The sequence below is a fragment of the Streptomyces sp. PsTaAH-137 genome, assembly GCF_003259365.1.
Lineage (GTDB): Bacteria > Actinomycetota > Actinomycetes > Streptomycetales > Streptomycetaceae > Streptomyces.
In genome coordinates this window covers 1-56169 of the sequence record NZ_QLLY01000007.1, presented here as the reverse complement: position 1 = coordinate 56169, position 56169 = coordinate 1, and the positions used below count along the sequence as shown (strand labels likewise).

Genomic DNA, 56169 nt, shown 5'->3' with positions numbered 1-56169 from the left:
AACTGGGTCGCCGGCCTGTCCATGGGCACCACCCGCTCCGACGTGGACTGATCCCCGGCCGGGTGACCGGGCCCGGCCCTGCCGGGCCGAGGCGTACGGGTGGCCCACCCCTGCGGGTCCGGGTCTCGCATGGTGGGCCGCTCCTGGTTCCTCGACCGGTCGAGGTGTTTACATGGGCGTAACACTGATCTTGTCCCGCGCCCGGCAACGGCGCCGAGCGCTCAACGATGGACCGGGCCGGAGCGAGCCGCACGCGTTTCGGATCTGGTGGCAGCCGTGCCAGAAAGGCGTTCCGTGACGACGCGATCCGACATGCAGAACATACTCGGCAGCACCCTCGCCGAGATCGAGCGACGCAACCCTGCCCAGCCCGAGTTCCACCAGGCCCTTCACGAGGTCCTGGAGACTCTGGTGCCGGTGCTCGAAGCCCACCCCGAGTACGTCGAGGCGGGGCTGGTGGAGCGGCTGTGCGAGCCGGAGCGACAGGTCATGTTCCGGGTGCCGTGGCAGGACGACCGCGGCCGGGTGCAGGTCAACCGCGGTTTCCGCGTCGAGTTCAACAGCGCTCTCGGCCCGTACAAGGGCGGCCTGCGGTTCCATTCGTCGGTCAACCTCGGCGTCATCAAGTTCCTGGGCTTCGAGCAGATCTTCAAGAACGCGCTGACCGGTCTCGGCATCGGCGGTGGCAAGGGCGGCAGCGACTTCGACCCGCACGGGCGCAGCGACTCCGAGGTCATGCGCTTCTGCCAGTCCTTCATGACGGAGCTGTACCGGCACATCGGTGAGCACACCGACGTCCCGGCGGGCGACATCGGCGTCGGCGGCCGCGAGATCGGCTACCTCTTCGGCCAGTACCGGCGCATCACCAACCGCTGGGAGGCCGGTGTCCTGACCGGCAAGGGCCAGGGCTGGGGCGGCTCGCTGATCCGCCCGGAGGCGACCGGGTACGGCAACGTGCTGTTCGCCGAGGCGATGCTGCGCGAGCGCGGCGAGGACCTGGAGGGGCAGACGGCGGTGGTGTCGGGCTCCGGCAACGTCGCCATCTACACCATCGAGAAGCTGCGCTCCCTCGGTGCGAACCCGGTGACCTGCTCGGACTCCTCCGGATACGTCGTGGACGAGAAGGGCGTCGACCTCGACCTGCTCAAGCAGATCAAGGAGGTCGAACGGGGCCGCGTCGACACCTACGCCGAGCGCCGGGGCTCCTCCGCCCGCTTCGTGCCCGGCGGACGCGTCTGGGACGTCCCCGGCGATGTCGCGCTGCCGTCGGCCACGCAGAACGAACTGGACGCGAACGACGCGGCCGCGCTGATCCGCAACGGCGTGAAGGCGGTCTCCGAGGGCGCGAACATGCCGACCACCCCCGAAGCCGTCGACCTGCTCCAGAAGGCGGGCGTCGCCTTCGGCCCCGGCAAGGCGGCCAACGCGGGCGGTGTCGCGGTCAGCGCGCTGGAGATGGCGCAGAACCACGCCCGTACCTCGTGGACGGCACAGCGCGTCGAGGACGAGCTGGCGCACATCATGAAGGACATCCACGCCACCTGCCACGACACCGCCGAGCGCTACGGCGCCCCGGGCGACTACGTGACGGGCGCGAACATCGCGGGCTTCGAGCGCGTCGCCGACGCGATGCTGGCCCAGGGCGTCATCTGACATCGAGTTTCTCGGAACGATGACGGGGCGGACCTGAGGCCGACACGCAACAGGGTCCGCCCCCCTCGGACCGTCCGGACCCGGGACACTTCTCCATCGTGTCGAGCACTTCGGCGGCCGCCGGTCGCGCCGCGCGTCCGGCGTCCGCCACTCCTCGACCATGCCGGTTTGCGTTCCGCTTTGCCGTGGGCATGAAGAGGGTATCTCCCTCCGCCGTGTCACGGCTGGCTCTCCCAGACGGGCTCTGTGTGGTGATGGCTCCGATCAGCTCACTGTCTTGGGTCGCCAAAAGTGCTTCCGTTTAACGTACTTGACAGAGTTCTGGCGAGGCCGATCTGCTGCCGTAGCTCCTCAGGTACATGGTGATCCAGGCCGCTGACGCGGCGGAGAACCGACTGTTTACGTGTGCTCGATTCCGTACCCCTGTGCGTCATTGTCGGGTTGGTTGAACGCGCGTAGATCTTTCCGGGGTGTGCCTCCGGCCAGCCGCTGCTGACCGGATACATGTCCCGCCTCTTTCTGCCTGCCGCGCCGCGCTCCCACTCCGGCGCGCCGAGATCCACCGCACCGAAGTACCACTCGTCACCACTGCATCTCACCCCCCACCTAACAGGAGGATGCCTTGTTCCCCTGGAGCTTTTCCCTCGGGTCCACGCGGCGCACTCGTACTGCGGCAGGCGTGGCCGGCCTGGCCGCGGCACTGACCCTCAGCTTGATGTCGGGCACCGCGTCCTCAGCGCCGCTGCCGTCGCACGGCGGCGTCCCGCCGGGCAAGGGCTACATGGGCGTGGGTTACGTCCAGGACAGCAAGGACTTCAAGGCGGACGACCGGCGCTTGGAACTCGACGCGGCGCCGGACGCGAACATCCTGGCCAACTCCGTGGGTGTGGACGTCTCCAAATGGCAGGGCGGCATCAACTGGGCTGCGGTCCGCAGCGTGGGCATCGAGTTCGCCTGGATGAAGGCAACCGAGGGAACCACGTACAAGGACCCCACGTTCAGGACCAATTACCTGGGTGCCCGTAACGCCGGCGTGATCCGGGGTGCGTACCACTTCGCGCGGCCCGACACGTCCGGGGGCGCGGCGCAGGCGAACTTCTTCGTCGGCAACGGTGGCGCCTGGTCCCGCGACAACGTGACGCTGCCCGGTGTACTGGACATAGAGGGAAGCTGTTACGGCAAGACGCGCGCGGCGATGCAGTCCTGGATCCTCGACTTCGCCAACACGTACAAGGCCCGCACGGGCCGCGAGGCCGTGATCTACACCAGCGCGAGCTGGTGGAACTCCTGCACCGGCGGCTGGAGCGGCCTGTCCACCAGAAGCCCGCTGTGGGTGGCCCATTGGGTATCCGCAGGCAGTCCCCGCGTTCCGTCGGGCTTCCCGTTCTGGACCGTCTGGCAGCACACGTCCACCGGCTCGGTGCGAGGCATCTCCGGGAACGTCGACCGAGACCGCCTCAATGGTGACCGCTCCAGCCTGCTGGCTCTGGCCAACAACACCGCGTGACGCGCCCGTTCAGAGGTCCTCGGCTTCTGGGTAATGACGGCGAAGTTCGCTGAGTATACGTGCGTCGACTGCCCTGACGTCCCACCAAGAGCTGTCACATTCGCTCAGGACGAGCACCAGCTTGGCGTCGGCGAATCCACGTGCTTCGGCGTCGATCAACTGGAGGAAGGGGGTCGTCAAGGACAACATGTCAACGTGTCCATGCCTGCGGCAGCAGACCGTCTCTCCATCTCTGCACAGCGAGGGTCGACGATCTCGTCGAATTCAACGCGCCACCTCATGTCCAGGCCGAAGCTACCGAGGCGAACCAGTAGCTCAGCCAGCGTCACATAGTGCTTTCCACGCCAGGCACGAAAGGTGATCCCCTTCATCTCTGTCTCGTCTTCAGCGGTAACGCGGGACATGCGACTCCCTTCGTTCCGTGAACACAGGGTCAGGGCTCTGATCAGCTCAAAGGGCCCACAAGACAGGCCCTAATGCGCTCATGTTCCAGGTCAGCGGCAAGAAGTTCATCGCTGAGTGGGTCCGTTCAGTCCTCGGCCTCAATCACGACGAGGCGTACTAGGCACAACGCGAGCCGGACGACCAGCCGGCGCCCAAGCGGGTCCGCTACCCCTCCACACCTTGCGTCTCCTGATTCACCGGGACGGGTACTGCTCGGCAGCGTTGTCGACGCGGGTGGACGGGGTGACGGCGATTGTCTCCAGTGCTCCGTCGGCGTGGAGAAGCTCGGCGGTGCGTGCGGAGCAACCGACGTACGTGGACAAGAGGTCGAAGTCCGTCGTCACGACCCAGCTGCGGTCCTCGGGCCACCAGAATTCCGGACCGCTGTCGCCCACGACGTCCGCCACGGATCTCCGTACCTCCTCCAGGGCGGCCAGCGAGGACCGGTGTACGAGGGGACTGGTCGCCCCGTGGATCAGCGCGGGCAGATCGTAGGCGAAGTACACGGCTTGGTCGCCCGTCACTTCGGTCAGGAGCCCTGCGAGCGCCGCTCGGCTGTGCGGATCGAGGACGCCGTCGTACACCTCCCACAGCAGCTCGCCCACAGCGTCGAGGCGGCCGGTCAGCGCGCGGGACATCAGCTCGGGGTGGAAAGCGGTGCGCGACTCCGCGGCAAGGGAGCTCCAGGTGCGGGTCCGCCCCGAGCCGTCTCCTGCCTCGAACCGGTGGAAGATGCGCACGTAAGCCTCGAACCCGCCCGGCACGAGCTCGGACACGACGTGTCCCGGCCCTCCGCTGTCCGGGCGGCCGAGCCGGTCGTGCAGCCACTCCAACCCGGTGCCTTCGTACACCCACAGGAATTCCTCGGTCATGGTGACCATTCTCGCCGCACGGCCCACATGGTGCGGGGCCCCTGAGGTTCGGGCGGGGCGGGCGCCCCACACGAACAGCGACAGGGCCGTTGACGGTCTGCTTCTCGTGCCAGACGTGCCGCTACGCGTTTGTGCTGTCCCGCACCGGGTGCCGCGATCACTCACCCCGACCGGGGAGGTGCCGCGCGGTGCTTTGAGTACCCGTACTCATGAGAGCGCTCGCGTCCGAGCCCGACAGTGGTGGCCCGCACCGAAACATGAGGAGCAGGCGATGACCGCCACCCACCGCACCCCCGCCCCGACGCCGGCCCTGGGCCTGTTGCCCCGGCGTCGTCTGCCGGCTGCCCTCGCCGTCACGGTGGCCGCCGCGCTCGTCGTGTCGCGGTTCGGCGCGGCCGATCCGACGACCTGGCTGCTGGAGACGGTATGGGTGATGGTGGGACTGCCGCTGGCGATCCTGCTGCGTCACCGTTTCCCTCTGAGCGGATTGCTGTGCGGGCTGCTGGCGGCGCACGCCCTGGTCCTCATCGTGGGCGGCCACTACACCTACGCGGAGGTGCCCGCAGGGGACTGGGTACGCGACTGGCTCGGATGGAACCGCAACCCCTACGACCGCTTCGGCCACTTCATGCAGGGCTTCGTCCCCGCCGTCCTGGTACGCGAACTCCTCGTCCGGACATCGCCGTTGCGCGGCAGCCGCTGGCTCCCCCCGCTCACCATCTGCGCTTGCCTGGCCTTCAGTGCCGTCTTCGAGATGCTGGAATGGCTCGCGGCGGTCACCGGAGGCGACGCCGCCGACGCTTTCCTGGGAACTCAGGGAGACGTCTGGGACACCCAGTGGGACATGTTCTGTGCGTTGATCGGCGCCACCTGCGCCCTGCTGCTCCTGAGCCGCGTCCATGACCGAGCCCTGACCCGTCTGGGGCTGGAAAGGCCGGCCGCCTCTTCGTGAGACCGATCGCCGGCCGGATCACGTGATGCTCCGGTCATGACCTGGCGAAGAACGAGTCCGCCCAGCTTTGGATCAGCCGATGATGACTTCGTTGCGGAAATAAGCGGATCGGCTGGCCGCTTCTACGCAGGTACTCCCGTCGTGCGGCCGCGGCCGACGAGGGGTGTCCGCCGCCTGCATCTCATGCCGGGTGAACGAGCGAATAGTCCACATGATCACAGTAGGCGGAGAAGCCACCGTGCCAGCCCTCGATTCCGTCGAGGCGAGAGTGAGCGCCCGGGCCCACGCGCTTGCCCCACAGCAGGGACAGCGTTGCGGAGCGGTGCAGCCTGGTGACCACCGATGAGCAGGTGGGTGGTGCGGCCCGACGGGGGGCGCCCCTCGGGCCGCACCTGTCCACATGCGCTGACCGCCGATCCGGCGTCGACTCCGCTCAGTGAGACGTGCCTGCGCTGTGCCGAGCAGGGCCGTACCAGGACTGACCTGCTGCTCTGTCTGGCCTGCGGTCACGTGGGGTGCAGCGACAGCTCGCCCGGTGCGCATGCCACGGCCCACTTCGAGTCGAGCGGCCACCCGGTGGCGTCCTCGCGTGGCCCCGGCCAGAAATGGGCCTGGTGCTACGAGGACGAGGTGTATCTCGACCACCTGCAAGGAGACGAACCCGCCTCACTTACTGCACCACGGGCGAACGAATCCGTGTGGGACTACCCCCGTCCACCCGCCGTGCGGGCGGACGACCGCACCGTGCGTATCGAATGCGCAGGCCAGGTCGTCGCGGACACGGGCAGGGCGATCCGGGTGCTTGAGACCAGCCATCCACCGGTCTTCTACATCCCTCCGGCGGATGTCCGGACCGACTTGCTGATCCGCTCGAACGGTCGGCGTACTTGGTGTGAGTGGAAGGGCGCGGCCCAGTACTGGGACGTCGTGGTGGGAGACGACGTGCGTCGCCGCGCCGCTTGGAGCTATCCGCACCCCGAGCCCGACTACGCACAGCTCGCCGGGTTCATCGCTTTCTACCCGAGCCTGATGGACCGGTGCACCGTCGCCGGGGAGGTGGTCACGGCACAGGACGGCGACTTCTACGGCGGCTGGATCACCGGAGAAGTGCAGGGCCCCTTCAAGGGTGCGCCCGGCACGCAGAGGTGGTGAGGCGCCCCGAAGAGGTACGCCCACCAAGCAGGGCCGCGGCCGACCGTGTTCCACTCGGGCGCCGTCGAACGGATGGTCTGCCGCCGGGCATGCTCCTCTCAGACGGTGCCGGGCCGTCCGTAGTGCTCGTCGATCAGTGCGCGGAAGCTCGGATCGGTGACCCGCATGTCGCGGTCGAAGCGCGGCGCGCCCTTGATCCTCTCCGCGTCGTGCCCGACACGCAGCCGCTGAGCCTCCTCATCGATCCCGACGACGGCCGCCATGGGCAGCAGCACCTTCTTGCCCAGCAGTACGTCCCTGGTGTCGACGACGACATGCTCCGGGCCGACCTCGTTCGAGACGGCGTCCACCCGTCCCACCGTGCCGTCCGTCGCCTCAACCTTGTAGCCGACGAGCTCCGGGCCTCTCAGGTGGCCGGCCGTGATGTCGTGCTCTCCCATCGGGCCGGGCGCCGGCCGAGCGGGCAGGTCCTCTGTCATCCTCGTACTCCTCTCCGCCGCGAACAGCGTGGGACGGCCCGGCGCATCCAGGCGCCGGGCGGCCGCCGATTCCGGCGTGCCTGGCAGCACATTTGTCCGCGCGACGCCCGGCAAAACCTCCCCGGGGAGTGACAACGAAGCCCTCGAACATGCCAGTTGGACGGTGCACTCCTTGCGTCACACAACCTCCACACAGCTGCGCCGGTGAACGCTTCCGGGCCGGGCAGCCGAAGAGTGCGACCACGGGGAGGAAGCTCCTGATGCTCTACATAGCGTTCACGCTCTTGCCGGTGATGGGGCTGCTCCTCTTCGGCATGGACCGCCTGGAAGACCGCATGGCCCACCCGAAGGAGCACACCAACCGGCACAGAAGCGAGCGTCCGGAGGTCACTTCGTCGCGACGCGGTTCGCCACACCGACTACGTCTGATCCACGGCGGGAAGGGTGACACGCACGGCCGGCGCGGCCGACACCGTGGCCTGCCGGTCAGCCCGGATCAGGACCACGCCGAGTCGGCCTGAGGACGCAGCCGCTCGGTCCGACTCGCCGCGCAGACCCCGGCCTTCGGCACTCGTCCGACATCAGCGGTTGCCGAGGATCCCGCCGTACCTCAGGGCGCTCGACGGTGCCGGCAGGCCGAGCTTGCCGGGAGTGAAGTCGTAGGAGCCGACGGCGGATGCCCCGGGGAGGACCCAGATGCCGCCCGATCCGCTGTTTTCCCCCGGCGATCCGACGGCGATGTCCGTCGTGCCGTCGTGGTCGTAGTCCCCCGTCGCGACCGCGGAGCCGAACGCGTCGCCCGGTTCCGCAGCGCCGGGAACGCCCGGGGTGTTCTGGTGGAACGCCACCGAGTGACCCGCTCCGCCGGCGTCGAGGAGACCCTTCGGACCGCCCAGGAGCAGCGTCGCGGCGCCCGCCCCGATGCGATCACCGATGGCTTCGCCGGGCGCGCCGGCGATCAGATCGTCGCGGCCGTCACCGTTGACGTCGGCGGCGGTGAGGGCCGCACCGAAGTGGTCGTCGGACTCGGCGGCGCCCCTGACACCGGGGGTTTCCTGGTTCAGGTTCTGCTGACGGTATCCGAAGTTCCAGGGGATTCCAGCGCCGAAGTGGACTTTGATGCCCCCGCCCAGAGCGAGTTCCTCGGGACCGCAGGGGTCGTCGATGTTCTCGTCGGCGATCTCCCGGCATTCGCCGAGCGCCAGATCGTCGTGGCCGTCCCCGTCGAAATCACCGGCGGCCAGGGCCGAGACGCCGGCGTTGTCGGTGTTCCAGAAATTGGCCAGTGACTTCTCTTCGGGGGACCAGCTCCACAGGCGTACGTGTGACTGGGTGAAGGGAGTTGTCGACCAGTACCCGGTGGCCAGTTCGGGGACGCCGTCGTCGCTGCCGTCCAGGTCCCCGGTCGCCAGAACGGGAGCGCGTCCCCCCATCGCCCCGGTGAACACGGTCGTCGCCGAACCGCCGCCCGGCTTCAGTACGACGCTGTCCGTCGCGCCGATCGCCACGTCCGCTCTGCCGTCGCCGGTGAGGTCCGCGGCCGCAAGGGACGTCCCGTACGCCGTCGACGACGAGGGCCCGTTCACGACGGTGGCGCCGGTGCCGAGACCGCCCCTGGCGCCGTGGATGACGACGACCGTACCCGCGTCGGCACCGGAGCCGTTGACGTCCTCACCGGGGACGCCGACGACGAGGTCCGTCCTGCCGTCGCCGTTCATGTCGGCCGTGCTCACCGCGGCGCCGAACCGGTCACCCTTCTCCGGGGTGCCGGGCACACCGGGCAGAGCCTGGGTGACCCGGGTGTCGCCACTCTTGCCGAGCCCCTTCGGCCCGCCCCAGACCACGTCGACGTATCCGGCCCTGGCCTTGCCGTCGACGGTGGCGTCCGGCACCCCCACGGCGAGGTCCGCGAAGCCGTCGCCGTTCACGTCACTGGCCGACACCCTCGGCGAGGCCACCGCCGGAGCGGCCGCCGTCGCGGGCGCGCCAAGAGGCAGAACTGCGGTGGCCGCGGTGGCGACCGGCACAACCATGACGTAGGTCCGTATACGAGTCCGTATGCGCACGGGGGCTCCAACTCAAGCGGCGAACAGGGGCACTTGTGGGACGGGCGGTCGGGGCTCCAGGTTGTGCTGCGGTTGTACCGGGTTCAACTCGGTACACTCCTTCGTCTTGCTCGACAACGAAGACGAAGGACGAGGACGACAGTGAACGCGCCCGTTGCCCGGCCGTCCCTCAGCACATCGAACACCGTCGCCCGCGTCGTCACGGATGCCCTCCAGCCGCGCAATGTACTCGTGGCCGGCATGCTCGGGATCGGGGCCGTCGTGGGTGGACTCACCGGCCTGGCCTGGGGGCTTCTGGGCGCGATCTGCTCCGGCCTGGTACCCGCCGGGTACATCGAGTACGAGCGGAAACGGGGTGCATGGGGCGACCGCCACGTCGTGGACCGCACGAAACGGGCGCCCATCTTCTTCGTCATCCTGGCGTCCGTCGGGACCGGCGCACTTCTGATGAGCTGGGGACACGCCCCAACGGACGTCATCCTGGCGATGGTTGCGCTGTGGCTGATGACCGTCGTCCTGCTGAGCGTGAACACCGTCTGGAAGATCTCCGTCGATTCGGCGGTCGCCTCGGCCACGGTCGCGCTGCTCGCCGTCGTGCACACCCCGTGGTGGCTGGTGGGGTACGCGGGGGCCGTGGTCGTGTGCTGGTCCCGTGTGGCGCTGGGATACCACACGGTGGCGCAGACCGTGGCGGGCGCGGCCCTGGGGGCACTGACCACTACTTTGTGGATCGTTGCCTGAGAGGTGCCCGAGCCGTACGGCCACCGGTCGGTCGGATCGAACTGAGGGCTGATGGCTGTGGGCAAGGGCTCTGTAGGCGCCGAGGCTCTGCCAGTCGCCCCAGTCCTGATCGGCTCCAGACCCCTCGTGCGGGCTGTCGACAGGCGGCCGGAAACCCGTACACGTAGGGAAGTTGACCTTGTCGCCCGTCGTTCGATGCCTCCTGTATAGCCTGCTCTGACCTAAACAAACACCGCCGACTCGCGGGAGAACGCGCTCGTGCCGGACCCCACCACCTCCACGGCCTCTCCGCCGACAGGTGCCCTCCATCACGTCGAGATCTGGGTCCCCGACCTCGCCCGAGCCATTACGGAATGGGGGTGGCTCCTGGAGAACCTCGGCTACACCCTCCATCAGGACTGGGAGAACGGACGTAGCTGGCGGCAAGGCCACACCTATCTCGTTTTCGAGCAGTCTCCCGCCCTCACCGGACATCGACACGACCGCTGCGCACCAGGGCTCAACCATCTCGCCTTCCACGTGGCAACTGCCGATGAAGTCGACACCCTCACCGAAAAGGCCCTTGAGCGGGGCTGGACTCTGCTCTTCCCTGACCGTCACCCCCGCGCAGGCGGCCCTCACCAGTACGCCGCGTATCTGGAGAACAGTGACGGCTTCGAGGTCGAACTGGTCGCTCACTGAGTTGTCGGACCGTGCCTTCGTGCCGGAGCCCGGTGGCCAGCTCGCCGGGCTGACCACCGGGCCCAGCCCGGCGAGAGGAGCTGTCCAGGGGGCCCAGGCCGAACGCGGCCTACCCGGTGCATTTCGAGGGCTGGGGCACCAAACCGGCTCCGAGGTCGACCGTCTCCTATCCGGTCCGATTCGGCCATCGAGCGTGGTGACGGCGGACCTGGGAGGTGGACGAGGCCCTCTTGCCCGACTTCTGACGGCGCTTCACACTGCGGATCACAGGCTCGGGGGAGTGGGGGAGCGATGGGAGCGCGACGGCAGCGGCGACGACGCCCACGATTACGTAAGAGTGCGCGTCAGAAGATACAGATCTTAGGCCTGCTGATCACGGCGGCCGTCGTGGTGTGGGCGGCCGCGAACTGGTCGAGGGTGTGGCCGGTCCTGGTGACCGTTCTCGGTTTGGCCGTGGTGACCTCTGTGGGCTGGGCCGTACTGCGGGCGCACCGGCGGGCGGTCGGTGGGGACCGGGTGTGGCGGGCGCAGGAGGAAGCCAAGGCGCGGGAGATGTCGATGGCGCAGGTCGATGCGCTGTCCTGGCAGGAGTTCGAGCAGTACGTCGCTGATCTGTGTCGGCGCGACGGCTGCACGCAGGTGGTGGTCAGCGGCAAGAGTGGCGACCTGGGCGCCGACCTCGTCGGCTACCTCGCCGACGGCCGCAAGCTGGTGGTCCAGGTCAAGAAGTACGCGCCCGAGCGGAGTGTGTCCTCGCAGGACATGCAGAAGTTCGTCGGCACCGCCCGCCTCGAGCACGGCGCGGACGTCGCCCTGTTCGTCACCACCTGCCGCGCGTTCACGAAGGCCGCCCTTGGCCTGGCTGTACGGCAGGACATCGTGGCCATGCACCGCGACCTGCTCGGTGCCTGGGTCAAAGGCGCCCACCTGAAGGAACTGATGCTGCTCAATGGCCGCGGCGGCGGTAAGCGCCGTCCCTCTGCCTGAGACCGGTCGGCGGATTCGGCATCGCGTCACGAGCTCCTTGCCTGCGAAAGGAGCGGCATCGCCTTCACCTGGCACGACGGGGCAAACCTGAACGACATTCGCCAGGCGGCACCTTGTGTGCACCTGGCCGGTCGGTTCGAGGTGCTCGATCTCGATACCGCACCCATGGCGGAATCCGAGTGGCAGAGCATGCGTGTGCACCACCCGCCTACTCCGGACCTTGGATTGCTCGCCACAGCGCACGAGGCCGTAGCCCAGGCCATGCGCCATGCGCCATATGCCGTCGGGCCTCGGCTCGGTCAGGCTTGGCGGATGACCTCGCCCGACAGAGGAGTCCCGTGGACGACCACTGGCCGCACGCTCGGAGCTGGTGCCAATCCGGCTCTGGTGATGACAGCTACTGGGCTTCGGCTCAAGAGGTGTGCGGGAGCTTGAGTTGGCCAGTTGGCCAGTTGGGCGTTCGGGGTCATGATCAGGGCACGTGATAGCGGACGAGTGCCTTGCTGACGGGTTCGCCGCTGCGCCGGGCGTGTGTCAACCGATCGCGCACATCGCGAAGGGACCGGGGCCGGTACCCCGGTCCACCACAGCAGGTCTTGTGGAAGCCCACGCCGGCGTTCAGCAACACCGTGAGGATCCGCCAGGCTGCAGTGTCTCGCCGCCGTGGCGCGGCAAACGCCGAGCCCGCATGGATCATCGGCCCAGCACAACGCGGGCAGAGCCGCTCCCTTGCCCGGTCGTAGGACTGCTTGTACGAGACCCGGCATGAGAGGCAGACGTATGAGGTCTTCCCGTTGGCCATGTGCCCAGCCTAGAGATCCCATCCCGTGCTGACCAGCGACTTTCCCGCTCCGGGGCCCCCTATGCCAGATCATCCACCCGGCTATGCTGCCCCGGCTCACTGATTCGACGTAGACCCTGTTCCCTTGATCGGAGCTTCGTACCTGTCATCGACACCACATAGGCAGCGCTTGGAACCCACCTCTCCACGCTCGACCCCAGGGCCCTCTCCCGACATGAAGTCCCCGAGGACCTGTCCGAACGCGCCTACATGCTGCTGACCCTGGAAGTGGTCGGCGGATACACCTCACGCCTGTTTCGGCGGGGTGTCAGCGTGGTGAGGCCACCAGCGGATAGTGGTCGGAGAGGTCGGTGTAGGTGTAGGACTTGCCCCAGCTCGACACCGTCCAGGGGGCGCTGTGTTCGGCGATGACCTCGTTGTTCCAGCGGGCGGGACGCGGGTGCCCTTGCTTGAAGAGCACGTAGTCGAGGTCCTCGCGAGGGTCGTCGGGGTAGCGGTAGCGGGCGACGGAGTTGTCCTCGGTGTCGAAGGAATAGGGGTGTCCGGTGCGGCTGTCGGCGGGGGCGAGGCCGGCGTTCGCGAGCATTGAGGCGTACTCCGGGCCGTGCGAGTCGACGTTCATGTCCCCGGCGACGAGCACCTCCTCGTCGGCGGGAATGTCGCGCTCGGCCAGGAAGGCCGAGATGGCCCGGAACTGCTTGGCGCGGTCGGCCTGCGCCTCGCCGTCGGCGCAGCCGGAGTCGGTCGACTGTGTGTGCGTTCCGACGACGTGCACCTTCGTACCGTTGACGTCGAGAACCGCGTAGACGAACCCCTTGTTCGACCACCAGTCGGAGCCGCAGGCGTCCTTGTAGATGTACTGCTCCTTGTGCACGATCGGCCACTTGCTGAGGAGCGTGACGCCACCGTCTTCCGGTGTGGTCGAGGAGTAGGACCCGCTCGTGGCGTCCCATCCGCTCGTGCCACGTCCGACGACGGGGGTCTGGTACGGGTAGGTACCGGACGCCGCGCGCTTGAGGTTGTCGGAGGCGGAGTTGTCGAAGGCCTCCTGGAGGACGACGACGTCATTGCCTTGGAAGAACGACGCCTTGGGAATCTCCGTCGCGCGGTGCTCCTGACCCCAGTTGGGATACAGGTTCTGGCTCATCAGGAACGTGTTGTACGTCAGCACGCGCAGCGCTGGAGCTGACGGCGCCGCGTGGGCTGCCGGTGCTCCGGTAGCGACCGCGGCCAAGGCGATGAGTGCGGCTGGAAGGGCTTGGCGCAAGCGGTGGTGCGGGTTACGCGGCACGAGAACTCCTGATGGTGGGGGGCCTGTTGGCATCGGTGTACATCCAAACAGGGCGGGTTACATCGGGGCGGGCAGCGGATGAGCGTCTTGAGACGAGCAGCCGTCGAAGTGCCGACCTGGCACGGCGTCACGGCGCTATGCCGTCACGGCGTCACGAGAAAGGCGCGCACGCCGGAAGAGACGCCGTCGTCACCGAGCAGGGCGTTGTGGTCGAGGCACCCGGCCTCGGTGTTGACAGCCCCGGCGAGCAACACGCTGCTGTCGGGGTTGATCACCTCGTCGCAGTTGGACCAGAACGTCGCGTACCGGGTGGCGCCGGGGGTTTCGTCTCCTGCAGCCAGGTGCTTCTGGACGTAGCTGCCGGGGGACATGTCCCGGCACGCCTGGTCCCAGGCGGCGCAGGCCCACGCCGTGTACGTGCCGTGGTTGGGGCCACCGAGCGAGACCATGTGGGCGACGTGCTGCGTTCCGCTGCCGAAGGCGAGGTACCAGCGGGGCGGCAGGCTGCCGAAGGAGTGCGCGACGACGTCGACCTGGTCGGCGCCCGTCTGGGCACGGACGCTGTCCACGTACGCGGCGAACTGCCCGGCGAGCGTCTCGTTGACCGACGCGTGCGTGTCGTAGGACCAGCGGAAGACCTCTCCGTCGCTGTATCCCGAGGCCTTGAGGTCGTCCGCCAGCGAGCCCCAGACTCCCGGGTCGGCGTTGTACCCGTGCACAAGGACGACAGGCCGGTGCACACCGGCCGACGAGGCCGTGGGCGCCGCGCACAGCAGACCGCTCAACGCACCCAACAAGGCCAGCGACACGGTGAATCGACGGCGCATCAGAACCTCCGACGTGAGGTGTGGGGGACCCAGGGAGACGACACGGAGCTACCGGATAGTAGGGCTTCGCGGGACAGATGGACAGAGCGCCACCAGGAGCGAGATCAGCGGCGGGAGTGACCCTCCAGGCTCTGACTCCCTGGCTGGTCATGGCATCGCGTCGCCCGCGCCTTCGAGCCATGACAGGACTTCTTGCGCTGCGTGGCGATCAGGAGGGCTGGAGCTGATTCGTCGGGTCCGGCGGGTCTGTCGGGTTCGTCGGGTTCGTCGGATCACGGGCTCGGTGGGAGCCTGCGGTTTTTACTCCACGTCGTAGCGGGGTGTTCGGCGTCTGTTCGGGTTGCTGGGTGGTCGTCGGGGGATGGGCCGGTGGGGGTTCGGTGCTCTGGCGGGACAGGGCATGTGCTGGCGGAGGTTTCGATATGTCCGCCGGACCCGCGCGGGGGTGAGCCGGTGCGGTGTGGTCGGCTTCTCCCAGGGGTGTCGCAAGTCTTGGCCGACCGGACGGGCCGGTCGGGGCTGGGTGTAAGCGGTGGTGGTCAGCCAGATCCACCGGTCCGCCGTTTCCGGTTCCCGCAGCCGACGCCGGTCCCAGCCCAGGGGGTGGCGATACCGTGATCGGTATGACGGCTGAGGGTGAGGTGGCAGAGGGCCAGGCCCTGGTCGGCGGCATGGTGAACGCAGGCGCGGTCTTCCGTCGCGGCGCCCTGGTGGAACGTCCGGCGCCGCCTACCGCGCGCGCCCTCCACGCTCATCTCCTCGCGCTCAAGGATTACGGGTTCGAATCGGCTCCGAAGCCTGTCGGTCTCGCCGCGAACGGCCGCGAGCAGCTGACCTTCATACCCGGCGACGTCGCTCTGCCGCCGTTTCCGCGCTGGGCGATGACCGAGACCGCGCTGAGATCGGTGGGAAACCTGCTGAGGCACCTGCACGACGCCAGCTCGACCATCGCGGTGGACATAAGCGTCGAGTGGCCACGAGCCTTGGCCGACCCCGCCGGAGGAACGATCCTGTGCCACAACGATGTATGCCCGGACAACGTCGTCTTCCGTGACGGCCGCGCCGCAGGACTGATCGATTTCGACCTGGCCGCCCCCGGCCGAGCCGTGTGGGACGTCGCTATGACCGCCCGCTACTGGGTACCCATACTCGATCCCACGTCCGCGGCAGCTCTCTATCCCACAGGACTGGACACCCCGACGCGACTGCGGATCCTCGCCGACAGTTACGGCCTCTCCCGGCAGGAGCGCACTGAACTGCCCGGCGTCATCGAACAGGCCACCGCATCCTGCCGGGCCTTCGTCGCCGACCGCGTGGCCGGCGGTGACTCCGTCTATACCCGGGCGCTGTCCGAACGCGGTGGTTGGCAACGTTGGGACCGCATCCAGGGATGGCTGGCGGCTCACCAGGAGACATTCACAGCCGCCCTGTCGAACTGACGGGCTCAGAGACTAAAGAACAAGCTCAGACCGCCCACTCAACCCACTGACCCCCAGCCGAGGGGTGCCCCGTAATCGACTGACTCTGGTCACATGCCTAGGGGAGCGCCCCTCAGTCGCCCACCAGGTGGAGTTCGAAGTTCCCGGCTTCAGCACAGCGCGCTGCCAGGCTCCGAATCCTCTGCAGGATGTCTCGCGTGGCCCGTTCAACCGTCAGGTCGCAAGTGGCATCGATCTCGGAGATGAACTGTGGCATGTCTGCCGATGTGAGGATTCGGGTGCGGTACGGGTCCACGCGGTTGAGCATGGGCAATCCGCTGTTCGCGCACAGAGCGGAGAACAGGTCCGCCGCGTCCCGGGCGAAGTCCACCGTGGTCAGCCGACGCCTCTTAGGGCTCGTCCCGCCTTGCGCCACCTGCATCAGCATCACGTCAACACCCACTCCGCAAGCCCTTCCCTCAACCTGGACATTCACCAAGGGCTGCGGAGCCGGTTCCAAGGTTTCGTCCACAGCCGTGATCACGTTCAGGTTGTCACAACAGATCGTCTGGCCCACGGCTGAGGTTTACGGGACAGCCCTTGAGTAGGTTGAGCGGAGCCGTTTCGTTCGGGGCGCCTTCTCGCGAACATGCCGACCGGGTGCCATCTGTTACTGCAGACGTGCCATCGCGACGGTCGCGTGCCGTGTGATCCCGGCCTCAACCTCCGCTACGAGCCCCGCTCGCACCGTTGTGTACTCGTCGCCGTCGGCTACCCGTGCACGCCCGCCGTGCCCGGATCCCTGCCCTGCGGTACCCGACGTTGTCGTTGTCGTTGTCGTCGGAGTCCGCCCTCGCGCCGATCTCACGCCCCGGGCAGACGCACCCGGATCGTCACCCCACCGTCCGCGTTCGCCGACGCCGCGACGGTCCCGTGGTGCGCCCGAACCACGGCCTGCGCGAGAGCAAGGCCGAGACCGTGGCCGCTGCGGTCACTGCGCACCCGGGCGGACCGCCGGTAGAACGGCTCGAAGATCCGGTCCAGGTGCTCGGACTCCACCATGGCCCCGGAGTTCGAAACGTCGAGCGTGACGCCGTCGACGGCGTACGCGGACACGTGCACCCAGCCACCGGGGACGTTGTACGCCATCGCGTTGTCGAGGAGATTTTCCAGTAACTGGCGCAGCAGCGCCTGGTTGCCGTGCACCAGCAGGTCCTCTTCGAGGTCGGTCTCCAGCCGCAGGCCCCGCTCGACCGCCGTTCCCGCGAACTCCTCGCAGCCCCGCGCGACGAGCTCCGTCAGGTCCATCGTCTCGGTGTCGGGGCGGGCGTGCTCGGCGGCCGCGAGCTGGAGGAGGCCGTGGACGATGCCGATGCTGCGTTCATTGGTGGCCTGGAGCTTCGGGATCAGCCGCGAGAACTCTTCCTCGCCCGGATGCTCCGCGGCGATCTGCAGGGCTGTGCGCGTCGTGGCCAGCGGCGTGAGCAGCTCGTGCGAGGCGTTGGCGGCGAACCGCTGGTGTGCCTCGAAGGAGCGCTCGAGGCGGGCAAGCGTCTCGTCGAAGGTGTCGGCGAGCTGCTTCAGCTCGTCGTCCGGCCCCTCGGCGTCGATGCGGTAGGCCAGATCGCCCTCGCCCGCCCGGGACGCGGCCACGTTGATGGTGTGCAGGGGAGCGAGGAGCCGCCGCGACCAGAACCAGCCCGCCACGAGCCCGACGCCCGCGGCGACCGCCGAGCCGCCCACCGATACGGCCAGCACCGTCGACCAGACGTCCTCCTTGGTCCGGACGACAGAGGTGCGCGCGTACGAGTTGTCGTCCGGCGCCGGACCGACATCGGTGGGCGGGCCGTCCTCGGTCGAACGCCCGGGGACGTACTGCGGCACCGTCGCCAGGTCGTAGTCGGGCAGGTACCGCATGCCCAGGTACACGGCCGCCACCATCAGCACGCCCGTGCCGAGGAGCACGGTGGCGAATCCGGCGACCAGACGGGTGTGGATGCTCAGCTTGCGCGGGCCTCTCACGGCTGCTCGGACAGGTAGTAGCCGGCGCCCACCGCGGTGTGCAGCAGGGGCGGGTCACCCAGCTTCTTGCGCAGCGTGTGAATCACCAGACGTACCGCTTTGGTGAACGGATCCGCGGCTTCGTCCCACGCCTTCTCCAACAGCTCTTCCGAACTGAGAACACCGCCGTCCGCGCGCATCAGCAATTCGAGTACGGACATTTCCTTCGGCGTCAGCCGAATTTCCCGGCCCGCCCGTTCCACCCGACGCCGATGCGTGTCGAGACAAACGTCGGCACAGCGCAGAACCGGCGCGTGGGCCGGAGTCGTGCGCCGGTACAACGCCCGCAGCCGCGCCACCAGTTCGGGGAAGTCGAAAGGCTTCGGAAGGTAGTCGTCGGCGCCCAGACCGAGCCCCGCCACCTTGTCGCCGAGCCGCCCCGCGGCCGTCAGCATCAGGATCCGCACCCCGGGATGGGCCGCGACCATCCGTCGGCACACCTCGTCACCGTGCACCTCCGGAAGGTCGCGGTCCAGGACGGCGATGTCGTAGTCGTTCACGGCCAGCTTCTCCAGGGCCACGGCCCCGTCATGGGCCACATCGACGGAGATACCGGCCCTGCGCAGCCCCATCTCGATGACCTCGGCCATGAATTCCTCGTCCTCGACGATCAGTACGCGCATTGCCGTCCATGTGTTCCGCAGCTCGATCAATATCCTGGGCCCCATCTCTACCAGAGACGACATTTGAACGAGGTTTGGTGGCATCGGGAAGTCACCGCACAGCGAAAGCCTGCTCATACCCCCGGTCTCCTACGGTCGTCGGCGTTCCCCGAAATCACCGGCAGGAAAGACCTCGATGAACCTGTTCAAACGCGCCTGGTGGCGCCTGACCGCCACGCTCGGCAAGACTTTCATGCTGACCGGCCTCTTCTTCGTCGTGTGCACCTTGGTGCTCTCCGGCTTCCTCATCCAGACGGCAGCCGACCGTGCCGCCGCGGCCGCCAAGGAAAAGGTGGGGGCCGTGGCGACCCTGTCCTTCGACGTCAACGCCCTCATGGAGTCCGGCCGGGCACAGGACGGGGGCCAGACCGGGCTGCAGATCGACCCGGCCGACCAGCTGCGCAGCGGCCAGGTCGACAAGCTCGGGGCGTCGCCCTCGGTCTCCCGGTTCAGCTACGAGGTGGAGTCCGCCGCGCTGCCCTCCAAGGACCTCCAGGTCTACCGGGCCGTCCCGCCGCCGCCCGCCACGGACACCGAGAGCGGCGACTTCCTCAAGGTCTCCGGGGTGCGCGACACCACGGCGATGTCGGCCTTCCGCAACGGCGGCGCCCGGCTGATCGCCGGCCACGGCATCGGGCCGGACACCAAGGGCAACGTCCTGCTCGTCGAGCAGCGCCTCGCCGACAAGAACAAGCTCAAGGTCGGCGACAGGATCAAGGTTCGTTCGTTCCCGGGCGACATCTCCAAGGCCGAGGACATCGAGTTCACCGTCGGCGGCGTCTACACCAGCGACACCCGCTCCAGCGGCCACTACGTCCCCGCGCTGTCCGAGCCCGGCAACCAGATCTACACCACGCCCGAAGGCGCCGGCGCGCTGTCAGCCGTTCCGCCGACCTCCCAGGGCTCCAGCGTCCACGAGGCCACCTTCACCCTGCGGGGTCCCGACGACCTGGACCGGTTGAAGCAGGACGCGAAGAAGCTTGGCCTCGACGCCAAGATCTACCCGATCCAGCTCAACGACAAGCAGTACCAGCAGCTCACCGGGCCCATCACCAAGACCGCCGGCTTCGCCTCGCTCACGGTGTGGCTGGTCTCGGTCGCGGGCCTGGCGATCCTCACCCTGATCGTGGCGAGCTCGCTGCGCGAGCGCCGCAGGGAACTGGGCATCCTGCTCTCGCTCGGGGAGAGCAGGCCCCGGCTCCTCGGCCAGCACCTGCTGGAGATCGCGGCCTGCGCCCTCATCGCCGTCGGCCTCGCCGTCCCCGCCAGCCAGGCACTCGCCCAGAGCGCCGGAGGAAGCTTGCTGGCCGGGGAGGTCTCGAACGCGAAGAGCGACGCCCAGCAGGACGAGGGCAACAAGTACGCGGACTCCACGGGTTCCGACACACCCGAGGAGGAACCCGACGCCGCCCCGATCGACGAACTCGACGTGCGGCTGACCGCGCGCGACATAGGCAAGGTCGGCGCCGCCGGACTCGGCATCGCCGCCGCCGCGACCTTCATCCCCGGCTACCGCGTACTGCGCCTCAAGCCGCGCGAAATCCTCACCAGGGGCGACTGACCATGACGATCGACGCACCCGTCCCCACGCACACCTCCGCCCCGGTCCTCGAACTGGCCGACGTGGTCAAGCGTTACCCGGCGGGCGGCCGCAGCGCCCAGCGAGCCGTCCTCAAGGGCGTCGACTACGCCTTCGAGTCCGGCCGCATGTACGCGGTGATCGGCCCCTCCGGCAGCGGCAAGACCACCCTGCTCTCCCTCGCCAGCGGTCTGGACGCCCCGACCTCGGGCTCGATCCGCTTCCGCGGCACGGACCTGAACCGGCTCGGCCTCGACACCTACCGCCGCAAGCACGCGGCCACCGTCTTCCAGTCCTTCAACCTGCTCGGCTACATGACGGCTCTGCAGAACATCACCTCCGCGATGGAGATCACCGGAACTCGGCACCGCGGCCGGCGGCGCCGGGCCGAGGAGCTCCTCGACGCGACCGGCATCCCGCCGGAGGACCGCAACCGCAGGATCGACCGTCTGTCCGGCGGCCAGCAGCAGCGCGTGGCCATCTCCCGCGCCTTGGCCTGCGACGTCGACATCCTCTTCGCGGACGAACCCACCGGGAGCCTGGACCAGGACACGGCGCAGGACATCATCGACCTCTTCCGGAAGCTGGCCCACGACGACGGCAAGTGCGTCATCGTCGTCACCCACTCCCGCGAGGTGGCCCGCGCCTCGGACGACGTACTGCATCTGAAGCGGGGGAAGCTGAGCCCCCGATGACGGATGACAGGTGACGGATGGCAGGTGACGAAGGCCTCACCGCACCCACATTTCGAACATGTTCAAAAACGACGTACTCTGCTGCCATGAGCGACAGAGCCGCCCTGCTCAAGGGCATCCGCGTGTGGTTGGCCGCCTTCGTCGTGTGCCTGGTTCTCAGCGGGGCAACCGCTTTCCCGCTGGTGCATGAACTGCGCTGGGCCGAGCACCTGTTGAACGGGATGTCCGTCGGCGATCACCTGCCCGGCCTGATGGAGTGGATACGGCGCGTCCGCGTCGGGCTCGACGAGACCGACGCGGACCACCCGTTCCTGCTCTACGGCACCGACTGGCTGGCCTTCGCCCACCTCGTCATCGCCGTGGCGTTCTACGGGCCGTACCGCGACCCGGTGCGCAACATCTGGGTGATCGAGTTCGGGATGATCGCGTGCGCCGGCATCATCCCGCTCGCGCTCGTCTGCGGACCGATCCGGGACATCCCCTTCTGGTGGTCCGTGATCGACATGTCCTTCGGGATCGTGGGCGTGATCCCGCTGTACGTGGTGCGGCGGAGGATCAAACGGCTCGAAGCGCTCACCACGGTCGGTCACGGCGCCGCCGTACCGGCCTGAAGACCTGGTCAGCAGTGCGTTTCGTGGTGGCGCCCTGTCAATCGGACATCGCCCGACCCCGCCGGGACGGCCCCGCACGACAGCGTGGCAAGGGCGCCATCCCACCTGCATTCTGGCCGGGTGGTGGGAAGAGTACGTGCACGCGAGATCGACGGGCTGCTGGGCCTTTCAAACGGCCCGCGAGTACCAACGCCTTTCCCAGCCCTCACCACCACCGCTACCAGCTCACCGCCTGATGAGGAACTTTCTGGAGAGAGCTTGTCAGCTGTTGTGAGCGAGGGAGATGGGCCGTGAAGGCGTTGCATAGTACGGGGAGCGACGCCAGTTCTCACGGCCCACGGCAGACAGCGCCGGTTTCCACAGATGGACGCCGTGTCGACGTTCCCACCGGAACGTGGTCCGCCACGTGTGGACGAGCCCCAGGCACAGGACCAGTTGAATTCCCAGGCCGAAGAAAGGGAATTGGAGGACATACGCGCTTCCCAGCGTGACCAGGAGAACGAAGGCCGCCACACGAACTCGGCCTCGCCGCAGATGGCGGGTCTGCTCCTCGTTCGGCCTCAGCACGGACGGGTCTTCAACTGGCACAGCAGAGCCGAACGCACGCAGTTGACGCGGTCGAGACACCAGGAAATTGACCGCCCAGAGCAATGCCAAGCCGACGAAGCAGATGATCTGAATACGCCCAACGGTGCCGACGAGCCCCAGGCCGTCCGTGGTGAAGAAGATCAGTCCATCCGCGGCCATTCCTGCCAGGAGCCCTGACAAGCATTCTCCGAGTTCGGCGACGACAACTCGCACTAGAGGCGGCGCACAAGCCATGGCAGTGGTCCTCCCCCCTAGCCGACCAGCACACATCGAACACGGTCGCCCCACGCCTGTCCAGGGATCCTCACCGACCCACCTATTTCCCAGGACAGCGCGCAGCGCCATTGTTCCAGCTCAGCCATTCTCCGAGGAGGAACCGCACCCTTCTCACTTTGAATGCGTGGGCCCCAGCGGCGGTGTGCGTTTGGCGGTACGGCCGACGAGGGCGGTCTCGATCTGCGTGATGCCGAGCCCGACCAGGTCGCGGGAGAGGAAGGCGTAGAGGGCTGCGAGGTCGGGGAAGTAGGCCGCCGCATGCAGGTTGGACGGGCCCGTGGTTGCGAACGCGCTGTGTACGGCTGGGTGGTCGGCCAGTGCCCGTCCTGCGGCGGCCAGGTGGTCGGGTGCCACGTGCAACAGGAGTTTGGCCTCGATGGGCAACCCGAGGCGCCGGGGATCGATCAGGACCTGAGTCACCAGCCTTCCTTCAGCGGTGAGTTGGGCGAGGCGGCGGCGGACCGTTGTCTCCGGATGCCCGGTGCGGGCAGCCAGTGCGGTCGCGGGGAGACGGGCATCAGGAGCGAGGGCGTCGATCAGGGACTGCTCGACCGGGTCGGCGTCGACCCCGTACGGGCCCGGGGAGTGGGCGGGCATTGCCCTCGGTGCCGAATCGGCGGGGATCAGAGCTGTGCATTCGGCCGGGGTAAGGACGGCGTGTCTCCATTCCGAGGCGAGCCGGAAGACGTGCAGGACGGTGGCGCTCTCCAGCGACGTGACAGCTTGCGTCGCCGGGAGCCGGCGAAACACCAGTGGGTCGCGTGAGCCGGGTTCGGTTCTGGCCACCGCGAAGATCTCATCGCCGACGGTGGTGACGTCGATGAAGGGGATGTCGTCGCGCGCTGCGAGAGCGCTCACGATCGTGTCGAGTTTTCCCCGCAGCACCTTGATCCGGAGGAACAGCGCGCCTGCCGAGCCGCCGTCGCGCGGCCGGGCGACGGGGGAGACGACCACACGTACGGTGCCGTCGGCGGTGAGTGCGTTGAGGTGGCGGCGCATGGTGGCAGGGCTGAGGCTGAGCACCCGCGCGGCGCCCTCCGCGGTGAGGCGCCCGTCGCACTGCAGAGCCGCCACGAGCCGCTGATCGGTGAGGCCGAGTACCGAATCCGCCGAAGTGTTGGCCATGAAGCCCAGTTTCGCTCATCTCGCCCACTTGCACAGCCTCTTCCAGCGGCCCCCGTACCAGCATGAAAGCTCCACACTCCGTGCCGTCCCCGGACCACTGCAGGGGGACTCCAGTGAAGGAGGGAGACGTTCATGATCATCGATCCGCGCAACTGGTTCCCCTTCTGATGCGATCGCATCCCCTGATGCGCCGGGTCGCCGTCCGCGACCCGGCGCCCGATCCCCAACCTGCAAGGAGGCCTCGTGTCCCTCGACGACCTGCGCGAGAAAGTCCGGTTCACCAGCGGAGATACGACGTGCGCCGCCTGGTACTACCCAGGGACCAACGGCGGCTGCGTCATCATGGCGGGCGGAACCGCCGTGACGAAGGAGCCCGCCTCGGACCGCTTCGCCCTGCCCTTCAACACCGCGGGATTCGGCGTACTCGCATTCGACCACCGGCACTTCGGAGAGAGCGGCGGCACCCCGCGCCAGGTCGTCCGCTTCGCCGAGCAGCGCGCCGACTGGCAGGCCGCGATCAGCTTTGCACGCGGGCTTCCCGACGTAGATCCAGAAGGCGTCTCGCTGTGGGGCTTCTCTCTCGGCGGCGGTCACATCCTCCAAGTCGCGGCGGAGGACCCCGGTCGGCTGGCCGCGGTGATCGCACAGTCCCCGCTCGCCGACGGCCGCGCCCTCGCTCCCAACGCGCTGCGCGCCATGACACCCGTGGCCGTCCTGCGTCTCATGACCCTGGCCGTCGTGGACTCCGTGGGAAGCCTGTTCGGACGGCGTCCTGTGCTGATCCGTACGGCCGGTGCGCGGGGCGACGTCGCCTCCCTCACCACAGAAGACGCGCTGGACGGCGACCGTGCTCTGGACCCCGACCGCCATTACGAAGGCTGGAAGCAGACGGTCGCCGCCCGGATCGCGCTCCAGATGGGCGGCTACCGTCCCGGCCGACACGCGTCCCGGATTCGGTGTCCCCTCCTCGTGGTGGTCGCTGATCAGGACCGCAGCACGCTCCCCGGCCCCGCGCTGCGAGCCGCCGCCGCGGCACCCGGCGGAGAGGTGCTCCACCTCTCCGGCCGCCACTACGCGGCTTTCCAGGAGTCCCACGAGGAAGCTGTTGAGCGGGAGGTCGCCTTCCTGCGCAAACACCTGCCTTCGCGGAGCCGGACAAGCTGCTGACTGCGCCGTTCGGCGCTCCTTCGCCAGAGGACCGCGTAGATCTTGTGCTCCCACTCGTTCTTGAAGTGGAGCCCGCTGTCCAGGTCCTGGCGCGCCCCGGGGCGATGGGGCGTGGTCAGCGCCGCGCGCCGGCCTGTGTGGCGGGCGACGCGCCGCGAGCAGTACACCGGCGCCCGCCACGCAGACCGCAGTGGCTGCTCCCACCAGGATCTCGGTGTCGTTGCTGCTGCCGGTCTCGGCGAGCCTGGAGCCTGCGGTCGACGACGATGGCGACGGTGCCGGGGCCTTTGCGGGCACCGACTGCGCGGCGGCGGGGGGCGACGAAGTAGCGGGTGCGTCCGAGGCGGGTCCGGTCCTGTCGCTCGGTGCACCCGACGGCTGCCTGATGGCGGCCGTGTAGGGGACATCCGGTGAGATCGGCAGGTTGGTGAGCAGCTGCTCGTGCAGGTCGCCCGCGGTCACGTAGACGTTCCACTGGCTGCCCGTTCCGGGCTGCTGCCCCTGTGTCTCCTCGGAGGCATTCAGAGGCGGGTGCGCGCGGTCTTGGTCCTGGACGCTTTCGGAGCTTGCCCCGGAGCTCTTGGCCCGTGCCTCACCAGGACTAGCCGCAGCCCGTGGTTTCAGGTGTGGCGTGTGTGCCAGCTCCCAGAAGCCGGAACGGGCGGCGCGGATTCGGGTGCTTTGGCGTGCGTGGTGGACGGTGTCGGGGTGGGCGAGGCGTCCGCTGCCGTCGGACTTGGTGCGAACCAGCGCGGATGGCCTGATGGTCCTGCGTATCACCGACGGTCTGATCGACCGATCTGATCGACGGTGCGTTCAGGCAGCCTGGGGTTAGGGTCAAGTGCATGACTCAGGGGTCGGGAACGGAGCAACAGGCCATAGGGCAGCAGAAGTTCACGGGCATGCGCCCGACGGAACCGCCTCCGACCGGAGCCGACGCTCTTGAGGTGACCACCCACTACCTGGAGCACTTCCGAAGGGAGTACACCCGCACTCGCGAGTTGATGAAGATGAAGGCGCGGCGGACCACGGTGGGGATCGCCGCACTGAACGGACTCATCGCGGTGCTGGGTGTAGCGGTCGCGGCCTGGCGGGCTTACGCTCCCTGGCTCGGGCTGGCCAGTACTGCGGTAGCAGGCGTGATCGGCGTGGTCACTGCGTGGAGCGGCTTGATGCGGCATCACGATCTCTGGCAGCAGCGGAGCCTGATTCTCGCGGAACTCCAGCGGATCATCAGAAATGTCGAGCGTCGCGAAGCGGCGGGCGATGACCGGCAGACCATCGCGCAAGAGGCGATGGAATTGCTGGACGCGACGCTCAGCCAAGATGCCAGCAACTGGGGCAGCCTCACCCGGACCCCACTGGCCGGAGCCCAGCCGCCGACGCTGACGGCGGCTCCTGGCGACCGCACCCAGGAGTAGACAGTTCGCCGCCGGAGGTCGTCACGAAGGGCTGCCCGAGCACTTTTCATGCCGCAAGAAGAACGAGGCTTGATGTGTCGGCCACCGCAGACGGCTGCTCCGAAGCTTTGGTTCGGGTGCCCGAACTGCGCAGGCTGCGTCACCACTCCTGCCACGCTCGGGTGTGTGAGATGGGGACAGTCATGGTCAAAGTGGTTCTGTTGCGTGAGGCGGAAGCGCGACGGTCCGACCGTCGTGCACGTCCGTTGGGGGCTGGATGTACACCCCCTCGTGGGTGGCGGCGTAGGCGTGTCCCGAGGCCGCGGCAGCGTCTCGGTCCGCCTGGGCCATGCCGGCCCGTGCGGCCGCACGCAGCTCGCGCGGGCGGGGCATCGAGCGCAGAAGGGTGTAGGACAAGGGGATGGTGAGGGCTATGCACAAGGCGCCTGCCCCGGGATGGTTCCCGGCCCAGTGAGCGAAACGCACGAAGAGCAACAGCCCCACGCAGACGACGAATCCGATCAGTGCCAGGACGGTGGCCAACCCGGACAGACGTGGTTCGCGGCGCCGGGCCTGGCTCCTGCCCCTGGTTGCTCCAGTCACCCTCGCTCTACCTTGGTCACTGTCAGTCCTTCGCGATACCACTTCAGCTCCTTCGTTCGTCGTCCTTGCGTGACAGGACCAGTGCCCCCGGAAGGCGAGATCATGATCGCCAGGCAGCCGTAGTCGGCCGACTGGTGGGGTGGCGCGTGTGGCTGTTGTGCGCAGGGCGAGGTGTGCCGTGCCGGGGCGTCGGCGGGGGAGCGGTGCCCGGGGTGTGTGGTGGGGGTGTGGTGCATCGGGCTGTGGGGTCGTGGCGTTGTGGTGGTGCAGGGCGCGGATCGGTGGGGGAGCGGCAGGGGGCCGGCCGGGCAGTCGCCTTCGAGCAGTGTCGGTGGAGGTCGGCAGACTGCGCTCATGGACGCTTCTCATGACACTGATCGCTGTGACCGCACTGGGTTGGTGTGGGTCAGGTCGATGGGCGGCCCTTTGATCGTCGTTCCGGAGTCCTCGGTGTGCGCCTGGGGTGGATGCACGGAAGAGGGCTCCATCCTCGGAGACGCCGATGGCCGTGATGATTACGACCGCGCCTGCGAGGTGAAGGACTGGGCCGGTGTGATCGCGGTGGGTGCGAACGCCGCCACTGCTCTGGTCCTGGCTGACGAACCGGCGAAGACGTGCTTCCTGCCGGAGAGGCGTCTGTTCGTGAGGTGGCTGGCTGCAGATTCCGAGTCCGAGTTGTTCGCGACCGCCGAGGCGGTTCTGGCCGATCCGGACACCGGTTGGGAGGACGGTGGCTTGTGGGTCACCGACGGCCCGGCGGTATTGATGGATTCGGCCGAAGCGGGCCGTGATCTGGGAGACGACTATCCCGGCGGGGGCCGGCCGGAACAGGCGGCCGTGCGGCTCCCGGCAGGCCAGTGGAGGGTGCGTGCGGTCCACAAGAGCGGCGAGTCCCCCTGGGTCGGCCTGGTGCAACTCGTCCTGAAAAGCGGTCTCTGACGCTCGGCCTGTAGGCACTCGATCGTCAGATGGCCCTCGACGTCCCGCCGGCCGTGCACGCTGACGTGAGAGCGAGCAAGGGACGGATGCGCCGCCACAACACCACCCACGTCACGATCCGTTGTGCCGGCGAGCAGGCGATGGCCACCCGTCTGTATGGAAGAGAGAGCCTGACCATCAGCGACAGGCACCCCACAAGGTTCCGTGCTGCCTCGGGCAACCCTTGGACGCCTCGGCGAGTCTGCTGTTCCAGTACTGACCTCCTCCCGCCCACGCCCCCGCCCCCGCCTTCGACGCGCATCCGCATCGCCACGGCTGGCGACTCAGCGGTGCCCCCCGTTGCTCGGGCGAACAACGCCACCTGATAGCAAAGCGAGAGTAGTTCACCCGAACGCATGACGGGCGAGTCCGTCACCCTGCCCAGCGAAAGGCCCGCCCATGAAGCGAACACTCACGTTGATCACAGCGCTGGCCGTCAGCGCACTGTGGCCGACCACCGCGCATGCTGCGGTCAAGAAGGCCAAGGCCCCGCTCAGCTGCGAATCCCGGCCGTTCACCTCGACTCCGGGCGCACGCTTCAACGATCCAGAGGCCGCCGACGCCCGGATGAACGTCATGGGACCGATCATCGAATCGATCGACAGCGCCAGTTGCGGGCAGACTATACGCGTCGCCATGTACTCGATCGGCAGCACGCAGCCGGGCCCGGACTTCGCCAACGCCCTGATAGCCGCGCACCAGCGCGGCGTCATCGTCAAGGCCCTGATGGACTCTCACAGCGACAACGCGATATGGCAGTCGATGGTCAACGAGTTGGGCAACGACCCGAAAGCCTCCAGCTTCGCCGCGCTGTGCCCGGGCGGCTGCCTGACCCACTACGCCGGCTCCGCCCTGCACGCGAAGTACTACATGCTCAGCGGTGGGAGCGAGGCGAACAGGACCGTGACCGTCAGCAGCGCCAACCCGACCTCCGCCCAGGCCAACACCGCGTGGAACAGCAGCGCCACGGTCAAGGGCAACGTCGACCTGTACAACTCCTACCTCCGCTACTTCACCGCCATGGCCAAGGGGGCATCGGGTGGTCCGGGCCCGCTGGTGCCCGACTACTACAACTCCACCAGCGGCCAGGCCGCCAGGACGCTGTCTCCGCCCTCCTACCAGTGGCCCAAGGCGCGCACCCGAAGCGACACCTGGGTCGACTTTCTGAACAACGTCAAGGCGCCGGCCGCGATCAATATCGCCATGTTCGAGTGGACCTCTCACGGACAGCCGGGCGACCGGAACTATCTGGAGCTGCCTAAGAAGCTGGTGAGCCTGGCGCAAACCGGCGTCAAGATACACATCCTCTTCACCGCCGGCCAGGTGGACAGCAGCGTGCAGAATTACCTGAAGAACCGGACGAATATCGACCTGCACGACACCACCCGCGGCACCGACGCGAACGGCAACGCTCTGCACTACACGCACGACAAGTACATGATGGTCAGCGGTGGGTACGCGGGTGCGACCAACTCCAGAATCGTGTTCGTCGGCTCCTCGAACTGGACGAGCAACGGCATCTGGCACAACGATGAATCGGATCTGAAGCTGGTCGGCCAGTCCAGCTACGACACCTTCCTGACGGACTGGCAGAACCAGTACGACCGCTGCTGTGGGACGGTGGCGCGGCAGTTGCATGCCGAGGAGCGTGCCGAGAATACGGAACGCGAAATCCCGATCGACCCGAGGCAGGCCCAGGAGTAGACCCTGGACGCGTCTCAGCGTTCAGTCCGACAGCGCTCCGGCCCTGACATGCAGCCGCCGGAGCCGGACCGTTCCTCTGGCGTGGGTGGCGGCTTTCCCAGAACACGGAGCCCCGCCGCCTCACCGGGGAAGCCAGCCCTGACTGGCGCTGGACCTGACGAATTACCGGACCAAGCACTCAGTTGGAGCGTGTTTCGCGCCGTGATCACGCTGCCCACGCGCAGGCCAACGGTGGCCGTACGGCGGGGCTCGCGTGAGATCATCCCTTCATGGGCAGCGACCTGGAAGTGAGTGCTCTGGCAATCAACGTCGTGATCCCGCCGGCGCTGCGCTGGACGGACACTCGACGCGGTGAAGCCTTCACGCTCACTACACTCAATGTCCGGCTTCTCCCGGACGGTCACCTCGCGGTAAAGGCCTACGGCCGCCCCGTCGGCGGTGGTCGGGGCGCGTACGTCTCGTTCCCGGTCCCCGAGACACCCGAAGTGACGTCCCTCGTCGCAGACGCTGCCAGCCGTGCCGGGGTGTTGTGGGCCGCCCATCGTGGTCTCGGCTGAGCCCACTGTCTACAGACCGAGCCAGCCGTACAGGCGTGGGTGCCGGGTCTCCGCCCCGCACGGGTCGTGGTCGCCCGGTCCGACCGCAGCATCGGGGACTGCCGCAACGTCAGCGTTTGCGGTAGGACTGGGCGCCGGCCCTTCGAGCGGCGTGTACCGGCCTTCGTACTCGACGTCGCCTCCACCTTCTGTGTCGGCAGGGTCGTAGGTGGACCCGAACGGATCGGAGGACAGAGTCAGACCCTCGTCGGGGCAGTCGCCGCCGACGGGCTGTACGGACCACCAGGCGAACAGGCACAGGCCCCCAAGGGTGCCGATCGTGGCGAGTCGGCGGCGCGGGGTCGATATAAGAGGGGAGGACACCCTGGGATAGTACGGACCAGCATCGCGCCCGTCAGGGGCAACCCCTGCCCATGAACTGTGGTGATCCGACTTCGATGCAAGACCGATGACGCGGGACACCAGCTGTCCCCTGCCATGCCATTGAACCTTGATGGCTTGTCACCGTTCTTGGCTCGCCATCCGCGCCTCTACCAGCCCATATCCTTGGCTACCTCCTCCTGGGCTGCAGCAATCTGTTCAGCGGTCGACTCGATGACGTCCTCGTCCTCCAAGCGCACCAGCAGGTCTGCAAGGGCCTGCTTTTGGGCTGGGTGCGTGATCGGCACCGCGTTCAGGTCGGTGCTCATCAGCCAGTCAAACAGCACGATGGCGTCGGGGCACCAAAGACGGAGATCGACGGTCGGTGTGGACCCCCACGGGAAGCCATGTTCCATACGTGCATCGTGCTTACACCTGGGAGCGGCTGTCCACCGCTCTGGTCGCGCTGGCCGACGCCGACAACGACAGAGTCTGGTCCACTTCGGGCCTCCCCACGGTCGTGCGCACACCAGTACGCGGGTGAAGCCCTCGCACGGTTCACCCGATGGGTGAGGGATCGGCGAGGTCCGGGATGGCGGGCCGTCGCGTGGGGACCACTGGGACATGAATGCCAACCAAGACCGGCCGGACCCCGGCCACCGGCGCCCGACGGGCGTCACCGACGAGACCGTCGAGGCCCTGGGATCGTTGTCGAAGGCTCTGGAGACGGTGGAACAGGCACGCGGCCACCTTTACGCGTTCCATCGGCTGACCGGCACTGCCGATCTCGAACTCGGACGGGCCGTCGACCTGTTGCGTTCGGCCGGTCACGGCGTGTGGGCGGACCGTGTCGATGATGAACTCGTCGGCCGTAACGTCCTGGAGGGACGCTGGACCTTTCAGGTCATTGAGGAGTACGACGCCGCGTACTACCAGCCGTACCGTGCTCTGGAGCGCGACGCCCGCGAGAAGCTCGTCGGCGGCCGCGACCACCTTTACGAAGCGGAGATGAAAGAGCGCCGCCGCACGCACGGCCATCCACGCCACACGGCCCGCCCGGGCGAGGACGGCTGAGGACAGGCATCCCAGCCCCTCGGGGACCGTCACTAACGCATCCGCCGCGTCTTCGCCTCCGTCATGTCCCCCTTGGCGCCTGCTCCGATCGCCGATCGCCGATCGCCGATCGCGGGAGTCTTCATCAGCGGCGGCGACACCCGCTACAGTCCCAGCGCCTCACCTCTTGGCGATTTCGTTCCTCGAACTGCCGGACTCGGGCCCGTGCATGACCGGTGAGTCCGGCAGACGCCGCTGCCCCACCAGGGGAGGACGGTCCGCCCGAAAGGCACCACCGGGGAGGCGGCGGGCGTTGCGAAGCGGGAGAACGTCACATCGATCGCGATGCGAACCAGACGTTCCCTGGACGCCCCGGGCATCACCAGGCCGAGACGACACAACTGGCCGCAATCGCGGCAGCAGAGCCCGGCAGCCGCTGGCGGATTCACCGCGGCGGGGCTCTGGTGCATCGACCGCAGTCACCAACGGATCCAGAAGCTCGTCGAGCACACACTCGGGTGCGGGACCGTCACCCTCGCGCCATCAGTCCGGGTGCCCGGGCGCGGCCGTCGAGCCGCGCGGAGTGAGGACCGGTGCCGGCACCGGATGTCCCCTGACACGATCGCCTGCGATGAGGGCGTAGAGCGTTCGGGCGGCCTCGGCGCCGAAAGCGTGGATGTCGTGGCTCATCGCGGAAAGCGCCGGGTGCGTGAGACGACATAGCTGCGAATCGTCCCAGGCCAGCAGGGAGAGGTCGGTGGGGACGCGCAGGCCCATCTCGGTGGCGACCGCCAGGCCCGCGACCGCCATCACGTCATTGTCGTACACGATCGCCGTGGGACGGCGTACAGCGGTCAGGAGGGAACGGGTGGCCCTGGCGCCTGCCGCACCGGAGAAGTCGGTGTCGAGCTGCTGCCCCGCGCCGAGCCCTAGTTCGGCCATGGTCTTCTTGAACGCGGCACACCGGATGACGCTGTGCCCCAGCTCCGGTGCGCCTCCCACCCGGGCGATGGAGCGGTGTCCCAACGCCGCGAGATAGCGCACCGCTTCGCCGACCGCCGTGGCGTCGTCGGTCCACAGTGAGGTGAACGGCCGAGCCAGCGCTGGGTGCGCGATCGCGACGGCCGGGATACCGAGGCGCGCGAGGACGGGCCCGCGCGGATCGTGTTCGCGGAAGTCGACCAGGACCGAGCCTGCGATCCGCCGGGTCCGCCACCAGTGGCTCGCCAGGTCGATCTCCTCGTCCAGGGTCTTCACCAAGCGCAGGAGTACCGCGCCGCGGCGGTCGGAGACGACACTCTCCAGACCGGACACGAACGCCATGTAGAAGGGTTCGAGGCCGAGTTGCTGCGCGGGCCGCCGGACGACGAGGCTGATCGTCCTCGAGTCCACAGGATTGCGCGCCGGGGCAGAGCGGTCCGGGTGTCGGCCCATGCTCCGCGCGATGTCCAGGATGTGGGCCCGTGTCGCGTCGGAGAGGCCGGGATTCCCACCGAAGGCGAGGGAGACCGCAGCCCGGGACACACCGGCTCGCGCCGCGACGTCTTTGATGGTCACCCGCTGGTCGCTCATGGCCCTCTGATTATGGACCGGTTGAGTACGAACATCCCTGTAGCAGCAATGCGAGATGTCTCAACTCCCTCAATATTACTGGCCTTTTACTTAACTTGCTCAACGTCTAGACAACGATGTCGGCGGTGTGCAGAGTGGCCCGCCAGCACGGACGTCATCCACGCTCCGAGGAAAGGGGACCCGACTCAATGAGCACTGCCATGTCCAGACACATGTCCAGACACATGTCCAGGCAACCGCTGACGCGTGCGCGCGGACTCGCGTTGGTCGTCGCATTCCTCGTCTCCGCCCTGGTGACCATGACACTCGCCCCCGACGCGCACGCGTTCCCCGGCCGTTCGCGCCAGCAGGTGATCGACTACCTGAAGTCCATCAGTGGCTCGAACATCGTCTCCGGCCAGCACAACAAGGAGCCGGCCAGTAACCCCGGCCAGTACACCCAGCAGGTCAAGGACGTCACTGGGCAGTACCCGGGTCTGTGGGGCGGTGACCTGATGTTCAACGCCGCGGACGTGGCCAACCGCCAGCGCGTGATCGACCAGGCGAAGACCGAATGGAGCAACGGCTCGCTCGTGGCGCTGACCTGGCACGTCTGCCCGCCGACCATGGGCAGTTCCTGTTCCTTCGAGGGCGGCGTCAAGTCCAGCATCAGCGATACGCAGTTCAGCCAGATCGTCACCGACGGCACGGCGCTGAACACCGCGTGGAAGCGCCGCCTCGACGAAGCGGTTCCCTATCTCCAGCAGCTGAAGAGCGCGGGCGTCCCCGTCCTCTTCCGCCCGCTGCACGAGATGAACGAGACCTGGAACTGGTGGGGGCACCGGCCCGGCGCCAACGGCAGCGCGAAGCTCTACAAGATCACCCATGACTACCTCGTCGGCAAGGGCCTGGACAACCTGATCTGGGTGTGGAACGTCCAGGACAATCCGGCGGGCGGCTGGTCGAACTACTACCCGGGCGCCAGTTACGTGGACGTCGTGTCCCTCGACGTCTGGTACAAGAGCTATCCCAGCTCGTCCGACTACACGCAGATGCAGTCGATCGCGGCGGGCAAGCCGATCGCCCTGGCCGAGACGGGCAAGATCCCCAACGCCTCGCTCCTCGACAGCCAGACCCGCTGGGCCTACTTCATGATGTGGTCGGAGCAGCTGCGGGGGAACAACTCCAACGCCGAGCTCCAGGCCGGCTACTTCCACCCGCGCGTCCTCAACCAGGGTGAGGTGAAGCTCTGACACCCGAGGGCACGTGTGTGGGCCCGCCCTACGAGGGCGGGCCCACACACGTGCGACCGGTCAGCCCTGCCGCAGACGCGGTGCCGCCGTCGACGCTCGGGGGGTGAGGGACGGCATGGGCACCGGATGAGAGGTGACGGTCCTGCCCTCGATGAGGTCGAAGAGCACCCGGGCGACATCCGCGCCGAAGCCGTGCACGTCGTGACTCATCGCCGACAGCGTCGGGTGCGTGAGACGGCACAGCTGCGAATCGTCCCAGGCCAGCAGCGACAGTTCGTCCGGCACGGACACACCCATCTCCGCCGCCACACCGAGACCAGCCACGGCCATGATGTCGTTGTCGTAGACGATGGCCGTGGGCCGCTCCGCGCGCAGCAGCAGCGAGCGGGTGGCCCGCGCGCCTTCCTCCCCGGCGAAGCCACACGCCATCTGCAGCGTGCCGTCGAGTCCCAGGGACTCCAGCGTCCGCCGGAATGCTTCCTCCCGGATGGCGCTGTGGCCCAGGGACTCGGGTCCGCCGACCCGGCCAATCCTGCGATGGCCGAGGGCGGCCAGATAGCGGACGGCTTCGCCCATGGCGGTGGCATCGTCGGTCCACACCGACGGGATGCCGCCGGTCAGATCGGGATGCCCGACGGCGACCGCCGGCATGCCGAGTTCCCTGAGCGGTCCGATACGGGGATCGTCCTGGTCGAAGTCGACGAGGACCGAGCCACCGACCTGCCGTTCGCGCCACCACGTCTGTTGCAGCTCCACCTCCTCCTCTCTGCTGGAGACCAGACGGAGCAGCAGGGAGCACGAGCGCTCGGCGAGGACGCTCTCGATGCCGGAGATGAACTCCATGTAGAACGGTTCGAGCCCGAGCAGGCGAGCAGGTCGGCAGATCGCCAGGCCGACCGTGTCCGTGTGCTGCCGGGACAGGCGGCGGGCCGACGAGTTCGGGGCCCAGCCCATCTCCCGGGCCACCGCGAAGATCCGTTCCCGGGTCGCCTCGGACAGACCTGGTTTGTGGTTGAACGCGATCGAGACCGCACCCTTGGACACTCCCGCGGCGGCCGCGACGTCCTTGATGGTGACGCGCTGCGTGGGTGCGCTCACGCGGGTTCCACGCAGAAGAGTGCGGACTTGACGGTGTTGGCGCCCGCCCCCTGTGTGCCGTGCACACGGATGCGGGTGGACTCGCCGGGCAGCAGCGTGATCAGGCCGCGGTCGGCCCGTGCGTCCGGTGCGATGCGGTCGGGCTGCAGGAGCAGGTCGCGTACGAGAGTGAGGGCGGTAACCACGACGTCGACTGTATCCCGCTCTTGGCCGACGGTCTCGACGGCGATGTCGAAGCGGGGCTCGGGGTAGGCGAAGTCCTTGTCGCGCGCTTCGAAGTGCAGGGCGCGCAGGCCGTCGGCGTCGGCGACGAGGTACTCCTTGCCGGAGCCGGCGGCCGGGGTGACCTCGGGCGGCACGGGCAGCCGTACAGTCTCGCGGGCTCCGGCAGTCACCGGGAGGTGGACGCGCGCGCCGAGCGTCCCGTCGGCGTGCATCAGGCGCAGCGTCACCTCGCAGCTCCACGCAGTCGCGCCCTGGTTCGACAGGACGAGCTCAGGTCCCTCGGCTCGGGGCTGCACGGTGAGCAGGCGGTCGGCGTAGAGACGGCGAAGCTCGTGGTAGAGGGGCTTGAGGCGGCCGTCGCCGTCGATCGCGGCCCAGGAACTGACCGGCCAGCAGTCGTTGATCTGCCAGACGATCGTTCCGGCACAGCGCGGCCAGTTGGCTCGCCAGTGCTCGATGCCGGTGGCGACGGCGCGGGCCTGGACCACCTGGGTGAGATAGTGCCAGCGGTCGAAGTCGCCCTCGGGCAGGGTGAAGTGGCGTGCGAGGCCTCGGTTCAGCTTGCCGTTGCCGTCCTCGGCCTTCTGGTGGTGGAGCATCCCGGGCGAATCGGGTGCCGGATCCTCGCCGGGCAGGGAGCGGCGCAGCGTCGCCATGGCCGGGGGTGCCTGCCAGCCGAACTCGGAGACGAAGCGGGGCACGTCGGCGCGGTACTCGGTGAAGTCCCGTCGGTTCCACACCTCCCACGCGTGGTGGGTGCCGTGGTCGGGGTCGTTGGGGTGGTGGTCCCAGGAGCCGGACCACGGGCTGCCCGCGAGGTAGGGGCGAGTGGGGTCGAGTTCGGCGACGACGCGGGGGAGTAGGCCGAGGTAGTAGCCCTCGCCCCAGGAGTTCCCTTCGAGCGTGTCCTCCCACTCCCAGTCGCGGAAGCCCCACAGGTTCTCGTTGTTGCCGTTCCAGACCACGAGGCTGGCGTGCGGCATGAGGCGTACCACGTTGTCGCGGGCCTCCGCTTCGACCTCGCCGCGCAGCGGCTGCTCCTCGGGGTAGGCGGCGCAGGCGAACAGGAAGTCCTGCCAGACCATGAGGCCGAGCTCGTCGCAGACGTCGTAGAAGGCCTCGTCCTCGTAGATGCCACCGCCCCAGACGCGGACCAGGTCAACGTTGGCGGCAGCCGTCTGTTCGAGGCGGGTGCGGTAGCGCTCTGGGGTGGTGCGGGAGGGCAGTACGTCGTCGGGGATCCAGTTGACGCCGCGCACGAAGATGCGTACGCCGTTGACGACGAAGGTGAAGCCCGTACCCGTCTCGTCGGGGGAGCGGTCGATCTCGACCGTGCGGAAGCCGATGCGCCGCTGCCACGCGTCGAGTTGCTCGCCGTCGGCGGTGAGCGTCAACTCCACGTCGTAGAGGGGCTGTTCACCGTGTCCGCGCGGCCACCACAGCTGTACGTCCGGGACATCGAGGACGAGGGTGATGGTGTCGCCGTCGGTTTCGGTGACGGCGGTGGTCCCCGCGACCGTGGCGTGCGCGGCGAGGCGTCGTCCGGCGCCGGTGGCGGTGCGGTCGAGATCGACGCGGAGTTCCACCCGGCCTCGGGTGCCGTCGACGGTGACCAGGGGGCGGACCCGGGCGATGTGGGCCGTCGACCAGCGCTCGAGCCGTACCGACCGCCACATGCCGGCGGTGACGACGGTCGGGCCCCAGTCCCAGCCGAAGCTGCACGCCATCTTGCGGATGTACTGGAAGGGCTCGGGATAGGCGTTGGGCCGTTCGCCCGTCAGCGCCTTGACGGTGGCCGCCTCCTCGTAGGCCGAGCCGAAGGTGACGCTCAGTTCGCCGGAGCGGCCCGTGACGTCGAAGCGGTACGCGCGGTGCATGTTGCGGGTGCGGCCCAACTCCTGCCCGTCCAAGGCGATCCGGGTCACGGTGTCCAGACCGTCGAAGACGAGGTCCGTGCGCTCGAAGGCGGCGTCGGAGGTGTCGTCGGCCGCCAGGTCGCGGGTGTAGGTCCAGGCGCGGCGGCCCACCCAGGCGATGTCCTGCTCGTTCCGCCCGATGAACGGGTCCGGAATCAAGTCCGCGGCGAGCAGGTCGGCGTGGACGCAGCCGGGGACCTCGGCGGCGATGCGCGTCCCCTCGTTCTCGAGACTCCACCCCTCGCTGAGCTGGGCATTGGCCTTCATTAGGCGACTCCAATCGGACGGACGCGGGCCCGGTTCGTATGAGACGTCCGCCAACCTAACCCCTGAGTTGTAAACCGGTCTAGTACTCGTTCGATGACGCCCCTATACGGATCAGGCCAGGTGGGGGCGCCTGGATGCGATATCTCGAAAGGGAGCACGGTAACGATTAGGTATCGCGGGGGAAATCGAGGCTTTACCGGTTCATTGATGGCTGACATAGTGCCGTCAGCCCGCTGGGCCTGAGCCGTGACCCTTGGAAGGAGTTGGGCACATGAGGACGAAGCCGCTGAGCGCGATGGCGCTGGCCGCCGCACTGCTGACCGTCGCGGGGTGCGGTGGCGGAGGGAGTTCCTCGGGGGAGGCGGCCGACTCTCCCTCCGACCCCGCCAAGGTGTCCGGCACGATCACGGTGCTGACCAATCGCACCGACCTCGTGCAGGACGGCACGATGAAGAAGTACGCGGCCGAGTTCAGGAAGACCTACCCCAAGGTCGACGTCAAGTTCCAGGGCATCACCGACTACGAAGGGGAGGTGAAGATCCGGATGAACACCGAGAACTACGGCGATGTCCTGCTGATCCCCGGCGCGATCGCCAAGGGCGACTACCCGAAGTTCTTCGCCCCGCTCGGCGACACCAAGGAGATGGCGAAGACCTACCGCTTCACCGGCAAGACCGACGTCGACGGCAAGACGTACGGGATAGCCAACTTCGGTACCGCCAACGGCTTCGTCTACAACAAGGCCGTCTGGAAGAAGGCCGGCGTCGAGGAGTGGCCCACCAGCCCGAAGGAGTTCCTCGACGACCTGAAGCGGGTCCGGGACAGGACCGGCGCCACCTACTACACGAACTTCAAGGACGGCTGGCCGCTGAGCGGGGCCTGGACGAACAACGTCGGCTCGGTGACCTGTGACGGCCAGGCGTGGGACGCGCTGGCCTCGGCCGACAAGCCGTGGCAGGCGGGCAGCGAGCTGAACGTCGTCGATACCCTTCTGTACGACATCGTCCACGACAAGCTGGCGGAGAAGGACCCCACGACCACCAACTGGGAGGACTCCAAGACCCAGCTTGCCAAGGGCAAGATCAGCAGCATGATGCTCGGCTCCTGGGCCGTGAACCAGATGCGCGGTGCCGCGACGGCGGCGGGCGAGGACCCGGACGACATCGGCTTCATGCCGTTTCCCGCGCAGAAGGACGGAAAGTTCTGCGCCACACTCGTCTCCGACTACCAACTCGCCGTGAACACCCACTCGGACCACAAGCCGGCCGCCCGCGCCTGGATCGACTGGTTCACCGAGAAGTCCGGTTTCGCCGCCAAGGAGGGCGGCGTTTCGGCCCTCACCTCCATGAGCTTCCCCGACGTCCTGAAGCCCTTCCAGGATAACGATGTCAAGCTCATCGAACGCTCCGAATCCAAGACGGAGCAGGTCAACGCGATCGACGACGCCGCCGAGATCGGTCTCTCCAAGCCGGACTACCGACAGAAGCTCATCGACATCGCCCGCGGCGCCGAACAGGGCTCCCTCCAGGACTACTTGGCCGGCCTGGACAAACGCTGGGCCGACGCAGCATCGCTCGCCGGGAACTGACCCACCGCGCACGCGCACGGGGCCCGCGCCCCCTCCAGGCCGGGCCCTCACCCATCTGTTGCTCGTCGCGGATCACGAAAGGGCCGTCCCCGCATGACCGACACCTCGTCGAAAGCGCCACCAGCACAGGGGCGGCGCGCCGCTCCCGCCCGGGGCCGCTCTCGCCACCCCGCCCCGACCAGCCGGTCCTGGCACGACCATCCGCTCCGCAGGATCACTCCGTGGCTGTTCCTGCTCGTGCCCCTCGCGCTGCTGATCACGTTCACCTACGTGCCCGTGGGCAACATGATCTACTACAGCTTCACGGACTGGGACGGCGTCAGCCCCGACCGGAACTACACGGGGTTCGAGAACTACACCCAACTGTTCACGCGCCCCGAACTGTTCCGCGTCTTCTTCGTCAGCTTCTACTACCTGGCCGCGTCCGCCGTGCAGATCGTGATCGCCCTGTACTTCGCGACGATCCTCAGCTTCGACCTGCGCTTCCGCAACTTCTTCAAGGGGGTCCTCTTCTTCCCCTACCTCATCAACGGCGTCGCCATCGGCTTCGTCTTCCTGTACTTCTTCCAGGACGGCGGCACCCTCGACTCGGTCCTGTCCTGGTTCGGCGCCGGCGGCGACCACGCCTGGCTCGGCGACCCCGAGTCCGCCAACACCGCGCTCGCCGGTGTCTCCGTATGGCGGTTCACCGGCCTCAACTTCGTGCTCTTCCTCGGCGCGATCCAGTCGATCCCCGGTGAGCTGTACGAGGCCGCGCAGCTCGACGGGGCGAGCCGCTGGCAGCAGTTCCGGCACATCATCGCCCCCGGAATCCGGCCCGTGGTCAGCCTCAGCGTCATCCTGGCGATCTCCGGCTCGCTGGCCGTCTTCGAGATCCCGTACATCATGACCGGCGGTGCGACCGGCACCTCGACCTTCGTCATCCAGACCGTCAAGCTCGCCTTCCAGTTCAACAAGACGGGCCTGGCCTCGGCCTGCGCCGTCGTGCTGCTCCTGATCATTCTGGTCGTCACCTGGATCCAGCGGCGACTCGTGCCCGACGACAAGGTGGACCTCGTATGACCACGCTCACCACGGGCCGACGGTCCACTCCGCGCGGGCGGTTGCGCACCGGCTCGGCGCTGAGCTACCTCACGCTCGTCATCGCCTCCCTCGTCGTCCTCGTACCACTCGTCGTCGTCCTGCTCACCTCGCTCAAGACCTCCCGTGAGGTGGCCGAGGGCGGCGCGCTGAGCCTTCCGCACGACTGGTTCAACCTCGCCAACTACGCCACCGCGTTCACCGACGGGCACATGCTGAGGGCGCTCGGGAACACGGCGTTCATCCTCCTGTTCTCCATCACCGGAACCGTGCTCATCGGCTCCATGACGGCATACGCCATCGACCGCTTCGATTTCCGGTTCAAGAAGACGGTGATGGCGCTGTTCCTGGTGGCGACCCTGGTACCGGGCGTGACCACGCAGGTGGCCACCTTCCAGGTCGTCAACAGCTTCGGTCTGGTGGACTCGCGGTGGGCGCCGATCCTGCTCTACATGGGTACGGACATCGTCTCGATCTACATCTTCTTGCAGTTCATCCGAGGCATCCCGGTCTCCCTCGACGAAGCGGCACGCCTGGACGGTGCGAACACCTTCACCATCTACCGGAAGATCATCCTGCCGCTGCTCAAGCCCGCGATCGCCACGGTCGTCATCGTCAAGGGCATCACCACGTACAACGACTTCTACATCCCGTTCCTCTACATGCCCTCAGAGGACAAGGGGACGATCTCGACCGCCCTCTTCCGCTTCAAGGGACCGTTCGGAGCGCACTGGGAGGCGATCTCGGCCGGAGCGATCCTGGTCATCCTTCCGACGCTGCTCGTCTTCCTCTTCCTTCAGCGCTACATCTACAACGGGTTCGCGCAGGGGGCCACCAAGTAGCGGAAGCCAGCGCTGCGGCAGACGTGACGCCGCGCCCGCACCAGGATCTGGTGCGGGACTTCGGGGCTCTCATCGGGACCGGGGGCGATGTTGCGAGGGCCGGGGAGAGGTGGCCGCGGCAGCCAAAAAGCTTGTGCATGGCCGGAGACGTGCGCGAAGTACCGTGACCTCCTGACGAGGGGGGCGCAGTGCTTGACCACGATGATGTTCTGACGTTGATGAGCGTACGGGTCCCGGAGACGCGGCCTCTGGCGGGGGAGATGTATGGACTCGGGCCGGGTGAGGCGGTCCCCACGTCAGGAACCGGCCTGGATATGTACGAGTTTCTACTGGAGATCCTCACGCGTGGCGTGATGCAGCCCGCCCTCGAGCAACCGGAGATGAACCAAGGTCTGCTGCGCCGGTGCTTCGACTTCGTGGAGGAGCTCTACGACGGCGCTGATGCCTACCGCGCAGGCAATGTCTACTTCACGGTGTTGGAGTGTCTTCTCGATGAGCTGCGGTATCTGGAGAACGCCATCCCGTACCTGCATGGCGCGTCCCGGGCCCGGGTGTCGGCGATGCTCAGAACCTACGCGGTCGAAGGGCATAAGCGCGGGCTTCCCCCGCCGCGAACGGCCCGCCGGCATGCCTCATGAAGGGGACGGGGCCGTCGCACCAGGGGTGAACGCGTTCAATTTGCGTGGGAGCATCCCGTCACACGCCCCTGGGAGAGGTGACGGGCAACGAGGCGGGCTGCGGCGCTAACGATGACCGACGCCTCCTGCGCGCTGCGGCGGTTCTGGCGTGGGCGCTGGTCGTCGCGGTCAGTCCGTGGGTTCCGGCAGCCGCCGGCGTTGCGGACCTGACGGGGGTCACGGTGCTTTGTGAGCACGCTCATCGGCGGCGCTGTTCCCTCCCTGCTGCTGGGCCTGTTTCTCGGACGCGCTCGGGCCTGCGGGATGCTGAGCGGGTGCAGCGCCCGGAGAGGAAGTCCGGGGCCGCTTCGGTCCGTGCTTTCGGGCCAGTTCGCCTTCTGAAGCCAGGGGCTACGCGGCCTGCCTGCGCAGGGTCTTCGCGGTGACCGCTACCCCGGCGAGGACGGCGGCCACGAGGGTGCCGAGGATGGCGATGGTCAGGGTGCCGGTGCTCAGGTGCAGGCCGGTGCCGGAGGAGTTGGCCTGCGAGAGGCCGGAGGCCATGCCGGCCAGCGGGGGCAACGTGACCAGGACTCCGAACGCGGCGCCGATGACGATGATCAGGAAGGTTTCGCCCATTGCTGTGAGCAGCAGTTGGCGGTCGGTGCCGCCGGCGGATTTCATCACTCCGAAGTCGCGGCGGCGGCCGTGGGCGGCCATCGCCATGGAGTTGACGACGGCGACGACGCTGTAGCCCACCGCGATCACGATCAGCATCATGGCCAGGCTGTCGGTGAGCTTGGCGTCGGTCTCGTAGTCGGCGAGGGCGTACTCCGCGGCGTCGTGCAGGGCGGTGCCGGGGACGGCGCCGGACGCCTGGGCGTCGCCGGGGACGAAGATGTCGTCGGTGAGGGCGGCCGGGTCGTGGGCGCGGACCAGGTCACGGGCGACGACGAAGTCTCCGCGAGCCGGGTCGTCGGGCAGGACCTGGGAGATCCGCAGGGTGACGGTGGCGCCGTCGGCGAACCGGACGGGGACGCTCTCGCCCTGCTTGACGCCGAGGTCGCTCGCGACGTGCTTGCCGAGGACGGCCGCGCCGGGTTTGCTCCAGCGCTGGTCGCGGCTGCCGAGGACGTCCAGGACGATCTGGTCCGTGGTGGCGAAGGCCCGGGTGGGCAAGGCTGCCTTGCCGACCGGGTTGGCGGTGACGACCTCGTCGGTGTTGCCAGGGGTGCCGTCGGGGGTGACGATCGTCTGGCCCGCGACCTTCAGGGCCTCGCCGGCCGGGTAGGCGACCCGCATCGTCTCCACCATGCCGCTGAGCAGGACGGCGAAGCCGACGGCGGCGATGACGGGGGCGACCAGGGAAGCGGCGCGCCGCGGGTTGGCGACGAGTTCGGCGCGGATCAGGACTGGTCCGGCCGACCCGCCGCGCTGGAACGGGGCGGTGAGGAAGCGGCCGACGGGCCCGATGAAGGCGGGGGTCAGCAGGGCGGCGGCGACGATGAGCGTCATGGTGGCGAAGATCGCCATGTTGATGCGGTGGTCGGCGCTGGAGGTGGCGGTGCCGCCTGCGAGCAGGGCACCGGCGCCGAGGACGGCGAGTCCCGCGGCCCAACGGCCGCGGCTCATGGCGTTGTTGGGGGAGCGGCTGTTGAGAAGGGCCTCGATCGGGGCGACCGCCGCGGCCTTGCGCCCCGCGGTCCAGGCGCCAATGACGCTGACGCCGATACCGACGGCGCAGCCGGTCAGCAGCGGCCAGGCGGCGACCGTGACCCGCATGCCCGGCGGGGTGACGTCCAAGCCGTTGAGGATGTCGCGCAGCAGCGGGGCGGCGGCGACACCGGCGGCGCAGCCGGCGATCGAACCGAGCAGGCCGACGACGGCGGCCTCACCGAGGATCATGCGCTTGATCTGCTGGGGTGAGGCGCCGATGCTCCGCAGCAGGCCGATCTCGCGGCGGCGCATCCCGGTGGCGAGGACCAGCATGGAGGCGACGACGAAGACGGTGGTGAACAGGCCGAGCAGGGCCATGGCGCTGATGAGCTGGACGCCCAGGAACCGCTTGTGCTCGATGTACTGGGGCTGAAGTTCCGCGCGGCCGTCGCCGGTGACGACGTCGCCCTTGTCGCCGACGACCTTCTTGACGGCGTCGACGAGGACCCCGGTGTCGGCCCCCTTGGCGGCGACCAGGCCGATGGCGCGGACGCCGGGCTGCTGCTGGGCGGCGAACGACTCGCTGAAGTAGAAACCGGGGCCGTCGACGGTGCCGACGACGGTGAAGGGCTTGCGGCCCTCGGCGATGTTGACGGTGAGTTCGCTGCCGACGGCGGCGCCCAGCGTGTTGTCGACGACGACCTCGCGCCCGGAGTGCGGGGGGCGGCCCGAGACCAGTCCGTAGGGAGCCATCAGAACGCTGTCGTAGCCGTGCCCGGACTCCGCGGCGCCCTCGTCGGTGACGGGCTCGCCGTTCTTGAACGCCTGGGCGTAGAAGGAGCGGTCGACGACGACGGCGCCGACGCCGGGGACCTGGTCGAGCCCGGCGACCAAGGGCGCCGCCTCGCCCTTGCTCCACGGCATCCGGTCCTCGGTGCTGCCGTCGACGTCGAGGGCCTGCTGGGGCAGGACCATCGCGGCGGTGCCCTCGTAGCGGGCCTGGGTCGTGGCGCGGGCGGAATCGTAGATGACCAGCGTGGTCGTGATCAGGGCGACGCCCACCAGAACAGCGATGAAGGCACCGAGGAAGGACGACCAGCGTTCGCGTACGTTCGCCAGGATCAGCATCACGCCTCCAGCTGGGCCATGTGTGTGGCGATCGCGGTGGCGTTGTCGCCACCGGACGCGCGGTCGAGCGGGACGCGGTCGGCGACGCGGCCGTCCTTGAGGAATACGACGACGTCGGCCTGGGCCGCCGCCACCGGGTCATGCGTCACCATCAGCGTCGTCTGGCCCTCCCGGTCGACCAGCATCCGCATCATCGTCAGCACCTCGCGGGAGGTGACGGTGTCCAGGGCACCGGTCGGCTCGTCCGCGAAGAGCACATCGGGGCGGGTGACCAGAGCGCGGGCGAGGGCTACGCGCTGCTGCTGGCCGCCGGACAGCTCGCTGGGGCGGTGGCCCGCGCGGTCGGCGAGGCCGACGGCACCGAGTGCGTTCGCGACCTGCTCGCGGCTGACTTTGCGGCCGGCGAAACGGGAGGGCAGTTCGACATTCTGTGCAGCCGTCAGCGACTCCACCAGGTTGAAGGCCTGGAAGACGAACCCGATGTGGTCACGGCGCAGCTTGGTGCGCTCCTTCTCGTTCTGCCGGCCGATGTCCACACCCGCAAGGACGATCCGGCCGTCCGTCGGCTGCTCCAGACCCGCCGCGCACTGCAGCAGCGTCGACTTGCCCGAGCCGGACGGACCCATGATCGAGGTGAAGGTGCCGCGCGGGAAGCTGATGGAGACGCCGTCCAGGGCGGTCACCTGCCGTCCGCCGGCGCCGTGGACCTTGCGCACACCGTGGAGTTCGACCGCGTCCTGCACCGGGGTCTGCCTCGTTGTCGTCATGCCACGAGTTCACTTCACCAGCGGTGGCCGGGGCACTGACCTTCTCTCTACTTCCGAGGTAGAGACAGCTCCACTTTCTTCGCTGCGTCCGGCGGTTACGTTGATCTCATGCAACCCACAACGGCCTGGCAGGCCATGGCTCAGCGCCCCCTGAGCTTCCTGACCTCCAGCTGGCCCTGGCGCTCCCTCGCCTACCTGAGCGGCGGTGTCGTGGTCGGCGCCGCCGCCGTCCTGGTCTTCGCCCTGGGCCTCGCGGCGGGGCTCGCCCTGCTCGTCGTCCTGATCGGGATCGCGCCGCTGGTCGGCATGGTCCTCGCCGCCACACTCGTGGCGCGCGTCGAGCGGCTCCGCCTGCGCCTGGTGGACAAGGACCCGCTGCCCGACCCGCACCGGGCGCCCGAAGCCCCGGGACTGCGCACCTGGGCGGCGACCCGGCTCAAGGAGCAAGTGACGTGGCGCGAGCTGATGTTCACGCTGCTGTCGGCGGCGGCGCTGTGGTGGATGGACCTGATGGTCCTCGGCTTCTCCTTCGGCATCCCGGCCACCACCATCGCCTCCACCGGCAAGGACACCTGGCCGTGGACGGTGTTCGGGGCGATCGTGCTGCTCGCCTCCCCGTACACGGTCACCTCGTGGGCGGGCGCGCGCGCCGCCATGGCCCGTACGTTCCTCGCGCCGCGCGACAAGGAGCTGGGCGAGGAGCTGCGCGAGGTGCGCGCCTCGCAGTCGCGGCTGCTCGACTCCTTCGACGCGGAGCGCGTCCGCATCGAGCGCGATCTGCACGACGGGGCGCAGCAGCGCCTCGTCTCGCTCGGCATGACCCTCGCGATGCTGCGGCTGGAGATCCCGGAGGACTCCTCGCAGTCCGAGCTGCTCACCCAGGCCGAGTTCCAACTCTCCACCGCACACCAGGATTTGAGAGCGCTCGTCCGGGGCCTGAACCCGCCGGTCCTCGCCGACCACGGGCTAGTCGCCGCGATCGAGGACTACGCGGGCCGGTTCCCCATCCCGGTCACCGTGGATCTGCGGCTGCCCGAGCGGCTGCCCAGGAAGCTGGAGACGACGATGTACTACCTCATCAACGAGGCCATGACGAACATCGCCAAGCACAGTGGCGCCAACAGCGCCCAGGTGCGCGGGCGTTACCATGCCGACCTGTTGTTCCTCGACATCACGGACGACGGCCGCGGCGGGGTCGATCCGACGGGCAGCGGTGTGACGGGCCTCGCGGACCGCGTCACGGCGCTCGACGGGCGGATGCGCGTCTCCAGCCCGGTCGGGGGCCCCACCCTGCTGCATGTGGAGGTTCCGTGTCGCTTCGCCTGATCGTGGCCGAGGACGCCGTGCTGCTGCGCGAAGGACTCGTAGGACTGTTGCAGCGGGTCGGCCACGAGGTGGTGGCGGCCGTCGGCGACGCCGACGCGCTCGTGGAGGCGGTCCGCGCCGACCGGCCCGACCTGATCGTCACCGACGTACGGATGCCGCCCTCGCTCAGCGACGACGGACTGCGCTCGGCGGTGCTGCTCCGCGAGGAGTTCCCCGATCTGCCGGTGCTCGTCCTGAGCCAGTACGTGGAGCGCTCCTACGCGCTGCGCCTGCTCGACTCCGGCGGCGGCGCCGGCGTCGGCTACCTGCTCAAGGAGCGGATCAGTAGGGTCGCCGACTTCACCGCCGCGATCGAGCGGGTCGCGGCCGGCGGCGCCGTGGTCGACCCGGAGGTCATCACCCAGCTCGTACGGCTCCAGAAGGACCCCCTGGAGCGCCTCAGCCCGCGCGAGCGCGAGGTCCTCGCACTGCTCGCGGAGGGCCGCTCCAACGCCAACCTCGCCGCGCATCTCTTCGTCAGCGAGGCCGCTGTGAACAAGCACATCGGCAACATCTTCAACAAGCTGGACCTGCCGGTCGACACGGAGGGCCACCGCAGGGTGCTCGCTGTCCTTGCTTTCCTTCGGGCGTGACGCGACGGGTGTGACACGAAAAGTGTGAAGGCATTACGGCCTCTGCGGTCACTCTGAGGAGGACGGGGGAGTGGCAGCGCAGGCGGCTTCCTGGGCGGCCATGAGTTCATCGCCATGCTCGAAGGCCCATGCTCCGACAGCGTCGATGGGCGCGAGCAAAGTCCGCCCCAAGGCGGTCAGTTGATATTCGACGCGCGTCGGTGCCCCGGGGTATGCCTGCCGGTCCACCAGGCCATTGGCCTGCAAGCGTCGCAGTGTCTGGGTGAGGACCTTAGAGCTGATTCCCCCGATCTGTGAGCGTAGTTCGACCGGTCGTCTGGGACCGTCGCGCAGGGCCCAGAGCACGACGGCGTTCCAGGTGTTGGACAGGAGGTCGAAAGCCAGGCGGGCACGGCAGTCGGCCAGGAAAGCGTCGGTCGTCACGTACCACATGGTGCCCGACGGGCGCTCTAGCGTCGTTGCGATCACTCCAAGCAGGTCCTGGGAGGGAATGCGTGATGAGAATCGGCGTACTGGGCACGGGCAACATGGCGAACGCGCTCGCCACCCACTGGGTGCGGGCCGGGCACGACGTGCTGGTCGGAGGGCGGGACGTGCGCAAGGCGGAGCGGCTCGCGACGCGCCTGGGGAGCAGCGCGAAGCCTGCCAGTCTGCGTGGGGCGGCCGAGTTCGGTCAGGTGGTGCTGGCCGCGCTGCCCTTCGGTGTGGGGTCGAGCGTGGTGCGGGAACTGCGGGCAGTCCTGGACGGCAAGGTGCTGATCGACTGTTCCAATCCTGTCGGTACGGGCTTCTTGCTCCTGACGCAGAGCGGCCTCTCGGCCGCACAGCAACTGGCTGCGGCGGCCCCGGGAACTCATGTGGTCAAGGCGTTCAATCTCTGCCACGAGGACGTGTGGCGCATGACGCCGCCCGTCTTCGATGAGCGGCCACTGGCAGTTCCGGTCTGTGGAGACGACGCAGCGGCGCTCGCGCTCGTACACCAGTTGGTGCGGGATGTCGGCTGCGAGCCTCTGGCCGGCGGCGGTCTCGAACGAGCTGGACTCCTGGAAGCGACCGCCGCGCTGTTCATCGGGCTCTGGGTTGGTGAGGGGGCCGATGCCCAAGCAATCGCACCACCCCTGGCTTACGCCGCCGGACCGAGACGCGAGGATCCAGAAGAGACCGCGAGAGCTTTTCGTTAAGAGTTCCAGGCCACGGGGCGGGCGGCCCGGAGGCCGCGCTCACGGTGGTGTTCTGGCGGGCCGAGTCCGCCCAGGCCCGCTGGTGCGCGATTGCCGGCGCTGACCTGGTCCGTGCGAGCGTACGCTTCGACAACGGTGTCCTGGTCGTGAGTGAGGAGCGGGTTGTATGGACGTCCACGACATCCTGCAGAACCCGGACGAGCACGTCCGCTTCGTGGCCTATCTCGACCAGCTGCACCAGGTCGCCGACGCGGACGCGGCCTATCTGGTCAGTCGCGTGCTCACCGATCCGGACGAGGCGATGGCCCAGTCCGCCGTGGTGCGGTACGTGGACCGTCGAGCCACCTGCCTCTACGCCGGCTACGCCTACGAGGAGTGGGCACACGCGATGGCCGGGGCAACGATCGGCAACCCCTTCCTGGCTCAGCGCCTGCGAGAGTGGGCGCTCCTCCGCGCTGTCACACTCAAGCTGCCCTGGCAGCCGGACGCCCTGCTCGCGTCGTCCAACTGGCTCCAGCTCAAGACCGCCGCCGGGACGGACACCGAGGCCGTCGAGATCCTCGCCGATGCCGGCCGCACCAAGCGGATCCGCAACACGGCCAGGGCCAGCCGCGACCATCGCCACGTCGGCAGCGGAGAGCCGCGCTCGTCGGTCTCATAGCGAGGAGTGGGAACCCGGCAGTGAGAGGTGCTCTTTCGCTGCTGACCGATCACCTGGTCCGGCGTCTGAGGGCCCGGTGAGACTGGTGTCGTTGACCATGTCCGGCGCGGGCCGGCGGGCGGGGGATCGATGATGGCCAGGGTGAGAGCGCGCACGGCGTGCGGTGACGAGGCGCAGGCGGCCGTGCCGGGACCGGGCCGGAACCTGCTCCGGGGCGCGTTGCTGATCGTTGCGGCGCTCCTCTCCTCATGCGCCTGCTATGCGGTTTTCGCTTGGTGGCTGCCGGACGAGCGCGGTCTTTACCGGGACTACCGCGCGGCCGTGGAGTGTTCGGAGCGCACGGCCACCGGGACGGGGGAGGAGTGCCTGCGGGAGGTCACGTTCACCGTCGAGGGCACCGACACCCGCGTCAGACACCTGCGTGCCACCTTGCGTGGCCCCGCGCCGTACGGGACGACGACCGTGCCGTTCGGCGACCCGGGGCCTGTACTGGAGGCACTCGGCGAGGGCGACCAGGTCACCGCGACCCTCTGGCGCGGCACGGTCGTCGAGGTCGCTTATGCCGGCTCCCGGCAAGACTCCTCCGACGCCCCGCGCGACGAGCCCCAGCCGATCGCCGCCGCGGGAACCCTCGCCGCACTCCTGGCCGTGCAGGCACTGGTCTTCAGCGTGGTCCTGCTCCTCAGACCACGCGATCCGGGGCTCTTCGTGTGGCGCCCCTTCGGCAAGACGCTGCTGCTCGTCTCGGTGGTCGGCTGTGTCGGGGTGGGCCTGCTGTCCGTGTGGACGGGGCTGCCGTGGCAGGTCGGGCCCGCGGTGTGCGGGCCGGTCACCGTGGCGACGGCGTACCTCCTGCACCGGGACCTGCGCCTCAGAAACGGCGGTTGACCGGAGCGCCCGGCCGCGTTGAGTCCGAGTGCCTCGTAGAGCGTGTGCGCGAGAGCGATGACGGCCGGGCTGTGCTGGGCCGGTTCGGACGGTATCGGCTGCGGGTGGTGTGGGCGCGGTCGGCAATGCGGACGGCGATGGACAGTCCACCCACCCACGGAGAGCCCGTCCGGTACTTCCAGGCGATGGCGTGATCGCCTTGGCGAGGAGCTCTGACCGACAAAAGGGCCTCGGTAGCGGCCCGAGTGCTTGTTGCGAACTTCGTCGTTCACACGTATTGGCGTTGCATCAACAAGTACAACAACATCTGGAGCCTTTTCCATCCTCACGCTGACGCGTGGTGGAGGACGAGTACGGCTTGGACGATCGCGGTGATGCGGTTGGTGCTGCAGCGGAGCTTCCGCAGCAGGCGCCAGCCCTTGAGGGTGGCCATGGCCTGTTCGCCGAGGCAACGGATCTTGGCGTGCGTGCTGTTGTGCCGTCGCTGCCATCGCTTGAGGCGACGGCCCCGGAAGGGGACCCGGACGGAGCGGCCGGCACCCTGATACGCCTTGTCGGCGTAAGCCTTGAGGTTGACGTCGGCGAGCGCGTCGACGATCCCGTGGATGCGTGCGGCGGTCAGGTCGTGCGTGGAGCCGGGAAGGGCGGGCGACGCCCACAGCAGCCGCCCGAAGGGATCGGCGAGAACCTGGACATTCATGCCGTGCCGCTTGTGTTTGCCCGAGTAGTACGGGGTGTCGGCGGCGATCCGGTCGATTGGTAGCAGGGTGCCATCCAGGATCACGAACGCCTTGGCCCGTGCGATGCACATCGCCTCGTCCAGGGTGGGCGCGAGCATGGACAGGACATCGACGGCCTCGCGTATGTAGCGGTATGCGGTGGCGATGCCGACACCGAATCCGGCGGCGAGTTGGGCGTAGGTGTCACCGCACCGCAGATACGCCAGGGCGAGGAGGGCCTGCCGTCCGGCGGTCAGCCTCCGCCACCGGGTGCCGATCTCGCCTCGGCGGGTGGCGAGGTGTCCCGCCAGGCACCGCAGGGTGCGACTGGACAGGTCGATCGACGACGGATAGACAAGCACGCGGAGCTCCTAGAGCGACGGTTGATCTTGGTCGACAACCCGTCTACCAGCAGCTTCGTCGTTATGCAGAGCAGTCCAACTCGCGGTCAGACTCATCAGGTTGGAAGAGGCTCCTGGTACGCGACGACGAACAACCTCGACAACGCATCGACCACAGGGCCGGGTTCATCTACAGCGGATACGTGAAGGATTGACTATTGACTCCCTCCAGCCCGGAGACGGATTCGTCTGGGATGCACAGTAGGGAGAAGAGTGTGGGGGCGACACGCGTAGAGGGGCGTAGGACGGGGGCGGTGCGCGTGCTTCGAAATGCCGGCGTGGCGGCCGTACTGGCGGCGTTGGCGGTGGGCTGTACTCCGCCGGAACGTTCGCTGGTGGCGGTCGGGAGGGGAACTGACGGCGATCTGCGGGCCGTGCTGCGGCCCTGCGCGGATGGTGCCCATATGGCAAAGGTCAGCATCCGGCACGTCGCCGAGGAGTCCGGGCATTCCGATCCTGGTGTCCTGGAGGGATGGTCGGTGCGGCCACCCGACTCGGTCACGGGCGAACAGGAGATCGGTGTCTACCAGCCGCCCAGGAACTGGCGAGGCGCTGCCCGCCCAGCCACAACCTTGTCGGCCGCCGGGTTCTACGCAGTGGAATTCGTGGTCGGCAGGGAATCGCCGGAACACGGGGACATCGTGGTCGAGTACCGAGGCGTCGCCCGTTTCAAAGCCGCCGAGGTCGAGCGTCTGGTCCCTGGACGGTGGTGGGTCGATGGCAAGGTCATGAACCGTGAACAGTTCCGCGAGCACGCGGACGACGCCTGTTAGGGGGCTGGCTTGTGACGGCAGAGGTGTGGGCGCCGTTGTTCTCTCTCCTCGGTGTCGTGCTCGGCGGAGGTCTGACGGCTCTGTCCCAGCGCGCCACTCAGCGGTCTGCTGAACGGCTGGAGGAACGTCGGCAGGTTCAGGCCGGGCGTGAGAGCCGACGGGCTGAGCAATTGCAGGCGATCAAGGACTTTCTGGCCTGTGTGCAGGACGCCGAAGGTGTTGCGTATCGACGCCCAGAGAGGTGGGGCGAAGGCGAGAACGGGAGTGAGGACGAAGGATGGCACGCCGTCGCCTCGGCGGCCATGGGCAGACTGTGGGTCGCCGAGCGGCACCTGGTGCTCCTGTGTCACGCCAGTCTCCACGGCCCCGTGCAGGCGTATGCGCGGGCACTGAACCAAGCGGTGTGGCGCGAGATCGGCGACGCCGAGGTCAACGACCATGTCGAAGGGCACAAAAGCGCTTTCATGGCAGCGGCCCGGGCGAGTCTCGCCGCCCTCTGATCCGTACCGTGTGCCGTAGGCCCGAATCGGGTCACTGTGGCAGAGGGGACCGAGATGCTCCAGCAGTCACAGTTGTGGCAGGGTCCGACCGGCGGCTGTAAAGGCAGGTGAGCCACCACACTTGGGGCCCTGGTTCTCGTGGCTCATGCCGAAGCTGTCCTCCTCGCCCTGTTCTGTAACTGGCGCGGCGCAATCGAGCCCTGGAGACTCCGTAGTCGATGCCGTCATCGCCGACGCCGCCCGACTGTGGGACTACGGACACAGATCCATCCGCGCACCGGGATGCCGGAGCGAGCAGTACCGCAGCCTCGGCAGCAGGCCCGTCCCAGGATTGTGCTCGTTTCACCTCTCGGCAAGGGGGCAACTGGGCGCCATGGACATCACAAGCACCCCCGGTGAAGTGATCGAGACCCAAGGCGACGAGCATCATGTCGTCCTCAGCGCCGACGCGAACGGAGATGGGAAGCCCGACGTCTGGATGATCGACACCACCGGTGACGGCAAAGCCGACCTGTACCAGTTCGACACCACCGGCGACGGCCAGATCGATGTCACCATCGCCGAAGCAGACGAGAATCCCGGGAGCGAACGCCTCGTTGCCGAAGGAGACGGAGGCCACCCGCAAGGGGCGTGACACTGCCGGCACCACCCGCCTCCGCGCAACGGCCTCCGACCGCAGACCCGTGAGGTGGCTTGCGTACGAGGCCGGGCGCGCCCTTCCTGTCGGGTAGACCCGCCCAGGCTCGTACGTGCACCGCGGATGCAGTCGACGAGATCAGAGAACGGCATTTCCTGCGTTCGAGGCGACGTCGCGGCTGCCTCTCCCGACCACCCGCGTCAGGGCACACACCATGCGTCGACCCGTCAGCAGATGCAGCCGCTCTTCTCCGCCTCCTCGCTCTTGAGCGCGATCGACGCTCCGCTGGTGATGACACCGGGGCCCGGCGCCGTCACAGTCGCCGGGCCCACTCCTGTATCTGCGCCAACGCGCAGTCCGGCGGAACGTGTCGCGCCCTTCGGCCGCTCGTTGCAGTGGTCGGAACGGCGGGGTGCACTGCCGATCACCGGCCGGCCCCAGTCCTCGAACCCTGGGGCCGGCCGATCACACAGGAATGCGGCGAACCCCTCGCCGAGGGCGTGAGGTTCGCCTTGGGCTCACTGCCGAACCCGCCCGTCCGGTTGTCCCAGGCAGGCTTGCAGAAACGACGCGAACTCGTAGTTCGCTCGAATGCCTCAGTCCAGTACGCCGTTGCCGCAGGGCAGCTGTCCGGGCCGACGTCAGCGGCGCCGTCTTCACCGAGGCCGACCTGCGCCACGCTCTGCTCGCGAGAGCGGGCATGGCCCAGGCGCACATGGCTGACCCCGATCTGCGGGGCGCCCTGCTCAACGACGCCACGCTCCGGCTACTTTTCACCGCCGTACGTCCCTGAAGGCTCCGCGCGCTCCGCTCTCGACTGCGATGAAAGCGACGTCAGATCTGCGACGGACAGTCAGCGCAGAACGTTGGCCCACTGGCTCAGGACCTGTGGAAGCTCGTTCGCGTCCACCCAGGCCCGGAACAACTGCTCACCATCCTCGTCGTAGGCGCTGCCAGTGCGAACCGCGACGATCGCCCGGTCGTGCATGAGTGCTTCCTCCCGGACTCCGTGCTTCTCCTTCCACACCAGCACGTGCCCCTGGTTGTAGATCAGCGGTCCGATCTTGTACATGTCCTCGGCGTCAGGCATCCCGGGTTCCCCATTTATGTTCATGGCCCGGGACCCTACGCACGCTGACGCGTGCTTGGTAGGGGGCCCAGATGCGTTCATGCAGGCAGGCGGAATCGGTCGTGTAAACCTAGGTGGCGGTAGATCTGCAACCGAGAGTCCGCTCGCTGTGACTCCACTCTGGCGGCACGGAACAGGCGATCTGGTTCCGATCCCGAAGAGCGCGCGGGCGGCCACCAGGCCGGGCGGGTCTGGTAGCGGCGCGCCGTATCAACGACTCGGCCGGTCAGGCTGCGGTCAGGAGCGCGCGAAGGGAACGATTCACCCCTCCCTTTCCACTCTCTGCCAATCGCTCAGCGAAGACAAGACTGCAATTTTTGCTGGCAAACCAGGAAAATCGTTGCCGAGCGGGGCTCTGTGCCGGTCTCCAACGGGAGGACTCTCATGTCAGACGTCTGGGATCCACATGGCAGCCTGCAGCGCGCGCTGTGGATCGGCGGTGCACAGTGGTCCGGCAAGTCCACTGTCGCCGAACTCATCGCCGGTGAGTACGGATTGACGGTGTATCACTACGACTCTCACGACGCCCGTGGCCATCAGGATCGCCGTATTGCCCGTCGTGTCGCCCTGGGTGAGCCCGTGGAGGATCCCGCCCCCGACCGTGTCTGGGTGAGCCAGGGCCCGGAGGAGATGGCTGCCGAGACGCTGGCCGGCTTCCCGGTCCGCTTCGAGTGGGTGTTGGACGACCTGCGCGCACTGTTCACCGGCCGGCCTGCGATCGCTGAGGGGTGGGGGCTGCGACCGGAGCTGGTCGCGCCGCTGCTCGACTCACTCCGGCGAATGATCGTCCTCGTCCCCACCGAGGACTTCCGTAGGCACCAACTCCTCAACCTCGCACGCGCGGGAACTCTCAACGTCCCTGTCACCGATCCGGCCCGCGCCCAGGCCAACCGTGTCGCCCGTGACCGGCTGGTCGCCGAGGACGCAGCCCAGAACGCCCGTCGTCTGGGCATCCGGGTCATCGAAGTCGACGGGACGCTCGACGCGGTGGCTGTGGCGGCAGAGGTAGCCGAGCATTTCGCCCCTTACCTTGGCGCGGCGACGGCTGTGTGAACGCTCGGCCCAACCAGCCCGACGAGACCTGCCGCCGGCCACCGGTGGGGGGCTTGGAGCTGCTCTGCTCAGGGCGCCAGTTGACGCTTGCGCGTCTCTGCGCATGTGCAGGGACGGACAGGCAGGACGGTGCTCGATTGGGGGCGTTGTATGGCGTGGCTCTGACCTGCGATGATCTGGGTTCATTTTTGTGATCGCGGGGGTGTCCGAAGTTGAGAGTTTCTCTAGTGGGGCGTGAGGGTGCGGCGTCGCCCCTGAGCGTCGTACGGCGAACGCCAGTGGTGTTGAGCGTCGCATCGGTCACCGCGGTCCTGGCGATGGCGGGGTGCGGTACTTTCGGCTCCAGTCCTGAGCACGAGGGGCTGGCGGTGCGGTTGGTCAACACGTCGGCGTCGGACGCCCTGATCGTCGGATGCCCGCCGTGCGGCAAGGACGGTGTGCGGGTGGTCGGAGACCCGGGTCCGGGATCCGGCGGCGCCTATTTGGGGTGGGACGAGAAGCGTGCCTGGCCGGTGACCTATCGGGTTGTTGTGGACGGGGTGGAATCCATCTGCCCGTTCATCGACCCCGAGCCCGGGAAGGGAACGATCGGTATCCGCGACATCGTCTACGTTGTGACGCCGGTCGGGCGATGCGCGGCCGGGCCGACAACCATGGACGCCTTGTAAGACGTCATCTCATTTGGCGAGTCTGCGGTAACAGATGAGGGTGCAGGCGATGCTCGTGAAGCCGAGGAAGTGCTCGGCTTTGCGCTCGTAGCGGCGGTGGAGACGGCGGCAGCCGGCGAGCCACGACATGGTGCGTTCGACGGTCCAGCGGTGGCGTCCCAGTCGCTGTGATGACTCGATTCCCTTGCGTGCGATGCGTTGCTGAATGCCACGCTGACGTAACCATCGCCGCAGGTGGGAGTAGTCGTAGCCCTTGTCCGCGTGGAGCTTCGCGGGCTTGCGGCGCCGCGGTCCGCGGCGCGAGCGGATCGGTGGGATCCCT

The 56169-nt window shown here is 68.1% G+C and carries 58 protein-coding genes (1 of these 58 only partly in view); 37 read left to right on the top strand and 21 right to left on the bottom strand.

Annotated elements, in window-relative coordinates; genetic code table 11:
- From K377_RS17230 to K377_RS17220, 3 genes are all read left to right on the top strand, one after another.
- Positions 1-51 carry the end of a heparin lyase I family protein gene (locus tag K377_RS17230; protein WP_111664270.1) on the top strand. It extends 675 nt beyond the left edge of the window, so the window shows 51 of its 726 coding nt (coding positions 676-726); its start codon lies beyond the left edge, outside the window; the stop codon is at positions 49-51.
- 261 nt (positions 52-312) lie between these two features.
- Positions 313-1653: an NADP-specific glutamate dehydrogenase gene (gene gdhA, locus K377_RS17225; RefSeq protein WP_181512592.1), complete on the top strand. Its 1341-nt coding sequence runs from the start codon at positions 313-315 to the stop codon at positions 1651-1653.
- Positions 1654-2368: 715 nt separating this feature from the next.
- A complete protein-coding gene (locus tag K377_RS17220) occupies positions 2369-3160 on the top strand; it encodes a GH25 family lysozyme (RefSeq protein ID WP_111664557.1) in 792 nt (263 codons plus the stop codon).
- A 638-nt stretch (positions 3161-3798) separates the two neighbouring features.
- Here the strand turns inward: K377_RS17220 and K377_RS17210 are convergent.
- A complete protein-coding gene (locus K377_RS17210) occupies positions 3799-4476 on the bottom strand; it encodes a hypothetical protein (protein WP_146614735.1) in 678 nt (225 codons plus the stop codon).
- A gap of 271 nt (positions 4477-4747) precedes the next feature.
- On the opposite strand from K377_RS17210, the gene K377_RS17205 reads away from it, so the two are divergent.
- Entirely contained in the window at positions 4748-5428 is a 681-nt protein-coding gene (locus K377_RS17205) for a DUF2238 domain-containing protein (protein ID WP_111664267.1), read from the top strand.
- 342 nt (positions 5429-5770) lie between these two features.
- Positions 5771-6580, top strand: coding sequence for a DUF427 domain-containing protein (locus K377_RS42720; RefSeq protein ID WP_111664266.1), 810 nt, complete (start codon positions 5771-5773; stop codon positions 6578-6580).
- Positions 6581-6678: 98 nt separating this feature from the next.
- Here K377_RS42720 and K377_RS17195 read toward each other — a convergent pair whose 3' ends face one another.
- Positions 6679-7059 carry a PRC-barrel domain containing protein gene (locus tag K377_RS17195; RefSeq protein ID WP_146614734.1) on the bottom strand — a complete coding sequence of 127 codons (381 nt, stop codon included), beginning with the start codon at positions 7057-7059 and terminating at the stop codon, positions 6679-6681.
- A gap of 260 nt (positions 7060-7319) precedes the next feature.
- Between K377_RS17195 and K377_RS17190 the strand changes: the two genes are divergently transcribed.
- Entirely contained in the window at positions 7320-7580 is a 261-nt protein-coding gene (locus tag K377_RS17190; RefSeq protein WP_111664264.1) for a hypothetical protein, read from the top strand.
- Between the two features lie 60 nt (positions 7581-7640).
- Here the strand turns inward: K377_RS17190 and K377_RS17185 are convergent, their stop codons facing one another.
- Positions 7641-9092 (bottom strand): FG-GAP and VCBS repeat-containing protein, encoded by a 1452-nt coding sequence (locus tag K377_RS17185; RefSeq protein WP_111664263.1) that lies wholly within the window; start codon positions 9090-9092, stop codon positions 7641-7643.
- A 174-nt stretch (positions 9093-9266) separates the two neighbouring features.
- Between K377_RS17185 and K377_RS17180 the strand changes: the two genes are divergently transcribed.
- The 3 genes from K377_RS17180 (at position 9267) to K377_RS17170 (ending at position 11534) form a co-directional block, all read left to right on the top strand.
- Complete coding sequence (locus tag K377_RS17180) at positions 9267-9866, top strand: hypothetical protein (protein WP_111664262.1); 600 nt, start codon at positions 9267-9269, stop codon at positions 9864-9866.
- 258 nt (positions 9867-10124) lie between these two features.
- Positions 10125-10547: a VOC family protein gene (locus K377_RS17175; RefSeq protein WP_111664261.1), complete on the top strand. Its 423-nt coding sequence runs from the start codon at positions 10125-10127 to the stop codon at positions 10545-10547.
- Between the two features lie 453 nt (positions 10548-11000).
- The gene (locus tag K377_RS17170; protein WP_309252230.1) at positions 11001-11534 is read left to right on the top strand and encodes a restriction endonuclease; all 534 of its coding nucleotides are present in this window, start codon (positions 11001-11003) and stop codon (positions 11532-11534) included.
- A gap of 472 nt (positions 11535-12006) precedes the next feature.
- Here K377_RS17170 and K377_RS42295 read toward each other — a convergent pair whose 3' ends face one another.
- The 3 genes from K377_RS42295 to K377_RS17155 all read right to left on the bottom strand — a co-directional run bounded on the left by K377_RS42295 (position 12007) and on the right by K377_RS17155 (position 14454).
- A complete protein-coding gene (locus K377_RS42295) occupies positions 12007-12336 on the bottom strand; it encodes a deoxyxylulose-5-phosphate synthase (protein ID WP_111664259.1) in 330 nt (109 codons plus the stop codon).
- Between the two features lie 307 nt (positions 12337-12643).
- Positions 12644-13660: a sphingomyelin phosphodiesterase gene (gene sph, locus K377_RS17160; protein ID WP_111664258.1), complete on the bottom strand. Its 1017-nt coding sequence runs from the start codon at positions 13658-13660 to the stop codon at positions 12644-12646.
- Between the two features lie 110 nt (positions 13661-13770).
- Entirely contained in the window at positions 13771-14454 is a 684-nt protein-coding gene (locus tag K377_RS17155) for a triacylglycerol lipase (protein WP_111664257.1), read from the bottom strand.
- Between the two features lie 623 nt (positions 14455-15077).
- Between K377_RS17155 and K377_RS17150 the strand changes: the two genes are divergently transcribed.
- Positions 15078-15893 (top strand): phosphotransferase, encoded by an 816-nt coding sequence (locus K377_RS17150; protein ID WP_111664256.1) that lies wholly within the window; start codon positions 15078-15080, stop codon positions 15891-15893.
- Between the two features lie 112 nt (positions 15894-16005).
- On the opposite strand, the gene K377_RS17145 is transcribed toward K377_RS17150, so the two are convergent.
- The 3 genes from K377_RS17145 to K377_RS17135 form a co-directional block, all read right to left on the bottom strand.
- The gene (locus K377_RS17145; protein WP_146614733.1) at positions 16006-16449 is read right to left on the bottom strand and encodes a hypothetical protein; all 444 of its coding nucleotides are present in this window, start codon (positions 16447-16449) and stop codon (positions 16006-16008) included.
- A gap of 287 nt (positions 16450-16736) precedes the next feature.
- A complete protein-coding gene (locus tag K377_RS17140; protein ID WP_258395063.1) occupies positions 16737-17894 on the bottom strand; it encodes a HAMP domain-containing sensor histidine kinase in 1158 nt (385 codons plus the stop codon).
- Positions 17891-18556: a response regulator transcription factor gene (locus tag K377_RS17135; RefSeq protein ID WP_111664254.1), complete on the bottom strand. Its 666-nt coding sequence runs from the start codon at positions 18554-18556 to the stop codon at positions 17891-17893. The genes K377_RS17140 and K377_RS17135 overlap by 4 nt, the downstream gene beginning before the upstream one ends.
- Before the next feature lie 175 nt (positions 18557-18731).
- On the opposite strand from K377_RS17135, the gene K377_RS17130 reads away from it, so the two are divergent.
- From K377_RS17130 to K377_RS17120, 3 genes are all read left to right on the top strand, one after another.
- Positions 18732-20156, top strand: coding sequence for an ABC transporter permease (locus K377_RS17130; RefSeq protein ID WP_111664253.1), 1425 nt, complete (start codon positions 18732-18734; stop codon positions 20154-20156).
- Positions 20157-20158: 2 nt separating this feature from the next.
- Positions 20159-20869, top strand: coding sequence for an ABC transporter ATP-binding protein (locus tag K377_RS17125; protein ID WP_111664252.1), 711 nt, complete (start codon positions 20159-20161; stop codon positions 20867-20869).
- Positions 20870-20955: 86 nt separating this feature from the next.
- Positions 20956-21480, top strand: coding sequence for a hypothetical protein (locus K377_RS17120; RefSeq protein WP_111664251.1), 525 nt, complete (start codon positions 20956-20958; stop codon positions 21478-21480).
- Positions 21481-21741: 261 nt separating this feature from the next.
- Here K377_RS17120 and K377_RS17115 read toward each other — a convergent pair whose 3' ends face one another.
- Positions 21742-22227 (bottom strand): hypothetical protein, encoded by a 486-nt coding sequence (locus tag K377_RS17115; protein ID WP_111664250.1) that lies wholly within the window; start codon positions 22225-22227, stop codon positions 21742-21744.
- A 228-nt stretch (positions 22228-22455) separates the two neighbouring features.
- On the bottom strand, positions 22456-23469 hold the full coding sequence (locus K377_RS17110) for an Lrp/AsnC family transcriptional regulator (protein ID WP_111664249.1): 1014 nt from the start codon (positions 23467-23469) through the stop codon (positions 22456-22458).
- A 243-nt stretch (positions 23470-23712) separates the two neighbouring features.
- Between K377_RS17110 and K377_RS17105 the strand changes: the two genes are divergently transcribed.
- The 6 genes from K377_RS17105 (at position 23713) to K377_RS17075 (ending at position 29878) form a co-directional block, all read left to right on the top strand.
- Positions 23713-24636, top strand: a complete 924-nt coding sequence (locus K377_RS17105; RefSeq protein WP_111664248.1) for an alpha/beta hydrolase — start codon at positions 23713-23715, stop codon at positions 24634-24636.
- A gap of 214 nt (positions 24637-24850) precedes the next feature.
- Positions 24851-25036, top strand: a complete 186-nt coding sequence (locus K377_RS17100) for a hypothetical protein (protein WP_111664247.1) — start codon at positions 24851-24853, stop codon at positions 25034-25036.
- 547 nt (positions 25037-25583) lie between these two features.
- Entirely contained in the window at positions 25584-26057 is a 474-nt protein-coding gene (locus tag K377_RS17095; protein WP_161195127.1) for an SLATT domain-containing protein, read from the top strand.
- 936 nt (positions 26058-26993) lie between these two features.
- Positions 26994-27578, top strand: a complete 585-nt coding sequence (locus K377_RS17085; protein ID WP_237551766.1) for an Imm21 family immunity protein — start codon at positions 26994-26996, stop codon at positions 27576-27578.
- 438 nt (positions 27579-28016) lie between these two features.
- Positions 28017-29321 (top strand): phosphatidylserine/phosphatidylglycerophosphate/cardiolipin synthase family protein, encoded by a 1305-nt coding sequence (locus K377_RS17080; RefSeq protein WP_111664244.1) that lies wholly within the window; start codon positions 28017-28019, stop codon positions 29319-29321.
- Positions 29322-29590: 269 nt separating this feature from the next.
- Positions 29591-29878 (top strand): hypothetical protein, encoded by a 288-nt coding sequence (locus tag K377_RS17075; RefSeq protein ID WP_111664243.1) that lies wholly within the window; start codon positions 29591-29593, stop codon positions 29876-29878.
- A 530-nt stretch (positions 29879-30408) separates the two neighbouring features.
- On the opposite strand, the gene K377_RS17065 is transcribed toward K377_RS17075, so the two are convergent.
- Entirely contained in the window at positions 30409-30654 is a 246-nt protein-coding gene (locus tag K377_RS17065; RefSeq protein WP_111664241.1) for a hypothetical protein, read from the bottom strand.
- A 2-nt stretch (positions 30655-30656) separates the two neighbouring features.
- Between K377_RS17065 and K377_RS42290 the strand changes: the two genes are divergently transcribed.
- Entirely contained in the window at positions 30657-30782 is a 126-nt protein-coding gene (locus K377_RS42290) for a hypothetical protein (protein ID WP_258395062.1), read from the top strand.
- An 80-nt stretch (positions 30783-30862) separates the two neighbouring features.
- A complete protein-coding gene (locus K377_RS17060; protein WP_111664240.1) occupies positions 30863-31312 on the top strand; it encodes a hypothetical protein in 450 nt (149 codons plus the stop codon).
- 522 nt (positions 31313-31834) lie between these two features.
- On the opposite strand, the gene K377_RS17055 is transcribed toward K377_RS17060, so the two are convergent.
- Positions 31835-32863 carry a LacI family DNA-binding transcriptional regulator gene (locus tag K377_RS17055; RefSeq protein ID WP_111664239.1) on the bottom strand — a complete coding sequence of 343 codons (1029 nt, stop codon included), beginning with the start codon at positions 32861-32863 and terminating at the stop codon, positions 31835-31837.
- Positions 32864-33087: 224 nt separating this feature from the next.
- Here K377_RS17055 and K377_RS17050 point away from each other — a divergent pair, with 224 nt between their 5' ends.
- The gene (locus tag K377_RS17050) at positions 33088-34095 is read left to right on the top strand and encodes a glycosyl hydrolase (RefSeq protein ID WP_111664238.1); all 1008 of its coding nucleotides are present in this window, start codon (positions 33088-33090) and stop codon (positions 34093-34095) included.
- A 60-nt stretch (positions 34096-34155) separates the two neighbouring features.
- On the opposite strand, the gene K377_RS17045 is transcribed toward K377_RS17050, so the two are convergent.
- Positions 34156-35193 carry a LacI family DNA-binding transcriptional regulator gene (locus K377_RS17045; protein ID WP_111664237.1) on the bottom strand — a complete coding sequence of 346 codons (1038 nt, stop codon included), beginning with the start codon at positions 35191-35193 and terminating at the stop codon, positions 34156-34158.
- Entirely contained in the window at positions 35190-37601 is a 2412-nt protein-coding gene (locus K377_RS17040) for a glycoside hydrolase family 2 protein (protein WP_111664236.1), read from the bottom strand. The genes K377_RS17045 and K377_RS17040 overlap by 4 nt, the downstream gene beginning before the upstream one ends.
- 271 nt (positions 37602-37872) lie before the next feature.
- On the opposite strand from K377_RS17040, the gene K377_RS17035 reads away from it, so the two are divergent.
- The 4 genes from K377_RS17035 to K377_RS17020 all read left to right on the top strand — a co-directional run bounded on the left by K377_RS17035 (position 37873) and on the right by K377_RS17020 (position 41749).
- A complete protein-coding gene (locus tag K377_RS17035; protein WP_111664235.1) occupies positions 37873-39189 on the top strand; it encodes an ABC transporter substrate-binding protein in 1317 nt (438 codons plus the stop codon).
- A 93-nt stretch (positions 39190-39282) separates the two neighbouring features.
- Positions 39283-40251: a carbohydrate ABC transporter permease gene (locus K377_RS17030; RefSeq protein WP_111664234.1), complete on the top strand. Its 969-nt coding sequence runs from the start codon at positions 39283-39285 to the stop codon at positions 40249-40251.
- Complete coding sequence (locus tag K377_RS17025) at positions 40248-41111, top strand: carbohydrate ABC transporter permease (protein WP_111664233.1); 864 nt, start codon at positions 40248-40250, stop codon at positions 41109-41111. The genes K377_RS17030 and K377_RS17025 overlap by 4 nt, the downstream gene beginning before the upstream one ends.
- Positions 41112-41299: 188 nt before the next feature.
- Entirely contained in the window at positions 41300-41749 is a 450-nt protein-coding gene (locus K377_RS17020; RefSeq protein WP_111664232.1) for a hypothetical protein, read from the top strand.
- Between the two features lie 390 nt (positions 41750-42139).
- Here the strand turns inward: K377_RS17020 and K377_RS17015 are convergent, their stop codons facing one another.
- Together K377_RS17015 and K377_RS17010 are read right to left on the bottom strand one after the other, a co-directional pair.
- Entirely contained in the window at positions 42140-44512 is a 2373-nt protein-coding gene (locus tag K377_RS17015) for an ABC transporter permease (RefSeq protein ID WP_111664231.1), read from the bottom strand.
- Complete coding sequence (locus K377_RS17010; protein ID WP_111664230.1) at positions 44512-45279, bottom strand: ABC transporter ATP-binding protein; 768 nt, start codon at positions 45277-45279, stop codon at positions 44512-44514. The genes K377_RS17015 and K377_RS17010 overlap by 1 nt, the downstream gene beginning before the upstream one ends.
- A gap of 108 nt (positions 45280-45387) precedes the next feature.
- Here K377_RS17010 and K377_RS17005 point away from each other — a divergent pair, with 108 nt between their 5' ends.
- Both K377_RS17005 and K377_RS17000 read left to right on the top strand, forming a co-directional pair.
- Positions 45388-46605, top strand: a complete 1218-nt coding sequence (locus K377_RS17005) for a sensor histidine kinase (protein WP_111664229.1) — start codon at positions 45388-45390, stop codon at positions 46603-46605.
- Positions 46590-47237: a response regulator transcription factor gene (locus K377_RS17000; protein ID WP_111664228.1), complete on the top strand. Its 648-nt coding sequence runs from the start codon at positions 46590-46592 to the stop codon at positions 47235-47237. Before K377_RS17005 ends, K377_RS17000 begins: the two co-directional genes overlap by 16 nt.
- 48 nt (positions 47238-47285) lie before the next feature.
- On the opposite strand, the gene K377_RS16995 is transcribed toward K377_RS17000, so the two are convergent.
- Positions 47286-47660, bottom strand: a complete 375-nt coding sequence (locus K377_RS16995; protein WP_111664554.1) for a helix-turn-helix domain-containing protein — start codon at positions 47658-47660, stop codon at positions 47286-47288.
- A 74-nt stretch (positions 47661-47734) separates the two neighbouring features.
- Between K377_RS16995 and K377_RS16990 the strand changes: the two genes are divergently transcribed.
- The 3 genes from K377_RS16990 to K377_RS16980 all read left to right on the top strand — a co-directional run bounded on the left by K377_RS16990 (position 47735) and on the right by K377_RS16980 (position 49967).
- Entirely contained in the window at positions 47735-48418 is a 684-nt protein-coding gene (locus K377_RS16990) for an NADPH-dependent F420 reductase (RefSeq protein ID WP_111664227.1), read from the top strand.
- A 166-nt stretch (positions 48419-48584) separates the two neighbouring features.
- Positions 48585-49079, top strand: a complete 495-nt coding sequence (locus K377_RS16985; protein WP_111664226.1) for a hypothetical protein — start codon at positions 48585-48587, stop codon at positions 49077-49079.
- A 141-nt stretch (positions 49080-49220) separates the two neighbouring features.
- The gene (locus K377_RS16980; protein ID WP_111664225.1) at positions 49221-49967 is read left to right on the top strand and encodes a hypothetical protein; all 747 of its coding nucleotides are present in this window, start codon (positions 49221-49223) and stop codon (positions 49965-49967) included.
- Positions 49968-50292: 325 nt separating this feature from the next.
- Here K377_RS16980 and K377_RS16975 read toward each other — a convergent pair whose 3' ends face one another.
- Positions 50293-51048, bottom strand: a complete 756-nt coding sequence (locus tag K377_RS16975) for a transposase family protein (RefSeq protein WP_111664224.1) — start codon at positions 51046-51048, stop codon at positions 50293-50295.
- A gap of 317 nt (positions 51049-51365) precedes the next feature.
- Here K377_RS16975 and K377_RS41355 point away from each other — a divergent pair, with 317 nt between their 5' ends.
- The 4 genes from K377_RS41355 (at position 51366) to K377_RS42835 (ending at position 53790) form a co-directional block, all read left to right on the top strand.
- Positions 51366-51860, top strand: coding sequence for a hypothetical protein (locus K377_RS41355; protein WP_146614730.1), 495 nt, complete (start codon positions 51366-51368; stop codon positions 51858-51860).
- Positions 51861-51871: 11 nt separating this feature from the next.
- Positions 51872-52360, top strand: coding sequence for a hypothetical protein (locus tag K377_RS16965; protein WP_111664222.1), 489 nt, complete (start codon positions 51872-51874; stop codon positions 52358-52360).
- Between the two features lie 373 nt (positions 52361-52733).
- Positions 52734-52994, top strand: coding sequence for a hypothetical protein (locus K377_RS16960; protein WP_111664221.1), 261 nt, complete (start codon positions 52734-52736; stop codon positions 52992-52994).
- Between the two features lie 478 nt (positions 52995-53472).
- Complete coding sequence (locus tag K377_RS42835) at positions 53473-53790, top strand: pentapeptide repeat-containing protein (protein ID WP_111664220.1); 318 nt, start codon at positions 53473-53475, stop codon at positions 53788-53790.
- 60 nt (positions 53791-53850) lie between these two features.
- On the opposite strand, the gene K377_RS16950 is transcribed toward K377_RS42835, so the two are convergent.
- Positions 53851-54087 (bottom strand): hypothetical protein, encoded by a 237-nt coding sequence (locus tag K377_RS16950; RefSeq protein ID WP_111664219.1) that lies wholly within the window; start codon positions 54085-54087, stop codon positions 53851-53853.
- Positions 54088-54510: 423 nt separating this feature from the next.
- Here K377_RS16950 and K377_RS16945 point away from each other — a divergent pair, with 423 nt between their 5' ends.
- Together K377_RS16945 and K377_RS16940 are read left to right on the top strand one after the other, a co-directional pair.
- Positions 54511-55179: a hypothetical protein gene (locus tag K377_RS16945; RefSeq protein ID WP_111664218.1), complete on the top strand. Its 669-nt coding sequence runs from the start codon at positions 54511-54513 to the stop codon at positions 55177-55179.
- Between the two features lie 284 nt (positions 55180-55463).
- Positions 55464-55847, top strand: a complete 384-nt coding sequence (locus K377_RS16940; RefSeq protein WP_161195126.1) for a hypothetical protein — start codon at positions 55464-55466, stop codon at positions 55845-55847.
- Between the two features lie 9 nt (positions 55848-55856).
- On the opposite strand, the gene K377_RS16935 is transcribed toward K377_RS16940, so the two are convergent.
- A partial coding sequence (locus K377_RS16935) for a transposase (RefSeq protein WP_146614729.1) occupies positions 55857-56169 on the bottom strand: 313 nt, incomplete at its 5' end.

What these genes read in the sequence shown, in the direction of transcription:
- gdhA (WP_181512592.1), top strand. Translation starts at nt 313, where the DNA reads ATGCAGAACATACTCGGCAGCACCCTCGCCGAGATCGAGCGACGCAAC.
- K377_RS17220 (WP_111664557.1), top strand. Translation starts at nt 2,369, where the DNA reads ATGTCGGGCACCGCGTCCTCAGCGCCGCTGCCGTCGCACGGCGGCGTC.
- K377_RS17210 (WP_146614735.1), bottom strand. Translation starts at nt 4,476, where the DNA reads ATGACCGAGGAATTCCTGTGGGTGTACGAAGGCACCGGGTTGGAGTGG.
- K377_RS17205 (WP_111664267.1), top strand. Translation starts at nt 4,748, where the DNA reads ATGACCGCCACCCACCGCACCCCCGCCCCGACGCCGGCCCTGGGCCTG.
- K377_RS42720 (WP_111664266.1), top strand. Translation starts at nt 5,771, where the DNA reads ATGAGCAGGTGGGTGGTGCGGCCCGACGGGGGGCGCCCCTCGGGCCGC.
- K377_RS17195 (WP_146614734.1), bottom strand. Translation starts at nt 7,059, where the DNA reads ATGACAGAGGACCTGCCCGCTCGGCCGGCGCCCGGCCCGATGGGAGAG.
- K377_RS17190 (WP_111664264.1), top strand. Translation starts at nt 7,320, where the DNA reads ATGCTCTACATAGCGTTCACGCTCTTGCCGGTGATGGGGCTGCTCCTC.
- K377_RS17185 (WP_111664263.1), bottom strand. Translation starts at nt 9,092, where the DNA reads ATGGTTGTGCCGGTCGCCACCGCGGCCACCGCAGTTCTGCCTCTTGGC.
- K377_RS42295 (WP_111664259.1), bottom strand. Translation starts at nt 12,336, where the DNA reads ATGGCCAACGGGAAGACCTCATACGTCTGCCTCTCATGCCGGGTCTCG.
- sph (WP_111664258.1), bottom strand. Translation starts at nt 13,660, where the DNA reads ATGCCAACAGGCCCCCCACCATCAGGAGTTCTCGTGCCGCGTAACCCG.
- K377_RS17155 (WP_111664257.1), bottom strand. Translation starts at nt 14,454, where the DNA reads ATGCGCCGTCGATTCACCGTGTCGCTGGCCTTGTTGGGTGCGTTGAGC.
- K377_RS17150 (WP_111664256.1), top strand. Translation starts at nt 15,078, where the DNA reads ATGACGGCTGAGGGTGAGGTGGCAGAGGGCCAGGCCCTGGTCGGCGGC.
- K377_RS17135 (WP_111664254.1), bottom strand. Translation starts at nt 18,556, where the DNA reads ATGCGCGTACTGATCGTCGAGGACGAGGAATTCATGGCCGAGGTCATC.
- K377_RS17130 (WP_111664253.1), top strand. Translation starts at nt 18,732, where the DNA reads ATGAACCTGTTCAAACGCGCCTGGTGGCGCCTGACCGCCACGCTCGGC.
- K377_RS17125 (WP_111664252.1), top strand. Translation starts at nt 20,159, where the DNA reads ATGACGATCGACGCACCCGTCCCCACGCACACCTCCGCCCCGGTCCTC.
- K377_RS17120 (WP_111664251.1), top strand. Translation starts at nt 20,956, where the DNA reads ATGAGCGACAGAGCCGCCCTGCTCAAGGGCATCCGCGTGTGGTTGGCC.
- K377_RS17115 (WP_111664250.1), bottom strand. Translation starts at nt 22,227, where the DNA reads ATGGCCGCGGATGGACTGATCTTCTTCACCACGGACGGCCTGGGGCTC.
- K377_RS17110 (WP_111664249.1), bottom strand. Translation starts at nt 23,469, where the DNA reads ATGGCCAACACTTCGGCGGATTCGGTACTCGGCCTCACCGATCAGCGG.
- K377_RS17085 (WP_237551766.1), top strand. Translation starts at nt 26,994, where the DNA reads ATGGACGCTTCTCATGACACTGATCGCTGTGACCGCACTGGGTTGGTG.
- K377_RS17080 (WP_111664244.1), top strand. Translation starts at nt 28,017, where the DNA reads ATGAAGCGAACACTCACGTTGATCACAGCGCTGGCCGTCAGCGCACTG.
- K377_RS17075 (WP_111664243.1), top strand. Translation starts at nt 29,591, where the DNA reads ATGGGCAGCGACCTGGAAGTGAGTGCTCTGGCAATCAACGTCGTGATC.
- K377_RS17065 (WP_111664241.1), bottom strand. Translation starts at nt 30,654, where the DNA reads ATGGAACATGGCTTCCCGTGGGGGTCCACACCGACCGTCGATCTCCGT.
- K377_RS17060 (WP_111664240.1), top strand. Translation starts at nt 30,863, where the DNA reads ATGAATGCCAACCAAGACCGGCCGGACCCCGGCCACCGGCGCCCGACG.
- K377_RS17055 (WP_111664239.1), bottom strand. Translation starts at nt 32,863, where the DNA reads ATGAGCGACCAGCGGGTGACCATCAAAGACGTCGCGGCGCGAGCCGGT.
- K377_RS17050 (WP_111664238.1), top strand. Translation starts at nt 33,088, where the DNA reads ATGTCCAGGCAACCGCTGACGCGTGCGCGCGGACTCGCGTTGGTCGTC.
- K377_RS17040 (WP_111664236.1), bottom strand. Translation starts at nt 37,601, where the DNA reads ATGAAGGCCAATGCCCAGCTCAGCGAGGGGTGGAGTCTCGAGAACGAG.
- K377_RS17035 (WP_111664235.1), top strand. Translation starts at nt 37,873, where the DNA reads ATGAGGACGAAGCCGCTGAGCGCGATGGCGCTGGCCGCCGCACTGCTG.
- K377_RS17030 (WP_111664234.1), top strand. Translation starts at nt 39,283, where the DNA reads ATGACCGACACCTCGTCGAAAGCGCCACCAGCACAGGGGCGGCGCGCC.
- K377_RS17025 (WP_111664233.1), top strand. Translation starts at nt 40,248, where the DNA reads ATGACCACGCTCACCACGGGCCGACGGTCCACTCCGCGCGGGCGGTTG.
- K377_RS17015 (WP_111664231.1), bottom strand. Translation starts at nt 44,512, where the DNA reads ATGCTGATCCTGGCGAACGTACGCGAACGCTGGTCGTCCTTCCTCGGT.
- K377_RS17010 (WP_111664230.1), bottom strand. Translation starts at nt 45,279, where the DNA reads ATGACGACAACGAGGCAGACCCCGGTGCAGGACGCGGTCGAACTCCAC.
- K377_RS17005 (WP_111664229.1), top strand. Translation starts at nt 45,388, where the DNA reads ATGCAACCCACAACGGCCTGGCAGGCCATGGCTCAGCGCCCCCTGAGC.
- K377_RS16990 (WP_111664227.1), top strand. Translation starts at nt 47,735, where the DNA reads ATGAGAATCGGCGTACTGGGCACGGGCAACATGGCGAACGCGCTCGCC.
- K377_RS16985 (WP_111664226.1), top strand. Translation starts at nt 48,585, where the DNA reads ATGGACGTCCACGACATCCTGCAGAACCCGGACGAGCACGTCCGCTTC.
- K377_RS16960 (WP_111664221.1), top strand. Translation starts at nt 52,734, where the DNA reads ATGGACATCACAAGCACCCCCGGTGAAGTGATCGAGACCCAAGGCGAC.
- K377_RS42835 (WP_111664220.1), top strand. Translation starts at nt 53,473, where the DNA reads ATGCGGCGAACCCCTCGCCGAGGGCGTGAGGTTCGCCTTGGGCTCACT.
- K377_RS16950 (WP_111664219.1), bottom strand. Translation starts at nt 54,087, where the DNA reads ATGCCTGACGCCGAGGACATGTACAAGATCGGACCGCTGATCTACAAC.
- K377_RS16945 (WP_111664218.1), top strand. Translation starts at nt 54,511, where the DNA reads ATGTCAGACGTCTGGGATCCACATGGCAGCCTGCAGCGCGCGCTGTGG.